Here is a 57,671-nt window from a genome sequence, read left to right on the forward strand (position 1 = left end):
GCCCGGGGGTGGGGGGGGCCCGGGGGGCCGGCGCCTCCGGGTCGGTGGCGCGGGGCCCCCCGGGGCTCCCCCCCTCGTCCCCCCCGTCTTTGTCCGGAGGGCCCCCTTATTACCCCTTCGCTTTAATCCGGGGCCCCTCCTTACATCTCTCGCAGGTGGAGGTGGAGGAAGTCGAGTTCCAGCCGGAGCAGACGTTCGGCGGCACCGTCCCCGGCCAGGTGGGTCGCGCCGGTCAGTGGGATCACCGAGTGCGGACGGCCGGCGGCGAGCAGCGCGGCCGACAACCGCAGCGTGTGCGCGGCCACCACGTTGTCGTCGACCATTCCGTGCACCAGCAGCATCGGCCGGGCGTCGTCCGGGGTGACCGGAGGCTCGCCGGCCAGCTCCAGTAGGCAGTGGTGGGCGTACACCTCCGGGCTGTCGTCCGGCAGCCCGAGATACCGCTCGGCGTACGCGGTGTCGTACATGGCCCAGTCGGAGACCGGCGCCCCGGCGACGGCGCAGCGGAACAGGTCGGGGCGGCAGAGCGCGGCCAACCCGGCCAGCCAGCCCCCGAACGACCAGCCCCGTACGGCGACCCGACCCAGGTCGAGGTCCGGGTGCTTCTCGGCGAGCGCGGTGAGGGCATCCACCTGGTCGAGCAGGATCACGTCGGCGAGCCGCCGGTGGATCACCTTCTCGAACGAGGGCGCCACTCCCGGCGTACCCCGGTTGTCGACGGTGACCACCGCGAAGCCGGAGTCCGCCCACCACTGCCGTTCCAGCCAGCGGGCGCGGCTCGCCAGCACCTCCTGGACTCCCGGTCCGCCGTAGATGTCGAGCAGCACCGGCAGCCGGCGCCCGGCGACGTGGCTGCGCGGATAGAGCACGGCCGTGGGTAGCCGGCGGTCGGTGACCCGTTCCAGCACCGGGCGCGGCGAGTACGGCGGGGTCGCGGCGAGCGTGCCCAACGTGCTCAGCTCGCGTTCGCCGCGCCAGACGGTCCACCGGGTGCCGGCGTGGTCGAGCGAGGCGGAGCCGACCACCAGTACGTCGCCACCGACGACCCCGGTGTGCCAGCCCGGGTCGGCGGTCAGCCGGCGGGACTCCACCCCGCCGCCGATCGCGGTCCGGACCCGGAACAGATGTTGCTGGCTCGGTTCCCCGTCGCTCGCCTCGACCAGCAGGTCGGTCGCTCCCGGGCCGGCTGGGAGGGGGCCGACCACCCGGCGGATGTAGAGCGACGGCGGGGTGAGCAGGGTGCCGTCGGCGAAGAGGCAGCGGGCGTCGTAGCCGTCGTGCGCGAGTTCGCCGCCGACCAGCACCCGCCCGTCGGGCAGGTGCCGGGGAGTGCCGGCGACCGGCTCGACCCAGCGGGGGTCGGCGAGTTCCGCGTGCACCTGGGTCTCCCCGGTACGGGGGTCGACCGCGAGCACCAGGCCGTGCTGTTGCAGCCGCCGCAGCACGGTGATCAGCGGTCCGGTGTCGGCCCAGTGCACCGACACCAGGTAGGGGTAGGTCTCCCGGTCCCAGTGCACGTCGACCCAGCCGCCATCGAGGTCGAGCAGGTGGAGGCTGACCTCGGCGTTCGGCCCCCCGGCCCGGGGGTACGCGACGCTGCGCGGCAGGCTCGCCGGATCACCCGGGTCGTGCAGGTACCAGCGGGGCAGCCGGGACTCGTCGACCCGGGCGGCGAGGATGGACCGCCCGTCCGGCGCCCACCAGTAGCCGCGGTACCGGGCGAACTCCTCGGCCGCGATGAACTCGGCCAGTCCCCAGCTGACGCCCGCCTCCTCACCGGCGAGCAGGTTGTCGGTGCCGTCAGCCTCGATCACCCGTAGTTGCCCGCCGCAGCGCCCGCCGTTGCCGCCGTTCGGGCTCTGTGGGCGGCCCGGGAGGCCGGTCCGGTCGGCGCTGGCGGGCCCCTCGGTGACGTACGCGAGCCGTTCACCGGTCGGGTCAGGGCGGGGGTCGATCACCGGCCCGGTGACCGCGACCTCGACCACGTCACCCTGCACCAGGTCGGCCCGGAAGAGGCGACCGGCCAGGGCGAAGACCGCCACCCGGGCGGCCGGGTCGGTGGCGTAACCGCCGATGCCGCTGGCCTGCAGCCGCTGCCGTTCCCGCAGGGCGCGCTCGGCCGGCGGCAGCCCGACGGTGGTGAGCGGGTCCCTCGGATCGCTCTCCAGCAGGATGGCCGGGTCGGCGACGAGTCGTTCCGTCGCCGACGCGACGTCGAACAGCCAGAGCGCGTCGGCCGGATCCTCGGGGCCGCCGGACCGGAGGAAGACCACCCGGGAGCCGTCGGAGGCCACCGTCACCGACCGTGGTGCGCCGTGGCTGAACCGGCGGGTACGGGCGGCCAGTTCCGGATATTCCACATCGCCGATCGTAGGCCGGCGCGATCGATGATGGGGCTGAGCTGCTCATCGTGTCCATACGTCGACCTGCTGGGTGATCGATCGCGGACGCGTAGAGTGACTGCCGTGACGAACCTGGCCGCCCGGCGGCTTCTCCTGGTACACGCACACCCGGACGACGAGGCGATCGGGACCGGGGCGACGATGGCGCACTACGCGCGCGCCGGGGCACAGGTCACCCTGGTGACCTGCACGCTCGGCGAGGAGGGCGAAATTCACGTACCGGCGCTGGCCGGGCTCGCCGCGGACGCCGCCGATCAGCTCGGTGGCTACCGGGTCGCCGAACTCGCCGCCGCGTGCGCCGCCCTCGGGGTGTCGGACCACCGGTTCCTCGGTGGGGCGGGCCGTTACCGCGACTCGGGCATGATGGGGCTCGCCACCAACGACCATCCACGGGCGTTCTGGCAGGCGGAGCTCGACGAGGCGGCCGGGTACCTGGTCGACATCATGCGCGAGGTACGGCCGCAGGTGCTCGTCACGTACGACCCGAACGGCTTCTACGGACATCCGGACCACATCCAGGCACACCGGGTCGCCATGCGCGCGGCGGAGCTGGCCACGGCCGAGGGGTTCGGACCAGTCAAGATCTATTGGACGGCGATGCCGAAGAGTGTGCTGGAGGCGGGGATGGCCGCGTTCGGAGAGTCCTCGGACAACCCGTTCGCCGGTATCGACCGCTTCGACGACCTGCCGTTCGGCACCCCGGACGAGGAGATCGCGGCCCGGATCGACGGCACCGACCAGCACGCCGCCAAGGAGGCGTCGATGCGGGCACACGCCACCCAGATCCCGGCCAGTTCGTGGCTCTACTCGATCGCCGGCAACTTCGGCGGTGAGTTCATGGGCGTGGAGTACTACACCCTGGCGGTCGGCGAGCGGGGGTCCGGATCCGGCCCGTACGGCTGGGAGGACGACCTCTTCGCCGGCCTGGAGCCCACGGCGGCGGAACCGGCCACGGAGGCCGGAGCCGAGGCGCTGGCGGAGAGCGGAGCGCGGTGACGCTGTCCAGTCCGTCGACGCCGGTTTCCGGCGAGATGCCCGTCGAGCCCCGACCGCCGCGTCGGGCGGGGCTCGTCCGTCTGCTCGACCTGCTGTTGCGGATCGCCGGGGGAGTGCTGGCGGTGATCGCCGCCCTGGTGACCGGGACGCTGGAGTTGCTGCTCGCCACGCTCCGCGTCGGTGGTCAGCTCATCGGCGTGTCCGTGCTGGTCGCGATCGCGGCAAACCTGGTGCTGGGCTGGTTCGCGTACCGGACGGTGGGGCGGCGGTGGGCGGTGGCGCTGCCGGCCGTGCCCTGGTTCGTGCTGATGGCGGTGGCCGCGATCAAGACCACCGAGGGGGACGTGTTGCTTGCCGGGGACAACTGGGTCGGCGTCGTCATGATCTTCGCCGGCTCGATGGCCTTCGCCGCGATGGCGTTCAAGCTGATCGTCTCCCGCCCGCTCGGCCCGCTTCCGCCGCCGAGCCGACCGGCTAGCTGATGGAGCCTCCCAGCTACGGGTGGTAGATATCTTCCAGCGGTACGGGACTCGGCTGTTTCTGGAGGCGTGCGATGAAGGACCGTTGGTTGCCGGTCGGCGTACTCGCGGCGGTGTTCTTCCTGATCAACGTGATCGCTCGACTGGTCATCCAGTTCGGGTTCGAGGACGACGTCGAGGCCGCGGACCGGGTGTCGTTGATCATGTTCGGTGTGATCGGGTTGATCCTGGCCGTGATCGCGTTCGTGTACGCGCGGCGGCAGCCGGTCGCCCGCTGGGGCGGGGACGTCGCGGTCGCGGTACTCGGCGCGATGGCGCTGACCGTCATCGTCGGCCCGTTCATCAGCGGGAGTTACCCGTTCGCCAACGGCGCCGGGGAGTTCTTCTCCCAGATCTGGCTCTATGCCGGATTCGCCGGTGCCGGCACCCTGCTCGGATTCCTGCTGGTGACCGCGCTGGGCCTGGACTACCGCTCCCAGTCGCTGAAGCGGTACGCGGAGACCAAGCTGGCCAAGCCGCGTCGGGTCGTCCGCCGCTGACGCGATGGGTGTCGCACCACCCGCCTACAAGGCGGGTGGTGCCACCCGGGTCAGGTACGTGTGGTGGGTGGTGAACCCGAGCTGGCGGTAGAGCGCCACGGCGCCCGAGTTGACCTCCTCGACCTGGAGGAACACGTCGGTCGCGCCGCGCTCGGCCGCCCACCTGCCCAGTGCGCCGATCACGTGCTGGGCCAACCCCTGTCGGCGGGCCTCGGGCACGACCTCGATGCTGGTCAGGCCGAGCCAGCGGCCCGCTCCGGTCACCGTGCCCCGGCCGACGGCGATCAGTTTCCCGCCGTTGTCGCCGGTTGGTGCGTAGTTGTCGCCGGTTGGTGCGTACAGGTGGGCGAAGCGGACCTGGTCGACGGCGGTGAGGACGTGTCGGGCCGCGGCCGGAAGCAGGTCGAGCGGGTCGGGCCCGGGTGCGACGCCCGCGTGGGCGGCCTTGCGAGCCGCCGCGAGCCGCAGCCACTCGTCCGACGGGCTGGTCGCCAGCTCCACCTCGGCCAGATCGGCCCGGACCGGCGTACGGGCCACCAGGGCGGTCAGCGGTGTGGTCTGCACCAGGACCGGACTTCGGCTGGTCCAGCCGCGTTCGTCGAGCGCTGCCCCGACCGGAGCGGCGAGCGGTAGCGGCGTGTTGATCATTGCCGTCTGGCCTCGGTCGGCGTACCACCTGGAGACCGCGTCGATCGCCGCCTCCAGGGGACGGTCCGGGTCGCCGACCGGTAACGCCGAGTTGGCCCGGCCGGTCCAGCCGTCGGCGGCGCGGAGCAGCCAGTCGCCGAGCCGTTCCTGTACCGGCGCCGGCCAGGCCTCGTTGGCCGCGAGTTCCAGGGCGACGACCGTTGTCGCGTTCGGCCGCCGGGCCGCCGGCACCCGCTTCGCCCGGTGCACCTCGTCCAGCGGCACCCGAAGTTTTCCGCGTGCGGTGGCGAGGGTGAGGTGTGTCTCGGTGAGGTCGACCAGCTCGCCGAGGGAGTCGGTGAAGAGCGGTCGGTTGTCACGAACCCCTACAATTCGACGGACTACCACGCGGTGTCCCAGATCCTGCCGTCGGAGCACGATCGCCCCCCTCCTCGGCGAGATACTAGGCTCTTACCGTCGCGGTTGATCGCGGCGTAGCTTGCGGAGGAGAGATCGGTGACCTACATCATCGCCGAGCCGTGCGTCGATGTGCTCGACAAGGCATGCATCGAGGAGTGCCCGGTCGACTGCATCTACGAAGGCAACCGGATGCTCTACATCCACCCCGACGAGTGCGTGGACTGCGGGGCATGTGAGCCGGTCTGCCCGGTAGAGGCCATCTTCTACGAGGACGACGTGCCGGAGCAGTGGAAGGACTACACGTCGGCGAACTACGAGTTCTTCGAGGACCTCGGCTCGCCCGGCGGCGCGTCCAAGATCGGCAAGGTGGAGAAGGACGCGACCTTCGTCGCGGCGCAGGAGCGGCGCGGAGAGGGACACTGAGCGGCGTACCGACCGGTGGGGGGACGACCCCCGGTGGTGGGAGCGGAGGTGGGCCGGTGGGTGCGGCGGCAAGCCGGATCAACGGCCTACCCGATTTTCCCTGGGACCTGCTGGCGCCCGCCAAGGTGGTCGCCGGCAGGCATCCCGACGGGATCGTCGACCTCTCCATCGGCACCCCGGTCGACCCGGTGCCGGAGCTGATCCGGGACGCGCTCTCGGCCGGCACCAACGCGCCGGGTTATCCGCTCACCGCCGGCACGGCGGCGCTGCGGGCCGCGATCGCGGACTGGGCGGGGCGTAACTGCGGTGCCGACCCCGCCGGGGTTGGCGTACTGCCCACGATCGGTTCGAAGGAACTGGTCGCCTGGCTGCCCACGCTGCTCGGCCTCGGGCCGGACGACGTGGTGGTCATCCCCGAGGTCTGTTACCCGACCTACGAGGTCGGCGCCCGGCTCGCCGGGGCCACCGTGGTCCGGGCCGACTCGCTGACCGCGATCGGTCCGAATCCCCGGGTACGCATGATCTGGGTCAACTCCCCGTCCAATCCGACCGGGCGGGTGCTGCCGGCGGCGCATCTGCGCAAGGTCGTCGACTGGGCGCGGGAACGCGGTGTGGTGGTGGTCAGCGACGAGTGTTACCTGACCCTGGGTTGGGAGTCGTCGCCCGTCTCGGTGCTCGCACCCGAGGTCAGCGGCGGGTCGTACGACGGGCTGCTGGCGGTGCACTCGCTCTCCAAGCGTTCCAACCTCGCCGGCTACCGGGCCGGTTTTGTCGCCGGTGACCCGGCGTTGGTGGACCGCCTCCTTGCGGTACGCAAGCATGCCGGCATGATCGTGCCGGAGCCGGTCCAGACGGCGATGGTCGCCTCGTTGAGCGACGAGACGCACGTGGCGGAGCAGCGTGACCGTTACGCCGCCCGCCGTGAGGTGCTGCGCCCGGCGTTGCAGCGGGCGGGCTTCACGCTCAGCCACTCGACCGCGGGCCTCTACTTCTGGGCCACCCGCGACGAGGACTGCTGGGCCACCGTCGACTGGCTCGCCGCGCGCGGCATCCTGGTCGCGCCGGGCACCTTCTACGGGCCGTCCGGTTCGCGGCACGTCCGGTTCGCGGTCACCGCGACCGACGAGCGGATCGCCGCCGCCGCCGAGCGCCTCGCTGGCTGAACAGCCGCCAGCGGCGCCCGGCGGCCCGGCCGCCGTTCCGGAGGTCCCGGGAGTTCGTCGTCGGTCGATTTTGTGACCGGAAATCTGTAATGGATCTTCGCTGGTCACGTCCATCGCGGCCGATTGGAGAGCGCTCTCAGGATTGCCGAAACAATCCTTGACGAGCCCGCAACCGAGCCGTAACGATGTATGCGCATACCTCGCACTCTCACCGGCCGTCGGCGCGTCGGGGAGGTGCGAGAGAGCGCTCTCGACGGCACCACCGGCAAGGGCGTGATCGGCGCACGCCGTCCTCCATCGGATCAGGAAGGGACTCACGTGCGTAGATCACTGCGATCGTGGCTCGGCGGTGTGCTGAGCGCGGTCCTCGTGGTGGGCGGCATCGTCGCCGCACCACCGGCGGCCAGCGCCGCCGCGTTCAATGTGCTCGTCTTCTCCAAGACCGCCGGGTTCCGGCACGGCTCGATCACCCCGGGCATCGCCGCGATCCAGGCACTCGGTGCGGCCAACGACTTCACCGTCGAGACCACCGAGGACTCGGCCCAGTTCACCGATGCCAACCTGGCCCGGTTCGACGCCGTCATCTGGCTCTCCACCACCGGCGACGTACTCAACGCGGCGCAGCAGGGCGCGTTCGAGCGCTACATCGCGGCCGGTGGCGGTTACGTCGGCGTGCACGCGGCCTCCGACACCGAGTACGACTGGCCCTGGTACGGCGGGCTCGTCGGTGCCTGGTTCGCCTCGCACCCGGCCGAGCAGACCGCGACCGTCAAGGTCGCCGACCAGGTGCACCCGTCGACCACGGGTCTGCCGCAGCGCTGGTCGCGCTTTGACGAGTGGTACAACTACCGGACCAACCCGCGCGGCAACGTACACGTGCTCGCCACTCTGGACGAGACCAGCTACACCGGTGGCAGCAACGGTGCCGATCACCCGATCAGCTGGTGCCACAACTACGGCGGCGGCCGGTCCTGGTACACCGGAATGGGGCACACCGACGCGTCGTACGCCGACGCGAACTTCCGCCGGCACCTGCTCGGCGGGATCCGGGGCGCGGCCGGCGCGGTGCAGGCCGACTGCGGCGGCACGGTCAACAGCAACTTCCAGCAGGTCACGCTCGCCCGTGGGGTGGCCGAGACCGGCGAGCCGATGAGCCTGACCGTGCTCCCCGACCGGGGCGTGTTCCACACCTCGCGGGACGGCACGATCCGGCACACCGACGTCGCCGGCAACACCAAGATCGCCGGCACCCTGCCGGTCTACACCGGTGACGAGGAGGGCTTGCAGGGCATCAAGGCCGATCCCGGCTTCGCCACCAACCGCTGGGTGTACGCCTACTACGCCCCGCCGCTCAACACCCCTGGCGGAGGTGCCCCGGCAACCGGTACGCCCGCCCAGTTCGCCGCCTGGAACGGGGTCAACCGGCTGGCCCGGTTCACCGTCAACGCCGACAACACCATCAACCTGGGCAGCGAGACGCTGATCCTGGAGGTGCCGACCAGTCGGGGCATGTGCTGCCACGTCGGTGGTGACATGGACTTCGACGCGGCCGGCAACCTCTACCTCTCCACCGGCGACGACACGAACCCGTTTGACTCGTCCGGGTTCAGCCCGATCGACGAGCGGGCCGACCGCAACCCCGCGTTCGACGCCCAGCGGACCTCGGCGAACAGCAACGACCTGCGCGGCAAGGTGCTGCGGATCAAGCCGAGCGCGGCCGGTGGTTACACCATCCCGGCCGGCAACATGTTCCCGCCCGGCACCGCGCGTACCCGGCCCGAGGTCTACGCGATGGGCTTCCGCAACCCGTTCCGGATGAGCGTCGACAAGGCCACCGGCGTGGTCTACCTCGGTGACTACGGACCGGACGCGGGCACCGCCGACCCGAACCGGGGACCGGCGGGCAACGTGGAGTTCGCCCGGATCACCCAGCCCGGTTTCTACGGCTGGCCGTACTGCACCGCGCGCAACGACGCGTACAACGACTACACGTTCCCGAGCGGGCCGTCGGGTCCGAAGTTCAACTGCGCGGGTGGCCCGGTGAACAACTCGCCGAACAACACCGGTATCACCCAGCTTCCGGCTGCCGTACCGGCCTGGTTGCCGTACGGCGGCTCCGGCTCCCCGCCGGAGTTCACCGGCGGCGGGCTCTCCCCGATGGGTGGGCCGGTCTACCGCTACAACCCGGCGTCCACGTCGGACGTGGCCTTCCCGCAGTACTACGACGGGACCTACTTCGCCGGTGAGTTCGGCCGACGCTGGATCAAGAACATCAAGATCGACGCGGCCGGCGAGCCGTTGAAGATCAATTCGTTCCCGTGGACCGGCACGCAGGTCATGGACATGGAGTTCGGCCCGGACGGCGCCCTCTATGTCCTCGACTACGGCACCGGCTGGTTCAACGGCGACGCGAACTCCGCGCTCTACCGGATCGAGTACGCCCGCGAAGGGCGCGCCCCGACCCCGAGGGTCACCGCGACCCCGACCAGCGGGGTGGCGCCGCTGACCGTGGCGTTCTCCTCGGCCGGAACACTCGACCCCGACGGCGACCCGATCACGTACGCCTGGGACTTCGACAACAACGGCACCACCGACTCCACGGTGGCGAACCCGACCTTCACGTACACCACGAACGGGGTACGCAGCCCGACCCTGACGGTGCGGGACAGCACCGGCAAGACGGCCACCGCGAGCGTGGTGGTCACCGTCGGCAACAGCGCGCCGGTGGTCACCATCAACACCCCGCTCAACGGGTCCACGTTCAACTTCGGTGACGCGGTCCCGTTCACCGTGACCGTCACCGACGCCCAGGACGGCGCGATCAACTGTGCCCGTGTCAAGGTCAACTATGTCTTGGGCCACGACTCGCACGGGCACCAGCTCGGCAGCGTGCAGGGCTGCACCGGGGTCATCCAGACCTCGGCCGACGGCGAGCACGACACCGCCGCGAACATCTTCGGCATCATCGACGCCGAGTACACCGACCTTGGCGGCGGCGGCCAGCCCGCGCTGACCACGCATGCCCAGGCGGTGCTGCAACCACGGGTACGCCAGGCGGAGCACTTCGGCGACTCCAGCGGCATCCAGATCACGAACCCGGGCAACGCCCAGGGCGGTGGGGCGATCGGGTACGTCGACAACAACGACTGGATCTCGTTCACCCCGTACAACCTGACCGGCATCCAGTCGTTCAGCGCCCGGGTCGGCGCCCCGGCGGGCGGTGGCGGAACCCTCGAACTGCGGGTCGACTCACCCACCGGACCGCTGGTCGGATCGGCCACGGTGGTACCGACCGGCGGGTACACGACGTGGGCGACGGTCACCGGCGGCGTCACCGCTCCGACCGGCACCCGCACCCTCTACCTGGTCTTCAAGGGAACCGGTCCGTACTTCGACGTGGACCAGTTCACCCTCTCGCCCCAACCCGGGGGCCCCGGGCCGGACCCCGACCCGGATCCGGAACCGGAACCGGGCAGCAACCTGGCGTTGAACAAGCCGGCCCGGTCCTCCAGCATCCAGGACGCCTTCGTCGCCGGAAACGCCTTCGACGGGGTGGCCGGCAGCCGTTGGGGCAGCGCGTTCAGCGACCCGCAGTGGATCGACGTCGACCTCGGCGCCACGTACGACATCAACCGGGTGAAGCTCACCTGGGAGGCGGCGTACGGCAGCGCGTACCAGATCCAGACCTCGCCGGACGGGGCCACCTGGACCACCATCCGGAGCGTGACCGGCGGTGACGGCGGGGTCGACGACCTCACCGGCCTCACCGGCAGCGGTCGTTACGTGCGACTCAACGGCACCACCCGGGGTACCGGGTGGGGCTACTCGCTCTTCGAGTTCGAGGTGTACGGCGGCACCGGCGGGCCGAGCAACCCGCCGACCACCAACCTGCTGCTGAACAAGCCGACGCTCACCTCCAGTAACGAGGCGGCCGGCATGTCCGGCGCCCAGGCGGTCGACGGCAGCCTCACCACCCGCTGGTCGTCGCTCTTCGCCGACCCGCAGTGGATCCGGGTCGACCTCGGCACCCCCACAGCCATCGGCCGGGTCAAGCTGACTTGGGAGGCGGCGTACAGCAGCGCGTACCAGATCCAAACCTCCAACGACGGCAACACCTGGACCACCGTGCGCTCGGTGACCGGGGCCAACGGCGGAGTGGACGAACTGACCGGACTCGGCGCCAACGGCCGCTACCTGCGGATCAACGGCACCGCCAGAGGGACCGGCTACGGCCACTCCCTCTGGGAGGTCGAGGCGTACAGCAGCTAGCACCACCACGCTGTGGCCGGCACGGGACCTCCCGTGCCGGCCACACCGGCGTTCGACGGTCACCCGAGTTGCCGCCCACCGTCCTATGCTGGCGGCCATGCCAACGGGACTGATCGACGATGTTCGTGCCCGCTCCGCCCGGATCCGGGCGCTCGCTCCGCAGATCGAGCGCGACCGGGCAATGCCGGAGGACCTGGTCGACGACCTCATCGGCCTGGGCTTGCTCCGGCTCGCCGCACCGGGCGCGGCGGGTGGTGTCGAGGCCGACCCGTTGACCATGTTCGAGGTGTTCGAGGAACTGGGTCGAGCCGACGGCTCGGTCGGCTGGTGCACGATGATCGGCGCCGCCACCGGTGTGACCCTCGGATACCTGGACGAGACGACTGCGGCGAAGCTGCTCGCCGACCCCCGGTTCCTGATCGCCGGGGTCGCGGCGCCGTCCGGCCGGGCCACCATCGTGCCCGGTGGCTACCGGGTACGCGGTCGCTGGTCGTTCGCCAGCGCCAGCCGGCACGCCACCCACCTGGTGGGCGGTTGCGTGGTGCTCGACGAGACGGGACCGGTCACCGGACCGGGCGGGATGCCGCAGGTACGGCACGTGGTCATGCCCGCCGCCGACCTCACCATCCACGACAACTGGGACGTGGTCGGGCTCGCCGGCACCGGCAGCCACGACATCGAGGCGGTCGACGTCTTCGTCCCGGACGCGTACTCGTTCTCGATCTTCGGGCCGGCACGTCAGGACCGGCCGCTCTATCGGTTCCCCGTGTTCGGGTTGCTGGCGTTCGGCATCGGTGCGGTGGCGCTCGGCATCGCCCGCGCCGCGTTGGACGAGTTCGCCCGGGTGGCGGGGGAGAAGCATGACCCGCTGACCGGGCAGCCGGCGGCCGGCAAGCCGATGATCAGGGCCACGCTCGCCGAGGCGGAGGGAATCCTCGGCGCCGGGCGTGCGTACCTGGTCGGTGAGATCGCCAACTGCTGGCGCCGGGCAGCGGCCGGGGAGGTCGTGCCGGTCGAGCAGCGCGCCCGGCTGCGGCTGGCGATCGCGTACGCGACCAGGAGCGCGGCGCACGCCGTCGACCTCGTCTACCACGGGGGTGGGGCCGCCTCCATCCGATCGTCGAGCCCGTTGCAGCGCTGCTTCCGGGACGTGCACGTGGCGACCCAGCACGCGTTGGTCGGCCCGGAGGTGCGGGAACTGGTCGGTGGGGTGCTGCTCGACCAGCCGGTCGTCACCGTACGGCTGTAGTAGGCGGCCCGTCAGTCACCCGCCAGCGCCGGGATCGCGGTGCCGCTCGGCATGTCAAAGTCCGGCGGTTGCCCCTAGGGTGGGGGCCATGGTCGAAGGTCCGGTGGTGGCGGTACGGGGCGAGGCGTTTCGTGAGGTGCCGCCGGAGCTGGCGCGTTTCGCGGTGACCGTCAACGTGCGGGAGCGGGACAGGCCGACCACCCTGACCCGGCTGGCCGAGCGAGCCGAGGCGGTTCGTGTGCTGATCGACTCGTACGGACCGGCGATCGAGCGACGGGAGACCGGCCAGCTCGGGGTCTACCCCCAGACCAAGCGCTCCGGTGAACGGGTGATCGGCTACAACGGCAGCGTGACCACCACGGTGACCGTCACCGACTTCAGCGTGCTGGGTGAGCTGATGCTCCGACTGGGCGAAGAGGACCAGACCCAGATCGCCGGCCCGTGGTGGGCGCTGCGACCGGAGAGCCCGGTGTACCGGGAGGTCCGCCGGGCCGCGATCGGCGAAGCCGTCGACCGGGCCCGGGAGTACGCGGACGCGCTCGGCGCCCGGGTGATCGCCCTGGTCCAGCTCGCCGACCCCGGGGTGGAGCAGCACCAGCCGATGATGATGGTCGGCTCGGCGCAGGGCTTCCGGGGCAAGGGCGCGCTGGACAGCGTGCCCGACCTCGACCTCGACCCGCAGGTGCAGACGATCCAGGCCGCGATCGAGGCACGGTTCACCATCAGCGAGCCGACGGTGCTCGCCGAGCCCCGCGACTGAGCCGGCCGCCGTGTCCGTACCGGCGCAGCCGCACACTTTCGACGAGTTGGTGGCGCGGGCCCGTGCCCTGGCCGACGCCGGCCCGCGACAACTGCTCGGCATCGCGGGTGCGCCGGGCGCCGGCAAGTCCACCCTGGCCCAACGACTGGTTGCCGCGCTCGGCCCGGTGGCGGCGCTGGTGCCGATGGACGGGTTCCACCTCGCCGAGGCAGAGCTGCGCCGACTCGGCCGGCACCACCGCAAGGGCGCCCTGGACACGTTCGACGGTGCCGGTTACGTGGCCCTGATGCGTCGGATTCGTACCGGGGGCGACGACGGGGGCGGCGGCACGGTCTACGCGCCCGAGTTCCGGCGCGAGCTGGAGGAGTCGATCGCCGGTGCGATCGCCGTACCGCCGCAGGTGCGGCTGGTGGTGACCGAGGGCAACTATCTGCTGGTGCCGGCCCCGCCCTGGGACGAGCTGCGCGGGCTCCTGGACGAGGTGTGGTTCCTCGACCTCGACGCGGGGGAGCGGCTGCGCCGGTTGACCGACCGGCACATCGGCTTCGGCCGGTCGGCGACCGAGGCGGCCACCCGGGCCCGGGGCACCGACCAGGTCAACGCCGATCTGATCGAGACCACCGCCGGTCGCTCCGATGTGGTCGTACGACTCGCGGGTTGACGTCCCGGTTGCCGGGTGATCGTTGACTGGACCGATGACCAGTGTTACGCAGGTAATTGTCGTACGCGGGGGAGTCGTGTTCGCGACCCGGACACTCATCGTCGCCAACCACTGCCCACCCCGGCGATAGCGAACCGCATCGAGGACTGGTAAACCGGGCGGACGACGTCGATTAGGCGAGTTCGGTACGTTGGTTTCGAACATCGACAGGAGGCCCGTGTCCGCTCGGAAGGTATTGACCCGGTACGCGGTGGGAATGGGCGTACTGGTCGGCTGCTTCTTCGCCGTGCCGGCGCTGCGTACCCTCCTGTTCGCGCTGGTGGGGCTGGCTGGGGCCACTGCGGTGCTGGTCGGCGTACGGTGGCATCGCCCGCAACGCGGATACACCTGGTGGCTGCTTTCCGCGGGCATGGCGCTGCTCGCCGTCGGCGACACCCTCTACAGTCTCGATGCGTCGTTGCCGAGCGACGCGCCGGCATCGGCCGCGGATGTTTCCTATTTGTTGATGTTCCCCTTGATCGGCGCCGGACTACTCGGACTCACCCGTTCGAACATTGTCGCCCGTGACCGATCACAGTTCCTCGACTTTCTGATCTTCTGTACCGCCGGCGGATTCCTGCTCTGGATCTTTGTGCTCGGCCCCTACCTCGACGGCCCCGGGCTCAACCCGTTCAGCCGTTCGACCCTGGCCGCGTTCGCCTTCGCCGACCTGCTGGTGCTGGCGGCCACCGCGCGGCTGCTCACCGCCACACCGATCAACCCGGCCGCGGTACTGCTGCTGGTCGGCGCCGCGGGCATGCTCGCCGCTGACCTCGGCTACGGCATCGCCCTGCACAACGGCGGCTGGCAGCCGGGTGGACCGGTCGAACTGGGCTGGTTCACCTTCTCCGTCTGCTGGGGCGCCGCCGCCCTGCACCCCCGGATGACACGGCTGACCGTGCCCGCCCAGCCACGCCAGACCGAGGTGGGACGGCTCCGACTGGTGCTGCTCGGGTTCGCCGCCGTACTCGCCCCGGCGGTGCTGCTGCTTGAGGCGGTGACCGGCGAGGTGCACGACGGCACGGTGATCGCCGTCGTCTCCGGAGTGATGTTCGTGCTGGTGCTGAGCCGCCTCGCGGACGCGGCGGACGCACACCGACTCGTGGTCAGCCGCGAGCGGAGCCTGCGCAAGGCCGCCGCCGACCTGGTGTCGGCCACCGCCGCCCGCGAGGTCGACCGGGCGGTACGGGCCGCCGTCGCCCGGCTGGTGCCGAAGCACGCCCCGCACCGGGTGGTGTTCACGGTCAACCGGGCCGACGGGGTGCCGGCCACCGCGACCAGCATCTGGGGGCCGGCGGTCGCGGAACCCTCCACGTACTACCCGGCGCCGAGCGCGGCCACCGCCCGCCGCACCAGACTGCTGCGGGTCGGCATGCTCCAGCCGGCACTGGCCGGACAGTTGGGCCAGTTCAGCACCGCCGTGCTCTGTCCACTGGTGCTCGACGAGCGGGCCACCGGGGTGCCCCGAGTCGGCGCGCTGCTGGTCGCCGCCGACCAGACCGTCCTCGCCGGGCTGCGCGACTCGCTGGAGGTGCTGGCCGCGCAGGTGGCGCTCGCGCTGGAACGGATCGGGCTGAGCCAGGAGATCAGCCGGCGGGACACCGAGGCATACTTCCGCAGCGTGGTGCAGAACGCCACCGATGTCATCCTCGTCGTCGACGACGACCGGTCGATCCGGTACGCCAGCCCCTCGGTCCGTACCGTGATCGGCATCGAGCCGGCGGACTGTGCCGAGCTGAACTCCGTGGTGCACCCGGACGACCGGGAGCTGATCGACGACCTGCTGGATCCGGCCCGGTCGTCGGGCGGCGAGTGGGCCGACTGGACCGTACGGCGACCGGACGGTGAGCGGATCCACCTGGAGGTGAGCTGCCGCGATCTGCGCCGGGACCGGACCGTGCGGGGCGTGGTGGTGACCATGCGGGACATGACGGAACGGCGCCGGCTGGAGCGGGAACTGACCCACCGGTCCCTGCACGACGTGCTCACCGGGTTGGCGAACCGGGCCTCCTTCCAGGACCAGGTGTACGCGGCGGTCGGTCACGCCCGCCGCAGTGGCCGTACGGTCGGCGTGCTCTGCATCGACCTGGACGAGTTCAGTTCGGTCAACGACGCACACGGGCACGCGGTCGGCGACGGGCTGCTGATCGCGGTCGGGCAGCGGTTGCGGGAACTGGTCGGCGCGACCGGCATGGTGGCGCGACTCGGCGGCGACGAGTTCGCCGTACTGGTGCCGGACGCCGAGAACGCCGAGCAGGCCGAGCGGATCGCCGACGATCTGGTCCACGCGCTCGCCGAGCCGCTCGCGGTCGGTGACACCCTGGTCAACGGTTCGGTCAGCATCGGCGTGGCCACCAGCGCCGACGCCACCGACGCGGGGGAGCTGCTCAAGCACGGGGACCTGGCGCTCTACGTGGCGAAGGGTGGTGGCAAGGGGCGCTGGTGCCGCTACCAGTCGGAGCTGCACACCGCGATCGTGCAGCGGCTGGAACTGCGTACCGCCCTGGCGGAGGCGGTCGAGCGGCGCAGCTTCATGGTCGAGTACCAGCCGATCGTCGACCTCTACAGTGGTGCCGCCTCCGGTTTCGAGGCGTTGGTGCGCTGGCACCACCCCGGTCGGGGTCTCGTCCCGCCGGATCAGTTCATCGCGCTCGCCGAGGAGACCGGTCTGATCGAGCAGATCGGCGACTGGGTGCTCCGCGAGGCGGTCGCCGCGGCCGGTCGCTGGCGGCAGAACCGGGACCCGTCGGCGACGCCGTACGTCAGTGTCAACGTCTCCGCCCGGCAACTGCGCGCGGGCGGCTTTGTCGACCGGGTCCGGGCTGCCCTGGGCGTCGCCGACGTACCGCCGACCCTGCTCATGTTGGAGATCACCGAGAGTCTGCTGCTCCGCGACGACGACCAGGTGTGGGCCGAGCTGACCGAGCTGCGCACCCTGGGCGTACGGGTGGCGATCGACGACTTCGGCACCGGCTTCTCGTCGTTGAGCTACCTCCAGCAGATGCCGGCCGACGTACTGAAGATCGACCGTTCGTTCACCGCCACCGTCGCCTCCTCCCGCCGGCAACTGCTGCTGCTGGAGGGCATCATCCGGTTGGCCGGAACCCTGAGCCTGGACATCATCGCCGAGGGGGTGGAAACCGAGGTGGTACGGACGCTGCTGATGGACATGGGCTGCGCCTCCGGCCAGGGCTACCTTTTCTCCCGCCCGCTGGCGGAGGAGGATGCCACCCGGTGGGGCCCCGAGCGGCGCAGCCCGGCCCCGATCCAACGCGCCTGACCGGCACCGACGGAGTTCCTAGCACCTCCCTCCTCGATCAGGCGGTTGTCCACAGCCTCGTGTCTGTATCCACAGCACCGGCGTCGCGGGTCGCCGACGTGTCGTTGTCCGAGGAACCTCGTCGTCATGGACCATCGTCTTCGGGCGCTACTGGTGGTGGGTGGAGGCATGGTCACCCGCGTGGGAAGTGAACGGGTCGCGCCGAGGTGGGCGATCGACAACGCCTGTCGGTCCGGCAGTCTGCGGCGGATCCTGCCGGGGGTTTACCTGGACGCGGGCCGCGCGGACGAGGTCGCGCTCCGGCACCGGGCGGCGCTCGCCTACATCGGAGGGCGAGGGGCGTTCAGCCACACCACCGCGCTCGCGCTCTGGGGTCGTTGTCGTCCGGCACCGGATGCTCCGATGCACATGACCGTGCCCGCTTCGGTACGGCTGCGGGCGTCCTCGGCCCTGGTGTTGCACCGGGTGGACGGCTTCGAGCCGGCACCGCCGCACGTGCTGCGTCGGCAGGGCAGGCCCGTCACCCGGTTGGAACGCTCGATCGTCGATTGCTGGCCGCTGTTACCGGCCGACGAGCGGCGAGCGGTGGTCATCGAGGCCGTCAACGGTCGGGTGACCACCGTGGCGAGACTGGGAGAGGCCCTGCTGGCCGCCCCGAGGTTGGTGGATCGCGCTGAACTCCGGGCGCTGCTGGAGCGGTTGGCGATCGGCTGCCGCAGCCCACTGGAGATCTGGGGCCACGAGCGTGTCTTCAGCGGCCCGGGCATGCCGGCCTTCCGACGTCAGAAGCGGTTGCGGGTCGGTGGACGGGTTTTCGACCTGGACGTGTACGCCGAACGTGAGCGGGTGGACTTCGAGCTGGATGGCGCCGCCTGGCACGGTGACCGGCGGCAACGGGAGATCGATCTGCGCCGGGACGCGTTGCTGGCCACGCTCGGTGTGCTGGTGGTCCGGTTCAGTCACCGCCGGTTGGTCCACGAACCCGCCGAGGTACGCCGCGAGGTCCTCGCCATCCTGGCTGCCCGTCGACTGGACCGCGGCGGAGCTTGATCCATGCGGCGCTAGCTGTGTTCAGGGGCCTCGGGAGAACAGCCAGCGACGCAATGATCATGGGAGGTGTGCCGACCCTCCGAAGGGGGTGGCGTCAGGTGAGGCGGCGGGTGATCCGGGCCGGGTTGCCGAGGGCGACGACGTTGGCGGGAAGGTCACGGGGGACGACCGAGCCCGCACCCACCACCGTGTTCTCGCCGATCGTGACGCCGGCGAGGACGATGGCGCCGGCGCCGAGCCAGACGTTGTCGCCGATGGTGATCGGCTTGGCCGCTTCCCACTTGGCCCGGCGTGGCTCCGGCTCGATCGGGTGGGTCGGCGTCAGCAGTTGCACGTTCGGGCCGATCTGCACGTCCGCGCCGATCATGATCGGTGCCACGTCGAGCAACACCGCGCCATAGTTGACGAAGGTGCCGTCGCCGATGCTGATGTGGTAGCCGAAATCGCAGTAGAACGGCGGCCGGATGCCCACTCCTTCGCCGACCGCGCCAAGCAGTTGGGTGAGCAGGTGCCGCCGCCGCTCCGGTTCATCGACGGTGGTCGCGTTGAACTGTTCCATCAGTCGCGCCCCGCGTTGTGCGTCGGCGACGATTTCCGGGTCGTCGGCGAGGTAGAGCTCCCCCGCGAGCATCCGTGCCTTGTGCGAGGCCACAGCCTCTCCTCTGCCGGTGCCGTGGATGATCCACATAGGCTGATCTCGATGGATGGGATGATCGTTTGGTGAATGTGGGTAGAGCGTTCGGAAATGATCACAAGCGATTGAATGGTCTAATTCTAGATAGTGTCAGGGGTATCAGATACATACTCGGTATGCAATGCTGACCGGTGTCCATGCAGGACCTGACATCCACGAGATGTCGACCGGGGAGGTTTCGTTGCAGGTATCGAGGAGATTGACCGCAGTCGCACTGGGGGTCGGGTTGGTGCTCGGCACCGGCTCGGCCGGCTTGGCCAGTCCCGTACCGGCGGCCACGTCGCCGACCGCAGAACCGACCACTCGGGCGCAGGCCCGACCCGTCACCGTCACCCTGCTCACCGGCGACCGGATCACGCTCGCCTCGGCCGACGCCCTGACCGGCTCGGTGCAGCCGGCCAAGGGACGGGAAAAGATCCAGTTCATCGTCCAGCGCGACGCCGACCACCTGTACGTGATCCCGCGCGACGCCGCACGGCTGGTCGGTTCCGGGCAGCTCGACCGCCGCCTCTTCGACGTCACCGGGCTGGTCCAGGCCGGTTACCACGACGCGGCGCGGGACAACCTGCCACTGATCGTCACCTACCGCGACGGAGCCGTGGCCTCCGCCACCGGAACCCTGCGCGGCACCGGTGCCCGGGTCACCCGGGATCTCCCGGCGATCGGTGGCGCCGCGGTCACCGCCGCCAAGGACCAGGCCACGGACTTCTGGGCCGGGGTCACCACCGGTCAGGGCAGCGCCCGCACCGCCACCGCCGCCGGGATCGAGAAGATCTGGCTGGACGGCAAACGGCAGCTGACCCTCGACCACAGCGTGCCGCAGATCGGTGCGCCCGCCGCCCACCAGGCCGGGTTCACCGGCAGCGGGGTCACCGTCGCCGTGCTCGACTCGGGTGTCGACGTCGAACACCCGGACCTGGTCGGCAGGGTCGCCGAGGCGCGGAACTTCAGCGAGGAGACCGATCCCCGCGACCTGGTCGGGCACGGTACCCACGTCGCCTCGATCATCGCCGGCAGCGGCGCCGCCTCCGCCGGGAAGTACCGGGGCGTGGCGCCGGACGCCACCCTGGTCTCCGGCAAGGTCTGCGAGATCTACGGCTGCACCGAGTCGGCGATCCTCGCCGGTCTCCAGTGGGCGGCCGTGGAGAAGCAGGCGGACGTGGTCAACATCAGCCTCGGCGGATACGACGGGCCGGAGATCGACCCGATCGAGGAAGCGGTCAACACCCTCACCGCGCAGACCGGCACGCTCTTCGTGATCGCCGCCGGCAACGACGGTTCGGACGCCTCGGTCGGCTCGCCGGGCAGCGCGGACGCCGCCCTCACCGTGGGTGCGGTCGACCGCGACGACAAACTGGCGGGCTTCTCCAGCCGGGGACCCCGAGTCGGGGACAGCGCGGTGAAGCCCGACATCACCGCACCCGGTGTGGAGATCGTCGCGGCCAAGGGCGCCGGAACCCTGCTCGGTACGCCGGTCGGCGAGCACTACGTCACCGCTTCCGGCACCTCGATGGCGACCCCGCACGTGGTCGGTGCCGTGGCGCTGCTCGGACAGCAGCACCCGGACTGGAGCGCGGCACAGTTCAAGTCAACCCTGACGGCCTCGGCCAAGCCCGATCCGACGCTCACCGCGTACCAGCAGGGAGCCGGCCGGGTCGACGTGGCCCGCGCCATCACCCAACCGGTGACCACCGACCCGGCCAGTCTCTCCTTCGGGCGGGCCGTCTGGCCGCACGCGGACGACGCGCCGGTCAGCCGGACCGTCACCTACCACAACTCCGGCAGCGCCGCCCGCACCCTCGACCTGGCGCTCCAGGTGATCGGCCCGGAAGGGGCGTCCCTGCCGTCCGGCCTGTTCAGCGTCAGCGCCAACCAGGTGACCGTACCCGCCGGTGGCGAGGCGACGGTCACGGTGACCGCGGACACCAGCGTCGCCGGCCCGGACGGTTACTGGTCCGGCCGCCTGACCGCCACCGCCGGGTCGACCGTGGTCACCACCCCGATCGGCGTCGACAAGGAGGTCGAGAGCTACGACCTCACCTTCACGTACATCGACCAGACCGGTGCCCCGACCGCCGAGTACGGCAGCTCACTGATCGGACTGGACCGGTTCTCCTACACCAGCGTGTACGACGACGACGGCACCGCCACCGTCCGGGTGCCGAAGGGCCGCTACGGGTTGGACGCGGTGCTGTTCTACCTGCGCGGCGAGGAGCAGGTGGACGCCACGATGCTGGCGCAGCCGGAACTGGTCGTCGACCGGAACCTGAGCGTCACTCTCGACGCGCGCCAGGGCCGACCGGTACGGGTGACCGTGCCCGATCCGTCGGCCGCACCGGCCCTGGTCGACATCTCCGCCAACTGGACCGTCCTGGACGGCGGCTTCGGCTCCAGCCTGCTCGCCTTCTCCTTCGACGGCCTTCGTACCGCACATGTCGGGACGGGCAGCTCCTCGGCCTTCCGAGGCGGTATCGGCAGCCAGTGGGCGGATCCGGGCGTCGACGGACAGTTCGCGCAGAGCCGCTACCTCTACGGGCTCAGCGACGTGATTCCCGGCCGGTTCCCGACCGGCTACGCCCGGCACTTCCGGGACCGGGATCTTGCCACGGTGAAGAACGACTTCCGGGGTGCCGCGCCTGGCCAGACCGTCTACCGGTTCGCGTTCGCGGACTACCCGGAGCCGACCGGCGGCTGGGCGGTCGGGCTGCCGGTCGCCGTACCGGGGCAGCGGGTCGAGTACTACAACACCGACGACGGTGTGCGGTGGGACCAGGCGCTGGAGTTCAGCCTGCCGGACGCCGACGGATTCCCGGCCACCCAGACGGTGTTGCAGTTGCCGGTCGCGGCGCGGTACCAGGCCGGACGCCACTACCAGAACGTGTGGAACGGCGCTCCGTACGGTCCGTCCTTCCCTGAGCCGCGCTGGCCGGACCAGGGCCTCTTCCGTCAGGGCAACACGATCGGGGTCGACCTTCCGATCTTCAGTGACGCGGCGGGGAACCCCGGTGGTTCGCTCACCGAGACGGCGCGGACCGCGCTCTACCGCAACGGCACGCTGGTCGACGAGGTCGCGGACCCGGGTTGGGGGAAGTTCGACGTGCCAGCCGGCAAGGCCGACTACCGGTTGACGGTTTCGGCCACCCGGAACGTCGCGGAGTTGGCCACCGCGACCGAGGTGGCGTGGACGTTCCGCTCCGGCGAGGTGCCCGCCGACGAGATCGCCAAGCTGCCCGCGATGGCGATCCGGTACGCACCGAAGCTCGACGCCGGCAACGCCGCCCCGGACGGTCGGGAGTTCGACATCCCGATCACCGTCGCGCGGCAGCCCGACGCCCCGTCGGCACAGGTGCGGCAGTTGACCGTGGAGGTCTCCTACGACGACGGGCGGACCTGGCGCAACGCGTCCGTGAAGGCCGGCAAGTCCGGTTGGACGGCGAGCGTACGGCACCCGAACGGGGCCGCGTACGTGTCGCTGCGCGCGAAGGCGACCGATGCGGCCGGTAACACCGTCACGCAGAAGGTGATCCGTGCCTACAAGCTGAAGTAACCGGGAGGCGGGTGCCGGCCGATGGTGGCCGGCACCCGCCTCCGCCGTTGTTCGGGTGCCGGGTCAGTCGTTGGCGTGCAGGGCGGCGTTGAGTTCGATGCCGTGACCGGTGCGGGGACGGGCCTCCAGAGCCCCGGTCAGCGAGTTGCGCCAGAAGAGCAGCCCGGCCACGCCGGAAAGCTCGCGGGCCTTGACCACCTTCCCGTCCGGCAGGCTGATCTTCGAGCCGGCGGTGATGTAGCAACCCGCTTCGACCACGCAGTCGTCGCCGAGCGAGATGCCGATTCCGGCGTTCGCGCCGAGCAGGCTGCGCTCGCCGATGCGTACCTTCTCGGTGCCGCCGCCGGAGAGGGTGCCCATGATCGAGGCGCCCGCGCCGACGTCCGAGCCGTCGCCGACCACGACCCCGGCGACGATCCGCCCCTCCACCATCGAGGTTCCGAGCGTGCCGGCGTTGAAGTTGCAGAAGCCCTCGTGCATGACGGTGGTGCCGGAGGCCAGGTGGGCGCCGAGCCGGACCCGGTCGGCGTCGGCGATCCGGACGCCGGAGGGCACCACGTAGTCGGTCATCCGGGGGAACTTGTCCACCCCGTACACGGCGAGGTGACGCCCGGCGGCGCGCTCGATGACGCGCAACTCGTCGACCCGGTCCGGCGGGCACGGCCCGGCAGAGGTCCAGGCCACGTTCGCCAACTGCCCGAAGATGCCGTCGAGGTTCAGCTCGTTCGGGCGGACCAGGCGGTGGGAGAGCAGGTGCAACCGCAGGTACGCGTCGGAGGCGTCCTTGATCGGGTCGGCCAGCGAGCCGATCTCGGTGATCACCACCACGGTACGGAGTCCCGGCAGGGCCCGTTCGCCGACCGCCCCCGGCGGCAGGTCGAGTACGTCCGCCTGCTCCTCGCCGGGCACCAGTGGCAGCTCGCCCAGGCCGAGTTTGCCGGTCGGGTACCAGGTGTCGAGCACCTGGCCCTCGGCGGTGATGGTGGCCAGGCCGATACCCCAGGCGGGCTGCGCGGTCGTCACTGAGTCATCCTTCGTGTCTGTGGGTCTCGGGCCGGCTTCGCCCAGACGGGGAGCTTCGGACCCTGGCCGATTGTCGCTCGCGGAGGGCAGGCCCGGTGTGAACTCGGGGCCGACAAGTCACGGACAGCACAGCTCGACAGCTCAGTCCGCGCCCGCACAATCTTGACGGTACCGTGCCGAGCATGGAGAACCCGCTGACCCCCGAGGTGTTGGCCGATCCGGTCGCGTTGACCCGCGCCCTGGTCGACATCGAGTCCGTCTCGCTCAACGAGAAGGAGATCGCGCACCACGTCGAGGAGGTGCTGCGGTCGGTTCCGTACCTGGATGTGCGGCGGCACCAGAACACCGTGATGGCCCGTACCGACCTGGGCCGTTCGCAGCGGGTGGTGTTGGCCGGGCACCTGGACACGGTGCCGTTGAACGACAACTTCCCGTCGACCCAGGACGGCGACCTGATCTACGGCTGCGGCACCTCGGACATGAAGTCCGGGGTGGCGTACGCCCTGCACCTGGCGACCACCCTGGCCGAGCCCCGGTACGACGTGACGTACCTGTTCTACGAGGCGGAGGAGATCGACAGCCGGTACAACGGGCTGAACCTGGTCGCCCAGGCGCACCCGGAGTGGCTGACCGCCGACTTCGCGGTGCTGCTCGAACCGACGTACGGCGTGGTCGAGGCGGGCTGCCAGGGGACGTTGCGGGCGATGGTGGTGACCACCGGCCGGCGGGCCCACGCGGCCCGGTCCTGGCGTGGGGTGAACGCGATCCACGCGGCGGGCGCGGCGCTGGACCGGTTGGCCGAGTACCAGGCCCGTACGGTCACCATCGACGGATGTGTCTACCGCGAGGGGCTGAACGCGGTGGGCATCCACGGTGGGGTGGCCGGCAACGTGGTGCCGGACCGGTGCGAGGTCGAGGTCAATTTCCGGTTCGCGCCGGACCGCTCGCCGGCTGAGGCCGAGGCACACGTACGCGAGGTCTTCGCCGGTCTGGAGGTCAACCTGGTCGACGTGGCCGCTGGTGCGCTGCCCGGCCTGACCGCGCCGCCGGCCCAGGAGTTCCTGGAAGCGGTCGGCGAGGCGCCGGTGGCGAAGCTCGGGTGGACCGACGTCTCCCGGTTCGCGGCGCTCGGCATTCCGGCGCTGAACTTCGGACCGGGCGACCCCAACCTGGCCCACGCCCCGGACGAGCATGTCGAGATCGGCAAGATCCGCGACGGTGCCGCCACCCTGCACCGCTGGCTCGCGCCGGCCTGAGCCGGCTGGCTCAGGTCACCGGTGACTCAGTTGACCTCGCCGTGACCGCCGGGGCTCTCCGCCGCGACGGTCGAGTGGTCGAACGTGCGGTCGTCGGGCAGGTCCTGCTGACGGGCCAGCCGCCGTTCGGCCACCACGGCGCGGATTCGCTGGTGCATCTGTCGCCGGAGCCGGAGGATCTCGTTGTTGTTGATCACGGTTGCGCCTCCCCCCAAAGGTGTCCGGCGGCGCTGCCGGACTCGGTGCATACCTGGTATGTGAATAGTAAGACGCATTGGAGGCGTATTCGGTTGCGCTGCTCGCCACACTTTCCTGCCGGAAGCCCTGATCGTCGTGGTTTTCCCGGCGACGGGGTGAGTGGCGTACGGCACCGTGCCCTCCCACTACCGTGGAGCGCATGAGCCACAGCAAGGGACGAAGCGGCAGGGCCCGTGGGCCGGAACGGAACGCCGGTGGGGTCACCCTTCGTCGGGACGCCATTCCGGGGAGTACGGCCGACCAGCGCCTACTCGACTCACGTACCCGGGGCGACTGGAAGACCAAGGACGCCTGGCGCGCCCTGCGGATCCTCTCCGAGTTCGTCGAGGGCTTCGACACCCTGGCTGACCTGCCGCCGGCGGTGAGCGTCTTCGGCTCCGCCCGCAGCCTGCCGGACAGCGACGAGTGCAAACTGGCCGAGGAGTTGGGTGCCGCCCTCGCCCGAGCCGGTTACACGGTGATCACCGGCGGTGGGCCGGGCGTGATGGAGGCGGCCAACCGGGGCGCCACCGAAGCCGGCGGACTCTCCGTCGGACTCGGCATCGAGCTTCCGTTCGAGCAGGGCATCAACGACTGGGTCGACATGGCGATCGACTTCCGCTACTTCTTCGCCCGCAAGACCATGTTCGTCAAGTACGCGCAGGCGTTCGTCGTACTGCCCGGTGGGTTCGGCACCATGGACGAACTCTTCGAGGCGCTCACCCTGGTCCAGACCGGCAAGGTCACCCGGTTCCCGGTGGTGCTGATGGGCGAGGCGTACTGGAGCGGGCTGCTCGCCTGGCTGCGTGACACCCTCGCCACCAGCGGCAAGATCGGTGCCGCCGACCTCGAATTGATACTGGTCACCGATGATGTCGCCACCGCGGTCGGGCATATCATCGATGCGGACGCGGCACTCGCCGCGGAGCAGGAAGCGCTTCAGGAGTCGGCCATCGCCCAGGCGGGCGCCGACCAGCAGGCCGCTTCCACCACCCGTCGGGAGGACTGAGTCGATGGCCGCGATCTGCGTCTTCTGTGCTTCTTCCCGTACGCTCGACCAGCGCTGGCTCGACCTCGCCACGGTGACCGGCGGTGAACTGGCCCGGCGCGGCCACACCCTGGTCTCCGGCGGGGGTTGCGTCGGCATGATGGGCGCGGTGGCCGACGGGGCGCGCGCCGCCGGTGGCCACACCCTCGGCATCATCCCGCAGGCGCTGGTCGACCTGGAGGTCGCCGACCTGCACGCGGACGAACTGGTGATCACCGACGGCATGGCCAGCCGCAAGACCGCGATGATCGACAAGTCGGACGCCTTCCTCACCCTGCCCGGTGGGCTCGGCACCCTGGACGAACTCTTCGAGGTCTGGACGATGGCGACCCTGTCCATGCACCACAAGCCGGTGGTCCTGCTCGACCAGGACGGTTTCTACTCCGGCCTGGTCGACTGGCTCAACGGGCTCGCCCCCGGCAGTTTCGCCCGGAAGCCGGCGATGGACCTGCTGGTGGTGGTCAACTCGGTGCCGGCCGCGCTCGACGCGATCGAGGCCCGCCTCGGCTGACGTTCTCGGTTAGGAAGGGCCCCTTCTACAACGGAAAGCGATAACAAGGGGCCCTTCCTTCGGGGCGACGTCGGGGCGGCATGGTGTGATGGGCGGCGTGCAGGCGTACCGGCTGGTCCGTCGGCCGGCTGAGGCCGAGCCGGCGCGGATCGACGATCCCCGGCAACGGGAGGTCGTCGCGCACACGGACGGGCCGCTGCTCGTACTCGGTGGGCCGGGCACCGGCAAGACCAGCACCCTGGTCGAGTCGGTGGTCGCACGGGTGACCGAGGGCACCGACCCGGAACAGATCCTGGTGCTGACCTTCGGTCGGCGTTCCGCCACCGCACTGCGCCACCGGATCGAGGCCCGGGTGACCGGGGTTGCCGCCCGGGTGATGCACGAACCACTGGTACGTACCTTCCCCGCGTACGCGTACGGCCTGCTGCGCCGGGCCGCCGCCGAGCGCGGCGAGCCGTCGCCTCGGCTGCTCACCGGTCCCGAACAGGACCTGATCATCCGTGAGCTGCTCGACGTGGTCGACGAGCACGGGGCTGCCGGGCCCGGGGCCGCTGGGCGCGGGGTCGACGAGCGCGGGACCGGCGGGAACGGGACCGGCGAGCGCGGGACCGGCGACCCGGACGGTCCGGCCGACCGGGTCGGCTGGCCGGAGCAACTACGGCCGGCGCTGCGCACCCGAGCCTTCGCCGAACAGTTGCGCGACCTGATGCAACGCGCCGCCGAACGCGGAGTAGGCCCCGTCGAACTGGCCCGGCTCGGGGAACGGTTGGGCCGAGCCGACTGGCCGGCCGCGGCCCGCTTCCTCCGCGAGTACGTCGCCGTCCTCGCGCTGCGCGACGCGACCAGCCGAGGCTCGATCGCGTACGACCCCGCCGAACTGGTCCGGGCCGCCATCGGACTGCTCACCGACGACCCGGAACTGCTGGCCGGTGTCCGGCGCCGGCTGGCGTACGTCTACGTCGACGAACTCGCCGACACCGACCCCGCCCAGCTCGAACTGCTCGCCCTGGTGGCCGGTGGCGGCAAGTCACTGGTCGCGTTCGCCGATCCCGACTCCTCCACGTACGCCTTCCGGGGTGCCGACCCGGCAGGCGTCACCAACTTCCCACTCCGGTTCCGTACCGCCTCCGGGGCGGCGGCCCGGACCGTCCTGCTCGGCACCGGCTACCGCACCGGGGCCGGTCTGCTGGCCGCCACCGCACGGGTCGCCCGACGGCTGCGGGGACCGATCGCACACCGGCAACTCGCGCCGCTGCCCGACGTCGAACCCGGCACCGTGCAGGTCCGTACGTTCCGTTCCGCGACCAGCGAGTCGGCGTACCTGGCGCACGCCCTGCGCTCCGCTCACCTGATCGACGGAATGCCCTGGTCCCGGATGGCGGTGCTGGTCCGTTCGGCACCCCGGCAGCTTCCCTCGTTGCAGCGTGCGCTCCAGGCAGCCGGGGTGCCGACCGTCGTGCACGCCGAGGACCTGCCGCTGCACCTGCAACCGGCGGTGGCGCCGCTGTTGCTGCTGCTGCGGTGCGCGCTGGAGCCGGACCGGCTGGACGAGGAGGCCGCCGTCGCGTTGCTGCACTCGCCGCTCGGTGGTGCGGACCCGCTCGCCGAGCGGCGGTTGCGACAGGGGCTGCGGGCGTTGGCGCTGGCCGCCGGCGACCGCCGGCCCTCGGGAGAGCTGCTGGTCGAGGCGCTGCGTGACCCGGCCGAGCTGGCCGCCATCGAGCGCCGGTGGGCCGAGCCGGCCCAGGCGGTCGCCGGCCTGCTCGCCACCGCTCGGGAGGCTGCCGCGGCCCCCGGTGCCACCGCCGAGCAGGTGCTCTGGGCGGTCTGGCACGGCAGTGGGCTGGCCGAGCGCTGGTCCGGCGCGATCAGCCGGGACCGGACGAGCGCCGAGGGGGAGAACGCGCCCCGGTGGCGGGCTGCCGCCGCCGACCGGGACCTGGACGCGATCGTGGTCCTCTTCGACGCGGCGGCGAGGTTCGTCGACCGGCTGCCGGGCGCCCGTACCGAGGTGTTCCTCGATCACGTGTTGGGCCAGCATCTGCCCGCCGACACGCTCGCGCCGAGCGCCGATCCCGGCGACGCGGTCCGGTTGCTCACCGCACACGCCGCGAAGGGCCTCGAATGGGACCTGGTCGCGGTGGTCGGCGTACAGGAGGGAACCTGGCCGGACCTGCGGTTGCGGGGCAGCCTGCTCGGCTCGGAGCGGCTGGTCGAGGTGCTGGCGGGCCGCTCGGACGGCAGCGGGCTGGCGGCGAGCCTGGTCGGGCAGACCTCGGCGTTACTGGACGAGGAGCGCCGGCTCTTCTACGTGGCGGTCAGCCGGGCCCGGCGTCGGCTGCTGGTCAGCGCCGTCGCGTCGGCGGCGGTCGGCGGACTCGACTACGAGGAGCAGCCGAGCCGGTTCCTCTACGAGCTGGCACCGCCCGCCGATCCGGGCCCGGAACCGGTCGGTTCGCGCGGTGGGCCGAATTCGCGCGGCGGGCCGGGTGCGGACGGCGGCGGTGCGCCGGGATCGGACGGCGGCGGTGCGCCGGGGTCGGACGGGCCGGGCGGGGAGGACGCGGTGGCCGGGGAGGAACCGGTCGAACTGCCGGTGGAGCGCCCGCCCCGGGCACTCACGCTGCCGGCGCTGGTGGCGGAGCTGCGTACCGTGCTCGTCGACCCGGCCACGACCGACCAGCGGCGGCAGGCCGCCGCGGCCGAGCTGGCCCGGCTCGCCGCCGCGGGTGTGCCCGGTGCCCACCCGGACGACTGGTGGGGGCTGCGCGCCCTCTCGGACGACCGGCCGCTGGTCGACGAGGGTGAGCCGGTCAAGGTCACTCCCTCCACGATGGAGAGCGCGCTGCGGTGCAGCCTGCGCTGGCTGCTGGAACGACACGGCGGCGCCGCCCCGGCCAGCGGTGCGCAGGGGGTCGGGAACCTGGTTCACGCCGCCGCGATGCTCGCCGAGGACGCCAGCGCCGACCGGGCCCAGCTCATCGAGTACGTGACCGCCCGGTTCGACGTGATCGACCTGGCCGCCCGCTGGATGGTCGGCCCGGAGCGGCAGCGGGCCGAGGCAATGGTCGACAAGCTGCTCCGGTGGTTGGCCAGCAACCCGCGCCGGTTGCTCGCCATCGAGCACGAGTTCGCGGTACGGCTCGACGACCCCAGCCGACCGATCGAGCTGACCGGCCGGGTGGACCGGCTTGAGGTCGACGCCGACGGGCGGCTGGTCGTGATCGACCTCAAGACCGGCAAGTCGACTGCGGTGACCGGCACCGAGCTGGCCGAACATCCACAGCTCGGTGCGTACCAGGCCGCAGTGGAGGCGGGGGCGTTCGCCGAGTTCGGTGACTCCTCCGGCGGGGCGGCGCTGGTGCAGCTCGGTACCGGCACCAAGGATGCGAAAGAGCAGGGTCAGGCCCCGGTCGGCACCGGCGACGAGTCTGACTGGGCGCGGGCCATGGTCCGGCGTACCGCCGATACGATGGCCGCTTCGACCTTCGCCGCCGTGGCCAACAGCAAGTGTCGGGTCTGCCCGGTACGGACCAGTTGCCCGATCTCGGGCAAGGGGCGCCAGGTGGTCGAACCACCGGCCCGGCGGCCCGGGATGACGCCGCCGACCCAGCGTGGAGAGCGGGATTGAGCCAGTCGTCACTCTTCGCCGCCCCGGCACCGCCGCCGTCGCGGACACCCGACTCCGGACCGCGTTACACCCCGGTCGAGCTGGCCAAACTTCTGCGGCTGCACGCGCCGACCCGGGAACAGGCGGCGATCATCGCCGCGCCGGTCGAACCGCTGCTGGTCGTAGCCGGTGCCGGCTCGGGCAAGACCGAGACGATGGCCGCCCGGGTGGTCTGGCTGGTCGCCAACGGGTACGTCCGACCGGAGCAGGTGCTCGGCCTCACCTTCACCCGAAAGGCCGCCGGAGAACTCGCGCACCGCATCCGTACCCGGCTCGACCAGCTCGTACGGCGGCTCGGCCGGGATCGCCGCGACCCCGCCGGTGACCTGCTCGGCGGCGAACCGACGGTGGCGACGTACCACTCGTACGCGGCCCGGATCGTCACCGAGCACGGGCTCCGGGCCGGATACGAGCCCTCCACCCGGTTGCTCACCGAGGCGTCCCGCTGGCAGCTCGCCGACCTGCTGGTCCGCACGTACGACGGGGACATGTCCGAGGTCGACCGGATGCCGAGCACGATCACCGACGCCGTACTGGCACTCGCCGGTGAGTTGGCCGAGCACCTGGTCACCCCGGACGAGTTGGCCGCCTGGACAGGCAGGTTCTACGCCGAGGTCAGCTCGCAGCCCGGCAAGATCTACGCCGACGTACGCAAGGCACTGAAGATCCAGCAGATCCGACTCAAGCTGATGCCCCTGGTGCGCGCCTACGACCAGCGCAAGGACGACTTCGAGGCGATGGACTTCGGCGACCAGATGGCGCGGGCGGCCCGGGTGGCCCGCGACCATCCGGAGGTCGGCACGATCGAGCGTGAGCGTTACCGGGTGGTGCTGCTCGACGAGTACCAGGACACCAGCCACGCCCAGGTGGTCCTGCTGCGCGCCCTCTACGGCGGGGGACACCCGGTGACCGCCGTCGGCGACCCGTGCCAGTCGATCTACGGCTGGCGCGGGGCGAGCGCCGGCACCCTGGACCGCTTTCCGACCGAGTTCGCGCCCGCCGGTGGCGGTGCCGCGCGCACCCTGACGCTCAGCACGAGCTGGCGCAACCGGCCGGAGATCCTGGGCGTGGCCAACGGGCTCGCGGTCGCGTTGCGGGCCGCCGGAGCGCAGGTCAGTGAGTTGGGCGCGGCGCTGCGGGTGGACGATCCGATCCCCGGGTGGACCGCCCGCGGGGCCGCCGCCGGCACCGTGCACTGTGCGCTGCTGCCGACGTACGAGGAAGAGGCGGACTGGATCGCGGAGAGCGTGCTCGCCGCGTGGCGTGGCGCGGCACGGATGCCGGGGGTGTTGCCCGAGCACATTCCAGTTGACCGCCGCCCGAGCACCGCGGTGCTGGTCCGGGTCCGCAGTCAGATCCCGGCGATCGAGGCGGCGCTGCGCGAACGGGGTCTGCCGGTCGAGGTGGTGGGGCTCGGTGGCCTGCTCGACACCCCGGAGGTCCGAGACGTGGTCTGCACCCTGCGGGTGCTGGCCGACCCGACCGACGGGGCCGCACTGCTCCGGCTCCTCACCGGGGCCCGGTGGCGGATCGGACCCCGGGACCTGGTCGCGCTGCATCGGCGGGCGCGGGCGATCGCCGCGTCCCGTCGGGAGTTGCCGCGCGCCGATGTCGAGCCGGAGATCACCACCGACCGGTTGGACGAGGCGACCCTGGTCGAGGCGCTGGCCGACCTGGGGCCGGCGCAGGCGTACTCCGCCGAGGGCTACGCCCGGCTGCGGGCGTACGGCCTGGAGCTGGGTTTGCTGCGGCACCGGCTGGACCAGTCCCTGCCCGACCTGGTGGCCGACGTGGAGCGGACCATCGGCCTGGAGGTGGAGGTCGCGGTCCGGGCCGGTACGGACGGTCGGGGCGGGGACGCCGGCCTCGCCCGGGGCCACCTGGACGCCCTCGGCGACGTTGCCGCCCGGTTCTCCGGTGACTCGACCAACGCCTCCCTCCCCGGCTTCCTGGCGTTCCTTGCCGCCGCCGAGGAGGAGGAGCGAGGGTTGGCTCCGGGGGAACTGGAGGTGGTCGAGGGGGCGGTGCAGATCGTCACCGCGCACGCCGCGAAGGGGCTGGAGTGGGACGTGGTCGCAGTCGCCGGGCTCACCCGCGGTGTCTGGCCCGGCCCGGTCCGTAACTCCGACCACTACCTGTTCGGTCTGGGGGTGTTGCCGTTCCCCTTGCGCGGGGACGCGGACGGGCTGCCGTTGCTGGAGCTCGACGAGGTGGCCGACCAGAAGGGCGTGGCGAAGGCGCTGACCGCGTTCACCGAGCAGTGGCGGGCCCATGACGAGCGAGAGGAGCGGCGGCTCGCGTACGTCGCGGTCACCCGCCCCCGGCGGTTGCTGCTCTGCTCCGGTTACTGGTGGGGCGAGGGCGCGAAGCTGGCCCGGGGGCCGTCGGTCTTCCTCCGCGAGGTGTACGACCGCTGCCTCACCGGTGACGGTTACGTGATCGACGCGTGGGCGCCGGAGCCGGCGGGTGACGCGGTCAACCCGACGACCGAGGTGGTGGTACGGGCGGAGTGGCCGGCCGATCCGCTCGGCGGCCGGCGGCCTGCGATGGCCGAGGCGGCGGCCCTGGTGCGCCGTCACCTGACCGCCGACGTGCCGGTCGACCCGGTGCTCCCGGACCCGACGACGGTCGACCCGGTCTCCTCCGTTCCGGCGGTGGTCGAGGTGTCCCCTGTCCCGGCGGTGGTCGATCCGGATCTGGAGCGGTGGCGCCGGGAGACGGACCTGCTCCTTGCCGAACGGGCGGAACTCGCCGCGCGGGTCGGGCCGATCGAGGTCGCGCTCCCTGGGCACCTCTCTGTCTCACAGTTGGTGGCGCTGCGTCGCGATCCGTACACACTGGCCCGTACGCTGCGCCGGCCGATGCCGGCCCGGCCGGACCCGTACGCCCGCCGGGGCACCGCCTTCCACGCCTGGTTGGAGCAGCGGTTCGGGGCTGACCGGCTGCTCGACATCGACGAGCTGCCCGGGGCGGCCGACTCCGACGCCGCGCCGGACGAGGCGCTCGCCGAGTTGCGGGAGCGCTTCCTTGCCAGCGAGTGGGCAGACCGGGTTCCGGTCGAGGTGGAGGTGCCGTTTGCCACAGTGGTCGCCGGCGTGGTCGTACGGGGCCGGATGGACGCGGTCTTCGCCGGGCCGGGCAGCCGGTTCGACGTGATCGACTGGAAGACCGGCCGGTTGCCGGTCGGCCCGGCGGCGGACGCGGCGGCGGTGCAGTTGGCCGCGTACCGGCTGGCCTGGGCGGAGCTTGCCGGGGTGCCGTTGGAGCAGGTACGGGCCGCTTTCCACTACGTACGCGAGGGGACGACGGTGCGTCCGGTCGACCTGCTCGATGCGGACGGGTTGGCTGCCCTGGTCAATGCTCTGCCGGCAGCTTGATGACCTTTCCGGGTTGTCCGTGCTATGCTGACCTGGTTGCAGTTTTGGTTCCCAGAGACTCTGTGTGCGCCTGCGGGATTGTGACCCCAGGCGCTCTTTGTTATGTCCGGAGTTCTCCGGGCGGGGCGACCAGGGGGCGACACCGATCCGCGCCTACCGGCGCGGGCGATTCTCTTCGGCCCGCAAAAGTGCGGGACCGATCGTTCCGTCAAGGAGACGAAACAAATGGCAATTGGCACCGTCAAGTGGTTCAACGCTGACAAGGGCTTCGGCTTCATCACCCCGGACGGCGGCGGCGCCGACGTCTTCGCCCACTTCTCGGCGATCCAGTCCTCCGGCTACCGGAGCCTGGACGAGAACCAGCGGGTCGAGTTCGAGGTGACCCAGGGCCAGAAGGGCCCGCAGGCCGAGAACATCCGGCCGCTCTGAACCCTGTCCCACCCAGTCGCGTCCGCCCGGCCCGGGGGCATGCTGTCGCAGCCTGCTCCCCGCCGCCGGGCGGCGTGACACCTGTTCGACTCTGCCGCGCCCGCCGGGCGCGGTGACGTGACCGGCCCGCGCCATGCTGGCGCGGGCCGGCCCCGCGTTTACCCTTCGGTTCGTGCTTGCGACCGCTGGTGGAGCCCGTTGGCTCCCGGCGGCAGTGCCCCACGGGCACCTTCCTCGACACGTGCCGTCTTGAGGAAGGTCCCACCCATGACCCATGCCGTCGCGTCGTTTGCCGACGCCCCGCTGGCACCCGCACTGCATACGGCGCTCGTCGCGAACGGGATCACCGAACCGTTCCCGATCCAGTCCGCCACCCTGCCCGACTCGCTCGCCGGTCGGGACGTACTCGGCCGGGGGCGGACCGGCTCCGGCAAGACGCTCGCCTTCGGTCTGCCGCTGCTCTCCCGTACCGCCGGCCGCCGGGCCCGGCCCGGTCAGCCGCTGGCCCTGGTCCTGGTCCCCACCCGCGAGTTGGCCCAGCAGGTCACGACCGCGCTCGCGCCGTACGCCCGCGCGGTCAACCTGCGCTGCGTCACCGTCGTCGGCGGCCTCTCGTTGCAGCGTCAGGCCGACGCCCTGCGCGCCGGTGCCGAGGTGGTCATCGCCACCCCGGGTCGGCTCGCCGACCTGACCAACCGGGGTGACTGCCGGCTCGACCAGGTGACGATCACCGTGCTCGACGAGGCCGACCAGATGGCCGACATGGGCTTCCTGCCGCAGGTCACCAAGTTGTTGGAGCAGGTGGCGCCGAACGGGCAGCGAATGCTCTTCTCCGCCACCCTGGACCGGGGCGTGGACCGGCTGGTGCGCCGGTTCCTGACCGATCCGGTGTCACACTCGGTGGACCCGGGGACCGCCACGGTCACCGCGATGACCCACCACCTGCTGCACCTGGACGCGGCCGACAAGGCCGCCACCACCACCCAGATCGCTGCCCGGGACGGCCGGACCATCCTGTTCACGGGTACGAAGCACCGCGCTGACCGGCTGGCCCGGCAGTTGCTGGCCAGTGGCGTACGCGCCGCGGCTCTGCACGGTGGTAAGTCGCAGCCGCAGCGGACCCGGGTGCTGGAGCAGTTCCGCAACGGTCAGGTGACCGCCCTGGTCGCCACCGACGTGGCGGCCCGTGGCATCCACGTCGACGGTCTGGACCTGGTGGTCAACGTGGACCCGCCGACCGAGGCGAAGGACTACCTGCACCGGGGTGGGCGTACGGCCCGCGCGGGTGAGGCGGGTGCCGTGGTCACCCTGGTCCTGCCCGACCAGCGTCGCGACATGGCCCGGTTGATGGCGACCGCCGGGATCCGGCCGGAGTCGGCCCAGGTGCGCCCGGGTGACGAGGAACTGGTCCGGGTGACCGGTGCGCGGGTGCCGTCGGGCGTGCCGGTTACCGTCGCCGCGCCGAAGCCGGCCCCGGCTTCCGGCCAGGCCGGAGCCGCTGCCCGTACCCAGCACCGAGGCTCCGGGCGTCCCCGCCGGCCGCGTCGCCCCACCGCGCCTCGCGCCTCCTGACCTGGTATTACGCGTCACTCTGATCGTCTGGGGAACCGGGCCGGCCGTTTACGGCCGGCCCGGTTCACTCTGGACCTCCGACGACTGGCGTGGGGGTCCGGGGACCGGGAGTGCGAGCGCGGAACACCGATCGGTTCATCCGATTGCGTCCGATGGATGACTGCGCTGTGTCCGGTTATGCGTGATCCTGTTCCATGGGGAGTTGGCGGGCTGGTCGAACGGGCTCCCCGATGGGGAGGTCGTCATGATCTTGACTGCCGGTCCGGGGGCGGTACGCGAAATCCTGGTGGTGCTCGCGGTCGCGCTCAGCGGACTGCTCCTCGCCCTGATCGCCGCCTTCACTCCCTGGTACCAAGCCCCGATCGAGCCTGCCCGTCCGCAGGTGGCGGAGCTACAGGCGCCACCGGGTGGAGCCGGCGACATGGAGTCGGACGTCGCGGGTTCCCGCTGAACCGGACTCCCCGGTCCCGGTCGAAGTGGACCGTTGGCCGCTTCACGGCTCATCGGCCGGTGGTGTTGACTGATGAAGATGTCTGCCCCGACCCCGCCCGAACCACCGTCTCGGTCCACGCCCGGCTCGGCCCGGACGTCCGGTCCGGTCTGGACGGCGGGTCCGGTTACCCGACTCGGCGATCAGTTCGCGGTGCCTACCGTCGATCCGGTGTCGGCCCCGGTCGGGCGCTCGGTGCGGGAGAGGCTGCGACTGTGGTGGTTCGCTGGAGCGGCCGGCGGGGTGTTGGTCATCGGTCTGGTGGTGGTCCTGGCGATCACCCTCGCCGGGAACCCGCGTCCGTTCGGTGAGGACTTCTCCGCGCCGGCCGACCTCCGGCCGCCACTGGCCCGGATGTGTCCGCTGCCCGCCGTGTCCGGACCGGTCCCGGAGCCGTCCGTGCCGCTCGACCCACCGGAACTCCCGTCGCCGCCGGTCGGGTCCGCGCCCACCTCGGCACCTGCTGTCGAGCGGCGTACGGTCGACGAGGAGGCGGGCATTTCGTACACCGAGTACCCCGCGCCGTGGCAGCCGTGGGAGACGGTGTGGAACGCCGGCGCCCTGGAGGTGCCGTACCGGATGGGCCAGCACTTCGTCACCGAGCCGGCGTACGACGGGTTCAGCGACTACCACGCCTCGATCCTCTCCGCCGCTGTTCCGGCGGCCGAGAACGACGCACTCACCTTCGACCTCGAATGTGTGGGCCGACGGGTCGCGGCGGACGTACGGGCCGAGTACTACCCGCAGCCGAGCCGGATGGAGCTGTTTCGCGACGAGCGGACCATGCTCGGTGGTCGACCAGCCTGGGTGACCGTGTTCCGGTTGCACTTCAGCCGGCCCGGACTCCGGGCGACCGACGAGTTGGCTGCGGTCGCCTGTGTCGACGTCGGGCGGGCGACCGCCGCGATCCTCTACGTCTCCGTGCCCGGCACGCATCGTCAGTGGGACTGGATCGTCGAGGACGCCCTCGCCTCGGTTCGCCCGGTCTGACCCCATCCGGGTCCGGCCCGGCATCCACCGGTCGCGCCGACTTTCTCACCAGAGCTAGCCGACTTTCTCACCAGAGCTAGCGGTGAGGGGCGCTCATCTCCTACTTTCGGCATAGGATTTTCCGGATCAAGGTCGAGGGGCGGCGGGATGAGCCGGACGGTGCTGGTGGTCGGCGGCGGCTGTAGTGGGACGCTGGTCAGCCGGGAACTGCTGCGCGGTACCTCCGATTCGGTGGTGCTGGTCGATCCCTCGCCGGGTCCCGGCACAGGCATCGCGTACGGTCCGGCGGCCCGGCCGTGGCACCTGCTCAACTCGCCGGCCGGCACGATGAGCGCCGACCCGGATGCGCCGGGGGACTTCGTCGACTTCTGCCGTTTGCGGCGGCCTACCGCCGGCGCCGGCGACTTCATGCCCCGGAGTTGGTACGGCGACTACCTCCGGCAGACGCTCGACACCGCGTACCGGTACGGGGCCGGGCGGTTGCGGATCCGCCGCGACCGGGTCAGCCGAATCGTCGCCACCACTGGCGGGGTCGACGTCGAGTTCGAGTCGGGGGCCCGCTCGGCGGCCGACCGGGTGGTGCTCGCCATCGGCGCACCCGGCTCCGGGGACCCGGTTGCCCGCTGGTCGGTGGGGGACGACGGCCGCTCTGGATACGTCCGCGACCCCTGGGCGCCGGGTGCGCTCGACGCGGTCCCGACCGACCGGCCGGTGCTGCTCCTCGGTACCGGTCTCACCGCCGTCGACGTGGCGCTCAGCCTGGCCGAGGCCGGTCAGCGTGCCCCGATGGTCGCGGTATCGCGTCACGGTCTGCTGCCGAACTCCCAACGTCGACCGGGTCTGCCGGTGCCAGCGCAGAGCGGGCTGCCCGAGTCGGCGCCGTCGTTGCGTCAGCTCGTCCGGCAGCTCCGCGAACTGGTCCGGGAAGGTGCTGACTGGCGGGCCGTGGTCGACGGGTTGCGGCCCCGGCTGGACGGTCTCTGGGAGAGCCTCTCCCCGGCGGACCGGGAACGGTTCCTGCGGCACCTGGCCCGGCACTGGGAGGTGCACCGGCATCGGATGGCGCCGGAGATCGCCGACGAACTCGACCGGCTGCGGGCGAGCGGTCTGCTGACCGTACGGGCCGCGACGGTCGGGGCGGTCACGCCGGGGCCGGCGGGCGGACTGGAGGTACGCCTGGACCACGCTGGTCCGGCTCGGGTCGGCACCTTGGCGGGGACCGGTGAAGAGGTCACCGCGTTCGGCGCTCTGGTCAACTGCACCGGCCCGGGGCGGTTGCCGGCGTCGGCGGACCCCCTGGTGCGGCGACTGCTCGCGGACGGACTCGTCCGACCCGGGCCGTACGGCCTCGGCCTGGACGTGGACGGCAGCGGCGCGCTGTACGGGCGGGACGGGTCGGTCGACGGCGTGCTCTGGACCGTGGGCCCGCCCCGGCGGGGACGGTTCTGGGAGACCACCGCCGTGCCGGAGATCCGTAACCAGGCGCGGGCGCTCGCGACCCGGTTCGCCACCCGGGAGGATGCGCCGAGCCCACTCGCCGTCGCGGTCTGAGCCCGATCGATACGGGCCACGCGGCGGTCCCGGCCCGGACGGGGCTGGACAAGATCCCGACTTGACGAGTAGGAATTGTCGGGTAGGGGATCGGCGCCACCGCCGAGCCGACGAGCGCGCACGCTTCGCCCGGATGGACTCGGTCGGTCAGGCGAGGATGGCGGCGCTCAACGCGGGGACGACCACCGGTCTCACCATCGCGCCGAACCTCTGGGCCGGTGTCGGTCTGGTCCGGGAGGGAGCCGGCACCGCGTTGGTCGGCAACTACGCGGAGGTCGCCGCCCGGCTCGACGAGTAGCGCTCGGCGTGGACGAGTTCGTACTCTCCGCCTGGCCGCACCGGGAGGAGGCGTACCGGGTCGGTTGGGAGGTGTTGCCACTCACCCGCCTCGGCGCGGCGGCGTCGGCCGACGCGCTCCGGGAGGATCCGGGGTCGGCGGTCGGGGCAACGTCACGGCGCGCGGGTGTGGGGACGCGCTAGGGTCGGGTCGTGGCGGCACGGAGATCAAAGATTCCAGCAACGAAGTACCCGGTCGAGCGGTTCACCCTCGACAACGGCCTACGGGTGGTGCTGACCCCGGACCGCAGCGCGCCGGTGGTGGGCGTGGCGGTCGTCTACGACGTGGGCATCCGCTCCGAACCGGAGGGCCGGACGGGCTTCGCCCACCTCTTCGAGCACCTGATGTTCCAGGGGTCGGCGAATCTGGAGAAGCTCGCCCACTTCAGGTACGTGCAGGGCGCTGGCGGAACCTTCAACGGCTCCACCCACCTGGACTACACCGACTACTTCGAGACGTTGCCGAGCAACGCCCTCGAACGCGCGCTCTTCCTGGAGGCCGACCGGATGCGCGGTCCCCGGCTGACCGAGGAGAACCTGCGAAACCAGGTCGACGTGGTCAAGGAGGAGATCCGGGTCAACGTCCTCAACCGCCCGTACGGCGGTTTCCCCTGGCTGCGGCTGCCGCCGATCATGTTCGACACCTTCCCGAACGCGCACGACGGCTACGGTTCCTTCGACGACCTGGAGAGCGCCACCGTCGAGGAGGCAGCCGACTTCTTCGACCGCTACTACGCCTGCGGCAACGCCGTCCTCGCGGTCAGCGGCGACCTGGACGTGGCGCAGACCCAGGAGCTGGTCGAACGGCACTTCGGCTCGGTGCCGGCACGGCCCGCGCCGGTGCGGCCGAGCTTCGCCGAGCCCGACCTCACCGCCGAGCGGCGGCAGGCGTACACCGACCGGCTGGCGCCCCTGCCCGCGGTCGCCACCGCCTGGCGGGTGCCGGACCCGATCGCCGACCTGGCCGGTTACCTGCCGTACGTGGTGCTGGCGGAGGTGCTCACCGACGGTGATGCCTCCCGGCTGGTCGAGCGGCTGGCACTGCGGGACCGGACGGTTACCAGCATCGGCGGCTACCTCGGCCTGATGGGCGAGCCGTTCGGCGTACGGGACCCCACGGCACTGCTGGTCGAGGCGCACCTGCCTCCGGGTGGCGACGTGGACAAGGTGCTCCGGACGATCGACGAGGAGGCCGCCCGGGTGGCCACCGACGGGCTGGTCGACGGTGAACTGGCCCGGACCCAGGCCCGGATGGCCACCCACCTGTTGCGTGGCACCGACGCGGTGCTCGGCCGGGCACTGCAGATGGCCGTGCTGGAACAGCAGCGCGGCGCCCCCGACCTCCTCAACGACCTGCCCCGGCTGATCGGCGAGGTCACCGAGGAACAGGTACGGGCCGCCGCCGCCAGCCTGCGTCCGGAACGCCGGGCGGCCGTCGAGGTCATCCCCGGAGGAACGAAGTGACGCTATCCCTGCCCGCGCTGGGGCCGAACCGCAAGCTCAAGGTGCCGACCGGGGCCGAGCGGACGCTCTCCAACGGGCTGACCGTGATCGCCATCCGCCGGCCCTCCGTGCCCCTGGTCGAGTTGCGCCTCTGGGTGCCGTTCGGTCGGGCGCCGCTGGCTCGGGGCGTACTGCTGTCGCAGACCCTGCTCTCCGGCACCAGCACCATGTCCAACCTGGACATCGCCGCCGAGTTGCAGAAGGTGGGCGGCGGGTTGGCCGCCGGTGCGGACCCGGACCGGCTGATGATCTCCGGTAACGGGCTGGTCAGCGGGCTGGACCGGATCCTGGAACTGCTCTCCGAGGTGGTCGTCGACGCGGCCTATCCGGCCGGTGAGGTCACCAACGAGCGGGACCGGATGATCGAGCACATCCAGGTGGCGAAGAGCCAGCCGTCGCACCTGGCCCGCGAGGCACTGCTGCGCCGGATGTACGGCAAGCACCCGTACGCGGTGCAGACGCCGGAGCCGGAGCAGGTACGGGCGGTCCGGCCGGGTCAGCTCCGTACGCTGCACGCCGACCGGGTGCATCCGAACGGGGCGGTGCTGGTCATCGTCGGTGACGTACGGCCGGAGCGGGCGCTGGACGCGGCCGAGGCGACACTCGGCCAGTGGAAGGGTGCGGGGAGGCCGGCCGAGTTGCCACCCGCGCCGGCGTTGGCGCCCGGTCCGCTGGTGCTGGTCGACCGCCCCGACTCGGTGCAGTCGTCGCTGCGGATGGCGCTGCCGGCGGTGCCGCGTACCCACCCGGACCACGCTCCGCTGCACCTGGCGAACCTGATCTTCGGCGGTTACTTCTCGTCCCGTTGGGTGGAGAACATCCGGGAGGACAAGGGCTACACGTACGGGCCGCATTCGGTGATCGAACACGCGCTGGCCGGGTCGGCGTTGGTCGTCGCCGCGGACGTGGCCACCGAGGTGACCGGTCCGGCGCTGCTGGAGACGGTGTACGAGTTGGGTCGGCTGGCGTCGTTGCCGCCGAAGGAGGACGAGCTGGAGCAGGCCCGGCAGTACGCTCTCGGCACCCTGCAACTGGGCATGTCGACGCAGGCCGGGCTGGCGGCGCTGGCGAGTGCGTACGCCGGATTCGGGTTGCGGTTGGACTTCCTCGCCGAGCACTCGGCCCGACTGGCCCGGGCGACCCGGGACGAGGTGGCCGCCGCCGCGGCGAAGTACCTGGCGCCGTCCCGGGCGGTCACCGTGGTGCTCGGTGACGCCGCCCGGATCGCCGGGCCGCTCAGCGCGCTGACCCCGGTCGAGTCCCCGGTCGAGTCGTCGTGACCGGTCTGGTCGACCCCGCCGGTCCGCCGTTGGCCCGTACCACCCTGGACCGGGCGGCACACCGGCGCAACGATCCGGAGTGGCTGGCGCGGGCGTGGGAACAGGCCCGGGTGCTGGTGGTGGACATCGCCGAAGGCGGTCGGGCCCTGGCCGGTGCCGGACCGGGCCGGCCCACGCTGCTGCTGTTGGCGGCGGCGGAGGTGCCGGAGGGGGCCACCGCGCGGCTCTTTCTCGGGGTGGAGCCGGACGGCACCCCGGTCTTCGCGGTCGACGGGCCGTTGCCGGTCATACCGGAGACCCGGGCCGTCTCGCTGCGTGAGGTGGGGCATCTGCTCACCGACTCCGACGCCGGGCTTTTCACCACTGCCGTGGCGTTGGGCAACTGGCACGCGCGGCACGCGTACTCCTCGACCACCGGACTGCCGACCACGGTGACCGACGCGGGTTGGACCCGGGTCGACGAGAGCGGCGGTCATATCTGGCCGCGTACCGATCCGGCGATGATCGTGCTGGTGCACGACGGCAAGCCTGGTCTGGACGGGCGGTGCCTGCTCGGGAACAACGCCGCCTGGCGTCCGCACGACGGGGTCCGCCGTTTCTCCTGTCTGGCCGGTTACGTCGAGCCGGGGGAGTCGGCTGAGGCGGCGGTGCACCGGGAGGTGTCGGAGGAGGTCGGGATCGGTCTCGACCACGTGGAGTACGCGGGCAGTCAGGCGTGGCCGTTCCCTGGCTCGTTGATGCTGGGGTTCTTGGCACATGCCGATCCGGCGCAGCCGGTGCGGGTCGATCCGGAGGAGATCGCCCATGCCCGCTGGTTCACCCGTCGGGAGATCGCCGATGTGCTGGCGGGGACGCCGGTCGACGCGGACGAGGGGAACCGGGTGGGGCTGCCTCCGCCGTCGAGTATCGCGCTCTACCTGGTGCACCGCTGGCTCGACGAGTCCTGAGCCGGCTGGAGGCGAGCCCTAGGGCCCGCTCCGGGTCGGTTGTCTCGGTTGACGAATCTTGGCCCGTGACCGTCGTTGCCGCGGCGGTCACGGGCCAAGATCATTGCCGTCGCCGCCGGCTGTGGCGTGGTGCACGGCGGGGGAGCCGGGCCGGCGCACGACGGTCGTTCATCGGGTGGTGCGTGGTGGTGCGGTGGTGCCGGCCGGCTGCTCCTGCCACTCGGCCGGCGGTCGGCACTGGGTGTCGTGCAGTGGCAGAACCTTCACCCGCTGGCGTCCGGACCGTACGGCCCCGACGGTGGAGAGGGCGCGGGCCAGCACCAGTGCGGCGTCCAGGTCGTCCGCGCGGACGATCTGGCGGCGATGCTCGGGGGCGGTCTGTTCGTCGCGGAGGCGGCCTCCGTCGGCCCAGATCGCGGCCAGGTCGTCGTCGGCTGCGGTACGGATGTCGGTGCGAACGATCAGAAACCGCATGGGCGTCTCCGGGATGAACCGTGACGGATGATGTTCGTGCAATCACTGAACGGAGTCGATTGGTGGAACTTCCACGTGACCCCACACGCCATGTTACGCACCGGAGCGCCGCCGGCAAGTGATACGCGCTGATTGGTTTCGCGGGTCAGCCAAATGGGTGATGGCTGCTCAGTGCCGGTGTCACAGTGGATCACCGGTGGGCGAAGGTCATGTCGTCGGCCGAGGAAACGGCAATCCGTTGTGCCGCAAGGTGACGCAGCGCTGCTACCGGCTCCGTTGTGGAACCACGCAGGGTTGACCGGACCTCGGGACACCGGAGCGCCGCCCCGGACGAGATCCGGGCGGCCGGCCCGCGTGGTGTCGGTGCCGGCCGCCCGCCCTCGTTGATCCGGGACCCGCTGGGGAGGTACCGCTCAGTTCAGGTCGTACTCGCCCTCGGCGAGAACCAGGCCGAATTCGTTCCTGGCGAAAATCAGATCGAACTCGCCGTCCTTGGCCCCGGCGATGAAGTCCAGCCACCGGGTACGGGCGAAGACCAGGACCGGTCCACCCCGATCCTTGCTGTCGCGCAGCGCCACCGGCGCCCGGTCGTCACCGAGCGGGGCAACCTCGACGCAGTTCGAGGTCTGGCTACGTGAACTGGTCCGCCAGGCGGCGCGGGCGAGATGCTCGCCCAGCGGATCGGGCGCCGGGGACGTCCGGGCTGTCTCCATGGTCAGCTCCTACCTGACTGGTGCATCGTGACGGGTGGCCGTCCCTCCAACGGCGCCCGGCCGCGGGGAGTCACTGTCCGGTCAGGCGTTCGGTTCGCCGTCGCTGGGTCGGGGGTGTCACCGGCCCCCGGGACGGCGTCGGTCGCCCCGGTTCGCCGTACCCCCGCCCGGCCATCTCGGCCAGCCACGACAGCGTGTCCTCCGGGGTCATCGCCGCCGCCTGCAGCCACTCGAAGACCACCGTATAGCGGTCCAGTTCGTCGCGGTCGTTGAGCACCTGGTTGGTGGAGTGTCCCTCGATCGCCAGCGTTTCCGGATCCTGCGGATCGGCGAACCGGTAGAGCGAGAAGCCGGTGTGCGGCATGTACCAGTTGGCCACCCGGGCGTCCCTGGTCAGCACCTGCAAGGTCACATTCGGCAGGGTCGCGAGCTTGCAGAGCTGGTTGAGCTGCGCCCGTACGACCTCCGGCGGTCCGGCCCGACGACTCAGCGCGGACTCCTCCAACACCGCGGAGTAGCGCGGTGGGGCCACGTCTCGGACAAGGAGCGACTGCCGGGACATCCTGGCCTCGACCTCGGTCTCCGGATCGTCCACGTCCGACCCGGCGTCGGCGGTGTGGCTGCCCAGCGGGCGGAAGGAGACGATCCGGGTACGGGCGTACTCCCTGGTCTGGAGTAGTCCGGGAACGACGAAGGGACTGTACTCACGGATGTCCGCGCAGCCGGCCTCCAACTCGGCGAAGCTGCGCTGACGTGGGGTCATCGCCCGGTACGAGCGCAGCCAGCTCCGTACGTCGCCCGCCTCGCGGGTGATCGCTTCGAGTTCGTCGCGCAACGGTCCGGTGACCCCGTAGAGCTCCAGCAGGTCGCGTACGTCGCGCGGGTCGGGTCGACTGCGGCCGTTCTCCAGTCGGGAGAGTTTCGACGCGGACGCCCAGCCGATCTGTTCGATGACCTGGTCACCGGTGAGTCGGGCGGTCTCGCGTAGGCGGCGTAGCTCCAGGCCGAGTCGGCGTCGGCGCAGGTGCGGGCTCGGCGGCGTACCTTTTGGTTGGGCCGGGTTGGGTTGAGCTGGAGGCAACGGGTCCTCGCTCTCGATCGTGTCGTGCCCGGCGGTTGCCGGGCACCGTGTCGAGCCCGGCGGTTGCCAGGCGATGACCGGTTCAGACTGCCCCCCACGGTCAGTATGCCGGTCGTCGCGCTCCGCCGACGAACCGTGCGCGGCGTGTCCTAGAAAGGATCTCTTTCCAAAGAAAGCTTTTGAAAGCTACGCTTCCGCCCATGCCGCAACCGGCCGTCGGGGACATTCGGGACCCACGGATGCTGCGTGCCATGGCCCACCCGCTGCGGCTGCGCATCCTCGACGCGGTGGCGTTCTGTGGCTCGGCCACCGCCACGGAGGTCGCCGAGCAGGTCGGCGAGAGCACGGCGAACTGTTCCTGGCACCTGCGCCAACTGGCCCGATACGGCTTCGTCGAAGAAGCCGGCGGAGGCACCGGGCGTCAACGACCCTGGCGGATCGTGCTGGACCGGCACCGCTGGGGCCTCGGTGGTGCGGATTCGACCCGGGTGGGGCAGGCCGCCCACCAGGTTCTCCTCGACGTCGAATACCAGGCGTTGCGCGAGTGGCTGGGCAACCGGCACGAGGAATCCCCACAGTGGCGCGGCGCGGGCTTCCTCACCCAGGCGGTCGGCTGGTGTACGGCCGCGCAACTCGCCGAGATCGGGGCGGCCATCAACGAGGTGCTGACCCGCCGGCTACCCGACCCGATCGACCCCGAAGCTCGACCCCTCGATTCGCGACCGGTCCGCTTCATTGCCTGGGGCGTGCCGGCTCGGCCATCCGAGCCGGCCACCGCCGACGACGGCTAGCGCCGTTCCCCGTGCACGAAGGGACCCCCTCGTCATGCGTGCCATCCTCCGCCGCCCCGACTTCCGACTCCTCTTCGGAGGGCTCGTCGCCAGCATGGTCGCCGAGTCGATCCTGCTCCTCGCGCTGGCCATCTGGGTCAAGGACCTGACCGGTTCCGACGGGATGGCCGGAGCCACCGTCTTCGCGATCGTGGCGCCCATGGCGCTGGCGCCACTGGTCGGCTGGATGGTGGACCGGTACCCTCGGCGGCCCTTCTTCATCGGCGTCAACCTCTGCACCGCGTTCCTGCTCACCCCGCTCTACGCCGTCCAGGATCGGGGTGACGTGTGGATCATCTACGGGGTCGGCGCCCTCTACGGGCTCTCCTACATCGCGCTCAGCGCCACCCTGATCGGATTGATCAAGGAGATTGTCCCGGGCGACCTGCTGGCCGAGGCGAACGCCACCCTGCAAACCGTCAAGCAGGGGCTGCGTCTGGTCGGTCCGCTGGCCGGCGCGGCGCTCTACGCCGGGTTCGGCGGCTGGGCGCTGGCCACGCTCGGCGCGCTGGGCTTCCTGGCCGCAGCCGCCGCGGTCAGTCGAATGCGGGTACGGGAGTCTGCCCCCTCGCCCGCCCAACCGCGCTGGCTCGCCGAGATCGGCGCCGGCGGACGGCACATGCTCGGTGACCCGGCACTGCGTCGGGGAGTGGTCGGCACCTCGTTGACCATGCTGGTGCTCGGGTTCAGCGAGTCACTGATCTTCGCGTACGTCGACCGGGGGCTCGGCCACCCGCCCGCCTTCGTCGGCGTGCTGTTGACCGTGCAGGGGGTCGGCGGTCTGCTCGGCGGCCTGTCGTCCGCCACGATCGTGGGGCGCCTGGGCGAGGTCGGGGCCCTGGCCACCGGGGTGGGGATCTTCGCGCCGGCGGTGCTCGCCCTGGTCCACCCGAATCTCTGGCTCGGGTTCGTCGCGATGGTGATGGCCGGCTTCGCGCTGCCGATCGTGATCGTCTCGCTCAACACGCTGACCCAGCGGCGTACCCCGGTGTTGCTGGTCGGCCGGGTCGCGGCGGCCTCCGAGGCGGTGGTCAGCGGTCCGCAGTCGCTCTCCATCGGGCTCGGCGCGGTGCTGGTCGGCGCGGTCGACTACCGCCTGCTCTTCGCGCTGATGGCAGCGGCCATGCTCGCCGTGGCCCGCTACCTGTGGTTGGGACGTCGCCTTTCCCCACCGTTGGCGCCCCGGCCCGCGCCGCTCGACGACGCGCTCCCGGAGGTCCGGATCCCCACCGCGACCCCCACCCCTGAGCCCACCGCCTGAGCCCACCGCCTGATCCTGCCCGCCGGCCGCACCCCTGGTCGATCATGAAGTTGGCGGCGTGACACGCCGGGGGGCGGAGCGCCAACGTCATGATCGACAACAGCGGGCGGGACGGCCGGGCGGGGTGGCTCAGCTGGTGGGGGCGGAGGCGGCAGCCAGACGGGCCTTGACCTGGGTGATCGACGGGTTGGTGAGGGCGGTGCCGTCGGGGAAGAGGACCGTGGGCACGACGGCGTTGCCGCTGTTCACGCTCATCACGTACTGCTCCGCCGCCGGGTCCTGCTCGATGTCGACGACCTGGTAGGCGATCCCCTCCCGATCAAACTGTGACTTGAGCCGGTGGCAGTATCCGCACCAGGACGTCGAGTACATGGTCAGCATGATCAGGTCCTCCAGATGTTCGTCGATCGACAGGCTAACCGCTGTAACGCCGGAGCCGGCTGCGATGATTCCTAGCTGTGGCGGTTGACTCAAGCGCGGAACGGGTGCTGGCCGGACTCGATCCCGAGCAGCGCGCCGCGGTGACGGCGGTCGCCGGCCCGGTCTGCATCCTGGCCGGCGCCGGCACCGGAAAGACCAGGGCGATCACGCACCGGATCGCGTACCGGGCGCTCTCCGGCGAGATCGCCGCCCGGCATGTGCTCGCGGTCACCTTCACCGCGCGGGCCGCAGCCGAGATGCGGGCCCGGCTCACCGCGCTCGGCGTGGGTGGCGTCCAGGCCCGTACGTTCCACGCGGCGGCGTTGCGCCAGGTCCGCTACTTCGCGCCCCGGCTGCTGGAGGGGCGGCCGATGCCGGAACTGCTCGACAGCAAGGTGCGCCTGGTGACCCTGGCCGCCGCCCGATCCGGGTTGCGGACCGACCGGGCCGCCGCCCGGGACCTCGCGGGCGAGATCGAGTGGGCCAAGTCGTCGCTGGTCGAGCCGGCGGAGTACGTGGTGGCCGCGGCCAAGGCGCTGCGGGAGACCCCGCACGAGCCCGCCCGGGTGGCCGAGGTGTTCGCCGCGTACGAGCAGATCAAACGCGCCAACGGGGTGATCGACTTCGAGGACATGCTCCGGGCGGCGGTCTGGGGCATCGAGGAGCACCCGGACGTCGCCGAGCAGGTACGCGCCCAGTACCGGCACTTCGTCGTGGACGAGTACCAGGACGTCAACCCGCTGCAGCAGCGGCTGCTCGACGCCTGGCTCGGCGGGCGGGACGACCTGACCGTGGTCGGCGACGCCAGCCAGACCATCTACTCCTTCACCGGGGCGACCTCGGGATACCTGGTCGACTTCCCCCGTCGCCGCCGGGATGCGGTGGTGGTCCGGTTGGTCCGGGACTACCGCTCCACCCCGCAGGTGGTGGGGCTGGCCAACGCGGTGATCCGGCAGGCCCGGGGTACCGAGGCGCAGCTACGGCTGGAACTGGTCGGGCAGCGGCCACCGGGCGCCGAACCGGACCTGCGGATCTTTCCCGACGAGCCGGCCGAGGCGGCGGCGGTCGCGGCCCGCTGCCGGCAACTCGTCGCCTCCGGCACGCCGGCACGGGAGATCGCCGTGCTGTTCCGTACCAACGCCCAGTCGGAGGCGTACGAGAAGGCGCTGGCCGAGGCGGAGGTGCCGTACCTCGTACAGGGCGCCGAGCGGTTCTTCGAGCGGACCGAGGTGCGCCAGGCGATGATCGCGTTGCGCTCCGCCGTGCGCTCGACGCCGGCCGGGACGCCGCTGGTCCAGGCCGTGGTGGACGCGCTGGCGGCGGTCGGCTGGGCCCGCGAGCAACCCCCGCCGGGAGGTGCGGCCAGGGAACGCTGGGAGGCGCTCGCCGCGCTGGTCCAGCTCGCCGAGGAGTACGCGAGCACCCCCAAGCTCCTCCCCCTGGGGGATGCCACCGTGGCGAGCGGTGAGGCTGCCGGTCGTACGGTGGCGGGCGACCCGGTCGGCTGGGTGGAGCGCGCGGTGTCGCTCGCCGAGTTCGGCGAGGAGTTGCAGCGGCGGGCGACCCAGCAGCACGTACCGACCGTGGACGGGGTCACCCTGGCCTCCCTGCACTCGGCGAAGGGTCTGGAGTGGGACGCGGTGTTCCTGGTCGGGCTCGCCGACGGCACCCTGCCCACCACGTACGCGAAGACGGCCGAGCAGGTCGAGGAGGAGCGGCGGCTGCTCTACGTCGGAGTGACCCGGGCCAGGGAATGGCTCTGGTTGTCGTACGGCTCGGCCCGCTCGCCCGGCGGACGGCCCCGCCGACCGTGCCGCTTCCTGCCGCAGTTCGACCGTTCCGGCGGGGTGCGGGACACGCCCACCACCGCCGAGGGTCGGAAACCCGACTCTCGACGTCATCGGGTCGTCTCCTGCCGGATCTGCGGGGCGACCCTGCTCGCCGGGGTGGACCGCAAGCTGGGGCGGTGCGCGGACTGTCCGTCGGATCTCGACGACGAGCTGTACCGGCGGCTGTACGACTGGCGTGCCCGGGTCGCCAGCGCCCAGAAGGTCCCCGCGTACGTGGTGTTCACCGATGCGACCCTGACCGCGCTGGCCGAGCGGCGTCCGGTGGCGCCGGACGGGCTGTTGGCGATAGCCGGCATCGGTCCCCGCAAGCTGGGCCTGTACGGCGAGGCGGTGCTCGCACTCGTCGGTGGCGCGACGGTGGACGAGTTGGCCCCGGAAAAAACTTCGGTAATCGAGCCGTAAAACCGTTTGCCCTCGCCCCCGGATGAGGAATAGCCTCAAGGCACACCTCGCGAGCTGGGGCTTTCGCCCTGCTCAAGTGGGGTGACGACATGTTGGTAACGAGTGTGAGACAGGAGGCGAGACCAATGGAGATCTACCTGAACGAGCGACCGTCGGTGCAGCCGACTGTGCTCGCGCCGGTGTGGACGGACAGGACTCTGCTCTCCGTCTGCACTCCGTTGATTCCACAGGCGTACCAGGCTCCGGTTCAAGCCGAGCTGGTGCAGGCCGCCCTGGTCCAGGCCGAGCTGGTCCAGGCTGCCGTGTCCGCCGGAATCAATGGCACCAGTGGCTTCACGGGCGAAGGCATCCACCTGAGCAAGAAGCGGATGGATGTTCGCGGTGTTCCACCTCGAGGAAGGCCGGTCTGATCTACAGACCACCGGCTCACCTCGAGGCCGCGGAACCCGCTTACCGGGATCCGCGGCCTCAGTTTTTGTATCGCCACAAGTACGTAGGAACAGCGATCCACGAGATCGAAGCGCGAGAGAGAGGTGACCGGGCGATGAGTCTGGCGTTGGCCCCGCTTGACCTGAGTGTCGAGCTGGAGGCGAATCTGCCCTGCCGGAAGTTCGACCCCGACCTGTGGTTCGCCGACTCGCCCACCGAGCTGGAGCTCGCCAAGTCGCTCTGCGGGGACTGCCCGCTGCGCGTCGAGTGCCTGGCTGGTGCGGTGGATCGGGCGGAGCCGTGGGGCGTCTGGGGCGGCGAGATCTTCGAGCGTGGCGCGGTCGTTCCGCGCAAGCGGCCCCGGGGCCGTCCGCGTAAGGAGGACGTCGCACGGGACGTGATGTTGCGGGTCGAGGCCGAGGCGCGGTTGGCGGCCGATGGGCTGTCCGAGTCGCGTGGTGCTGTCCGGTTGGCGGCCTGACATGAACCCGATCGAGGTGTACGCCGGCACCCTGCCGGTACCGAACGTCTATCCGAACACCGTGAGCAGAAATCCTGTGGGAGTTGAAGAGATGTATCTGATCCACGAAGCGTTGTCCCGGGTCCGAATGCGACGGCCTCAGGCCGGTCGTCACACCACGCGCACTGAGGCAACCCGATCCGCCCGTGTCATCGCGATCGAGGCCCGCCGTCGGGCCGCCCGCGATCTGGGCTCCTTCTAATCGTTGAAGCGGTTGCGCCCGAGCATCGGGCGCAACCGCTGTACACCATCCCGCTGGTCGGTTCCCGACCAGCCTGACGAACAAGAGCGGATCCGGGTGCCACTGGCGCACCCGGATCCGCTCTTGTCATGTGTGACCGGCTGTCCCGGCCGTCGGGTTCAGGCGGGCGGGGCGAACCCGGGTAGCCACCGTTCCACGATCGCCCGGTACGGAGCCTTCGCCTCCAGTTGGGAGAGGATTCCGATCGAGCCGAGCGTGACCCGGTGGATCAGCAGGTACGACGGCGGCAGGTTGAGCTGCCGGCTGAGCTGGTACGCGGGTGACCTCGGGTTGGTGAGTCGGCCGGCCTCGACTCGTAGCCAGGCGCGGGTGAAGCGGAACTCCTCCACGGAGAGCGGCTCCAGCACCGGCATGATGAAGTCGAGGACTGCCTCCGCGTCGATCACCTCGTTCGGTTTGATGAACCCCTCGCCCCGCAGGCCGTCCACCACGGCCTCGGCCTCGCCGGCGAGCGCCAGCCGGACCAGTCGCCCGACCGGTTCGGGGTGGCCGCCGGGCAGCCGGGCCACCGCACCGAAGTCGATCACCCCGAGTCGGCCGTCCGGCAGTAGCCGGAAGTTGCCCGGATGCGGGTCGGCGTGGAGCAGCCCGGCCCGGCCGGGGGCGGAGAAGTGCAGGGTGGCGAGGTGCCGGCCGGCCTGGTTGCGCTCCTCCTCGCTGCCGCTGGCGATGATCTGGGACAGCGGGGTGCCCTCGACCCAGTCGGTGACCAGTACCCGCGGACTCGCCGCCACGACCTCGGGTACGAAGATCTCCGGGTCGCCCGCGTACGCGGCAGCGAAGGCCCGCTGCGATTCCGCTTCGAGTTCGTAGTCGAGTTCCTCGCTGATCCGGTCGCGGAGTTCGGCCAGGAGCGGTTTGATGTCGAGTCCGGGCTGGATGGCTCGGAACATGGTGCCGAGCCGGGAGAGCTGCTTGAGGTCGGCGAGGAGGGCGTCGCCGGCTCCGGGGTACTGCACCTTGACCGCTACCGGGCGGCCGGTAGCGGCGGTGCGGGCGGTGGTCTTCGCGCCCCGGCGGCGGGTGCCGGCCGGGACGACCGGGGGGCCGTTCCAGATCGCCCGGTGGACCTGCCCGATACTCGCCGCCGCAGCCGGTTTGTCATTGAATTCCAGGAAGTACGACTGCCAGTCCGGTCCGAGCTGTTCGCTCAGCACCTTGTGCACGCTCGCGGTCGGCAGCGGCGGCGCCGACTCCTGGAGCTTGGTCAGGGCCTGCCGGTACGGCGCGGCGATCTCCTCCGGCAGCGCCGCCTCGAACACCGAGAGCGCCTGGCCGAACTTCATCGCGCCGCCCTTGAGCTGCCCGAGCACGCTGAACAACTGTTCGGCCGTACGTTGCTGGATCTCGGCCGAGATCACCTCCGAGGCGAGCCCGGTGACGCGCTTGCCGACGCCGAGCACGGTCCGACCGGCGAAGCCGAGCGGCAGGGCGGCTAGCTTGGCGGTCCGGGAGACGGCCCGGCGTGGGATGTCGGTCACCAGATCATTGTTACCGACTTTCGGTGGTCACGGCCGCCGTCGCAGGGTGGCCCGGGCCACGGCGACCCCGGTGTCCGTTATTCCGTGGCGGTCGAACGCCGTCCACGCCGCCGAGACGTGCAGCCACAGGAGGGGTGTGGGGGCCAGGTCCGGCGGCGGAATCGCCCCGGTGTCCGAATCTCGACCGCCGCTCCGACGGTTTCGGGCGAGCCGCCGTCGAGAAATCCGAGCACTTCGCCGGTCGCGTATCCGACCGCGGCGATCAGCGTCGGGGTGGTGCAGGGCTGGAGCGCGGGTTCCGCGGCGAGTTGCGCGGCGAGTGCCGGCCACCCCGGGTCCCGGTCACGGCGGTGCAGGTCGCGGCAGTTGAGGCAGGGAGAGCCGCTGGCGGGCACCAGCGGCCCGACCACGGGTACGCCGTCGTGCAGGCTGAGCAGCAGGTGTGCCTGCCGGCGCTGGGCGTACCCGGCGGCGAGCAGGCCGGCTGGCCGGTCGGTGCCGACCTGGACCACCAGGCTGGCGCCGCTGCGGCGTACCGCCCTGGTCTCGGTGCCCGGGGCGGCGCGGGTGATGGCGTCGGCGACCGCCTCGGCCCGGGGACGGTGCAGGTCGGCGTTGACCGCCCCGCCTCCGACCACGTCGGTCATGTCCACCCGGCCGGCCAGGTCCGGCTGGACATGACCGACGCCGGCCTGGGCGAGGGCGACCGCGACGGGCCCGCCGAGCCGGCCCTGGCCGGTGACGACGACCCGGGCCGCCCGGCGGCGCCGGAGGAGCTGGGCGGGGGTGGCGGTCGCCTCGGGGCCGCGTAGGGCGATCGCCGTGGCTTCGCTGGCGAGCCGCTGCCGGTCCGGTTCGGGCAGGTCCGCGGGGAGCAGGGTGTGGGCACCGACGACCAGGCCCGCGCTGCGCAGGGTGTCGATCAGCGTACGGGCGTCTTCCCGTGCGATCCGTAGCCCTTCCGCGTGGTCCAGGATCATGCGTTCACTCCGGCTGCCGTCGAGCAGGTCGAGTAGGCGGGCGGCGCCGGGATCGGCCATCTCCAGCAGTACGGCGCGACTGGGGTCGAGGCCGAGTTGCAGGGTGTGCGGGTCTCGCCAGAGGCGGGCCAGGCCGGGGAGCAGGGTGGGGCGGGGAAGTGCGCTTCGTGTCATAGGTGACACGCTGTCATCGTTGCCCAACGATCGGTCGATCGTTATCCACAGGCAGTGGCGGCCATGCCGTGCACTATCCACAGAACTTTGCGGGTTATCCACAACTGGCGGGTAACTAGTGTCGTTCTCGGGACATCACAGCGGGTGTCCGTACCACGACAGAGGTGTGCGGGCCGCTACGTGGCGACAGGGCGGGAAGGGGCGGCCGATGGGCCACCCCTTCCCCGCGAAGTGATAGCGCGCAGCGGTCAGACCTTGGCCTTGCCGAGGATCCGGTTGACCGTCGTGCCGCAGACGGGGCATTTGCCCTTGGCCATGTTCATGCCCGTCTTGGACACCTCGACGTTGCCTTCGAAGTCGCGCTTTTCCTTGCACTTGACGCAGTACCCGTTGTAGGTCTGGGCCTTGTCGGCCACGGTGTCCTCCTCTTCCGTCGGGTCGCTCACCCGACGTCTGCCCGGCGGCGGGCCTCGAAGGCCCCGGCGCTGGGATTTCTCCGCGATCACCACTGTGTGACCGCCGGTCCGCGGACCCTACCCAGGTGCGGGAGGTTCCAGTCAGCAATGCGTCGGCACTGTGAGTAAGCCGACGACGAGAGTGTGCATGCCGGAATAGGTCGGATAAGTCAGTTTCGCAGGGACACGCCGGATGAACGCCTTCAGAACGGCATTCGGGGGTGCCGCGCAACGGAGCCGAGGTAGATCGTTTACCGTGGAGCCAGCCGCGCGTCGGCGGGCGTTCGTACGCCTCCGAGGGGCCGTGCCGCCCCCGCCGACGAGGCCGGTCAAATAATTTTTTCGGACGGTAGGCCGCTAACCGGGATTTTCCCGGCGCGTGTCGATGGGTTGACTCTTGCGGTCCCCTGGTCACTACGCATTAGTTTTCCTTCGTGAATGAAACCCGGGCTGTCGCGGACCGGTAATGGCTGGGGCGCGCAAGCCGGTCGTCGAGGTACGGCGCAGTGTGCGCCGGCGCCGGACGGTGTCCGCCTACCGCGACGGCGAGCGGGTCGTGGTGCTCATCCCGGACCAGTTCTCCCGCGCCGAGGAGAGCGAGTGGGTCGACCGGATGCTCGCCCGGCTGGCCGCCCGGGAGGAACGCACCGGCCGGTCCGACGACGACCTGCTGCTGCGGGCCCAACGGCTGATCGACCGTTACCTCGCCGAGCACGGTCGGGCGGCCGTCCCGGCAAGCGTCCGGTGGGTCACCAACCAGAACGGCCGCTGGGGCTCGTGCACGCCCGCCGACCGCACCATCCGGATTTCGCACCGGATCCAGGAGATGCCCGAATGGGTGATCGACTACGTGCTCCTGCACGAACTGGCGCACCTCGTCGTACCGAGCCACAACGCGCGGTTCTGGGCCCTGGTCGGGCGCTATCCCAAGACCGAGCGAGCCCGGGGCTATCTGGAAGGGGTGGCCGCCGCAGGGGTCAACCTGACCGACTGAGGCGGTCGGCGGCGGACTAGATTCGTCGGATGGCCCGACGTCTGGTGGTGACACTGTTGGGGCCGGTGCACTGGGCGCCCCCCGGCACCGACCCGATCCGCTGGCAAACCGCCCTGGCCGAGGACGTGGTCGACCTGATCGCCACGCTCAGTGAGGTCGAACCGGCGATCGCCGCCACCGCCGCCGAACGGCCGCTGGCCGACGCGGTGGCCTGGCCGGGAATGCCCATCTACGACCTGCCGGCACGGACCGTGGGCGCGGCGTTCGCCGCGGCGGCAGCCGACGGCTACGACCAGGCGGCGGTGATCGTCGCCGACGCGCCCGACCTGCCCGGCCTGATCCTGGGCAAGTTGCTCCGCCCACTGAGCAGCCGGAGGGTCGCGGTCGCCCCGGCCGGCCCCGGACTGCTCGGGGTGGCGGCGCGGCTGCCCGCGCCGGACTGGCTCACCGAGGTCGACCTGGACACGGCGGATGCCGACGCGCTTCGGGCCACCGCACCGGACCCGACCGAGGTGGCGGTCGCCCCGGGCTGGCGCCGGCTGCGCGGCCCGGCCGACCTGGCCACCCTGGACGTGGCGGTCGAGGGCTGGGAAACCACCCGGGCGCTCCTCTCCGCCGGCTGACCAGCGGAGAGGAACCGCCGGACTCAGGAAGGGTTCTTCTCCCCGGGGTGCTCCGGGCCCTCGTCGGTCTGGTCACCGCTGATGCGGTCACCGCCCTCCGGGCCGCCCGGCTGGGTGAAGTCGAACGTGTCCAGTTCGTTGAGGTCGAGCTGAGCGCGGGCGAAGCCCTCCGGGTCGGCGAACTCCTCGCCGGAGGGAAGCAGGTCCGGGTGCCCCCAGACGGCGTCCCGCCCGGCGATTCCCCGGTACTCGGTCAGCGCGGCCCAGAGCGCCGCGGCCTCCCGCAGCCGTCGGGGCCGCAACTCCAGCCCCACCAGAGCGGCGAAGGTCTGCTCGGCCGGTCCGCCCGCCGCCCGGCGGCGGCGGAACGCCTCGCCGAGCCTCACCACGTTCGGCAGCCGCTCTGCGGCGGCACTGTCGACGACGTGACAGACCCACCCCTCGACCAGGGCCAACGCTGTCTCCAGCCGGGCCAGCGACGCCTTCTGCGACGGTGTGTCCTCGGGGGTGAAGATGCCCTCCAGGGCCAGCGCCTGCACCGACTCGGGATTGGTCGGGTCGACCCGCCCCATCGCCTCCTCGATCGCCTCACGGTTGACCGTGATGCCCGCGGCGTACGTCTCGACGGCGGTGAGGACGTGTCCGCGCAGCCACGGCACGTGCCCGAAGAGCCGCTGGTGAGCCGCTTCGCGTAGCGCCACGTAGAGCCGAACCTCGTCCTCCGGCAACTCCAGGCCGGCGCCGTACTCCCGGATGTTCGCCGGGACCAGCGCGGCCGTGCCAGCCGGTCCGAGCGGCAGCCCGATGTCCCCGGCCGAGAGCACCTCGGCGGCGAGCGAGCCGAGCGCCTGGCCGAGCTGTCCGCCGAACAGGGCCCCGCCGAGGGTGGCGACCATCGACTGCATCGGGCCGAGCTGGGCGCGGGCCTCCGGTGGCACCAGGTCACCCATGGCCCCGACCATCCGGCCGGCGACCGGGTCGCAGAGTTTGCGCCAGACGTCGAGGGTCCGGTAGATCCACTCGTTGCGGTTCCACGCCACCGAGGTCTGGATGCCCGACGGAAGCGCGGAGCTGGGCTCCAGCCACAGGTCGGCGAGGCGCAGCGCCTCTTCCACGGCGTGTCGCTCGAACGGGGTGACCGCCGGGTCTCCGGTCGAGCTGAGCTGGCTGGCCGCCACCTGGCGGGCCAGGTCCCAGTTGACCGGGCCGCTGCCCGGGGCGGCGAGCAGTTGCTGCAGCTGAGCCATGAACTGCTGCATCTGCTGCGGGTCGTTGGGGTCAGGTGGCTGGCCACCGGGGAGCGCGAAGCCGAACGGAATATCAGGCACCCGTCCACGGTACGCGCGCGAAGGGGCAGAATGCCGGTCCACGAATTGTGCTCAGGGAGAACTAGGGGTTCGACCAGCGGGACCCCCATGGGGGCTCGGTACGCTCTGCCGCATGAGACGTCGCGGGGTCACAGTCCTGCTCGGTGCACTGCTCACCGCCCTGCTCAGCCTTGGCGTGGTCGGGACACCGATCCCGTACGTGGTGCTCGGACCCGGCCCGACGGTCAACACGTTGGGCTCCGAGGACGGCAAGGAGGTGATCAAGGTGACCGGCCGGGAGACCTCCAGTTCGGCGGGGCAGCTACGGCTGACCACGGTTGGCGTGCAGCCCGACGTGCGGCTGCTGTCGGCGATCTCCGGCTGGCTCTCGGACTCCGAGGCGGTGGTGCCGCGCGAGCTGATCTACCCGCCGGGGCAGACGCAGCAGCAGGTCGACGAGCGCAACGCCGAGGACTTCACCGCGTCGCAGACCAGCGCCGAGACCGCTGCCCTGACCGAACTGGGCTTCCCGGTGCAGGTCACGGTCAAGGTTGTCACCCCGGGCGGGCCGTCGGTGGACCGGCTCAAGCCCGATGA

Annotated in this window: 46 protein-coding genes and 1 pseudogene (1 of these 47 running past the window's edge); 34 read left to right on the forward strand and 13 right to left on the reverse strand. The window is 71.3% G+C overall.

Going from position 1 to position 57,671, the window contains the following annotated elements:
• Positions 1-140: 140 nt before the first annotated feature.
• Entirely contained in the window at positions 141-2,360 is a 2,220-nt protein-coding gene (locus ACIBF5_RS27550; RefSeq protein WP_396815791.1) for a prolyl oligopeptidase family serine peptidase, read from the reverse strand.
• Positions 2,361-2,456: 96 nt separating this feature from the next.
• Here ACIBF5_RS27550 and mshB point away from each other — a divergent pair, with 96 nt between their 5' ends.
• The 3 genes from mshB to ACIBF5_RS27565 all read left to right on the forward strand — a co-directional run bounded on the left by mshB (position 2,457) and on the right by ACIBF5_RS27565 (position 4,416).
• Positions 2,457-3,398 (forward strand): N-acetyl-1-D-myo-inositol-2-amino-2-deoxy-alpha-D-glucopyranoside deacetylase, encoded by a 942-nt coding sequence (gene mshB, locus ACIBF5_RS27555; RefSeq protein WP_396815792.1) that lies wholly within the window; start codon positions 2,457-2,459, stop codon positions 3,396-3,398.
• A gap of 35 nt (positions 3,399-3,433) precedes the next feature.
• A complete protein-coding gene (locus ACIBF5_RS27560) occupies positions 3,434-3,880 on the forward strand; it encodes a hypothetical protein (protein WP_396815857.1) in 447 nt (148 codons plus the stop codon).
• Between the two features lie 71 nt (positions 3,881-3,951).
• Positions 3,952-4,416, forward strand: a complete 465-nt coding sequence (locus ACIBF5_RS27565) for a hypothetical protein (protein ID WP_396815793.1) — start codon at positions 3,952-3,954, stop codon at positions 4,414-4,416.
• A 24-nt stretch (positions 4,417-4,440) separates the two neighbouring features.
• Here the strand turns inward: ACIBF5_RS27565 and ACIBF5_RS27570 are convergent, their stop codons facing one another.
• On the reverse strand, positions 4,441-5,481 hold the full coding sequence (locus ACIBF5_RS27570; protein WP_396815794.1) for a GNAT family N-acetyltransferase: 1,041 nt from the start codon (positions 5,479-5,481) through the stop codon (positions 4,441-4,443).
• A 78-nt stretch (positions 5,482-5,559) separates the two neighbouring features.
• Between ACIBF5_RS27570 and fdxA the strand changes: the two genes are divergently transcribed.
• The 8 genes from fdxA to ACIBF5_RS27610 all read left to right on the forward strand — a co-directional run bounded on the left by fdxA (position 5,560) and on the right by ACIBF5_RS27610 (position 18,357).
• A complete protein-coding gene (gene fdxA, locus ACIBF5_RS27575) occupies positions 5,560-5,886 on the forward strand; it encodes a ferredoxin (RefSeq protein ID WP_170208586.1) in 327 nt (108 codons plus the stop codon).
• Positions 5,887-5,942: 56 nt separating this feature from the next.
• Positions 5,943-7,049: a succinyldiaminopimelate transaminase gene (gene dapC, locus ACIBF5_RS27580; protein WP_396815795.1), complete on the forward strand. Its 1,107-nt coding sequence runs from the start codon at positions 5,943-5,945 to the stop codon at positions 7,047-7,049.
• Between the two features lie 318 nt (positions 7,050-7,367).
• The gene (locus tag ACIBF5_RS27585; protein WP_396815796.1) at positions 7,368-11,318 is read left to right on the forward strand and encodes a ThuA domain-containing protein; all 3,951 of its coding nucleotides are present in this window, start codon (positions 7,368-7,370) and stop codon (positions 11,316-11,318) included.
• Positions 11,319-11,415: 97 nt separating this feature from the next.
• Positions 11,416-12,567 carry an acyl-CoA dehydrogenase family protein gene (locus ACIBF5_RS27590; RefSeq protein ID WP_396815797.1) on the forward strand — a complete coding sequence of 384 codons (1,152 nt, stop codon included), beginning with the start codon at positions 11,416-11,418 and terminating at the stop codon, positions 12,565-12,567.
• Positions 12,568-12,655: 88 nt separating this feature from the next.
• Positions 12,656-13,327 carry an SIMPL domain-containing protein gene (locus ACIBF5_RS27595; protein ID WP_396815798.1) on the forward strand — a complete coding sequence of 224 codons (672 nt, stop codon included), beginning with the start codon at positions 12,656-12,658 and terminating at the stop codon, positions 13,325-13,327.
• Positions 13,328-13,337: 10 nt separating this feature from the next.
• The gene (locus ACIBF5_RS27600; protein WP_396815799.1) at positions 13,338-13,988 is read left to right on the forward strand and encodes a nucleoside/nucleotide kinase family protein; all 651 of its coding nucleotides are present in this window, start codon (positions 13,338-13,340) and stop codon (positions 13,986-13,988) included.
• A 217-nt stretch (positions 13,989-14,205) separates the two neighbouring features.
• Positions 14,206-17,307, forward strand: coding sequence for a putative bifunctional diguanylate cyclase/phosphodiesterase (locus ACIBF5_RS27605; protein WP_396815800.1), 3,102 nt, complete (start codon positions 14,206-14,208; stop codon positions 17,305-17,307).
• A 126-nt stretch (positions 17,308-17,433) separates the two neighbouring features.
• Positions 17,434-18,357, forward strand: coding sequence for a DUF559 domain-containing protein (locus ACIBF5_RS27610; RefSeq protein WP_396815801.1), 924 nt, complete (start codon positions 17,434-17,436; stop codon positions 18,355-18,357).
• Between the two features lie 94 nt (positions 18,358-18,451).
• On the opposite strand, the gene ACIBF5_RS27615 is transcribed toward ACIBF5_RS27610, so the two are convergent.
• Positions 18,452-19,009, reverse strand: coding sequence for a sugar O-acetyltransferase (locus ACIBF5_RS27615; RefSeq protein ID WP_396815802.1), 558 nt, complete (start codon positions 19,007-19,009; stop codon positions 18,452-18,454).
• Positions 19,010-19,250: 241 nt separating this feature from the next.
• Here ACIBF5_RS27615 and ACIBF5_RS27620 point away from each other — a divergent pair, with 241 nt between their 5' ends.
• Positions 19,251-22,598, forward strand: a complete 3,348-nt coding sequence (locus ACIBF5_RS27620; RefSeq protein WP_396815803.1) for a S8 family serine peptidase — start codon at positions 19,251-19,253, stop codon at positions 22,596-22,598.
• 63 nt (positions 22,599-22,661) lie between these two features.
• Here the strand turns inward: ACIBF5_RS27620 and dapD are convergent, their stop codons facing one another.
• On the reverse strand, positions 22,662-23,621 hold the full coding sequence (gene dapD, locus ACIBF5_RS27625; protein WP_396815804.1) for a 2,3,4,5-tetrahydropyridine-2,6-dicarboxylate N-succinyltransferase: 960 nt from the start codon (positions 23,619-23,621) through the stop codon (positions 22,662-22,664).
• A 182-nt stretch (positions 23,622-23,803) separates the two neighbouring features.
• Between dapD and dapE the strand changes: the two genes are divergently transcribed.
• Complete coding sequence (dapE, locus tag ACIBF5_RS27630) at positions 23,804-24,877, forward strand: succinyl-diaminopimelate desuccinylase (protein WP_396815805.1); 1,074 nt, start codon at positions 23,804-23,806, stop codon at positions 24,875-24,877.
• A gap of 26 nt (positions 24,878-24,903) precedes the next feature.
• On the opposite strand, the gene ACIBF5_RS27635 is transcribed toward dapE, so the two are convergent.
• A complete protein-coding gene (locus tag ACIBF5_RS27635; protein ID WP_396815806.1) occupies positions 24,904-25,074 on the reverse strand; it encodes a hypothetical protein in 171 nt (56 codons plus the stop codon).
• A gap of 200 nt (positions 25,075-25,274) precedes the next feature.
• Between ACIBF5_RS27635 and ACIBF5_RS27640 the strand changes: the two genes are divergently transcribed.
• From ACIBF5_RS27640 to nudC, 13 genes and pseudogenes are all read left to right on the forward strand, one after another.
• Complete coding sequence (locus ACIBF5_RS27640) at positions 25,275-26,123, forward strand: TIGR00730 family Rossman fold protein (RefSeq protein WP_396815808.1); 849 nt, start codon at positions 25,275-25,277, stop codon at positions 26,121-26,123.
• 4 nt (positions 26,124-26,127) lie between these two features.
• Positions 26,128-26,673: a TIGR00730 family Rossman fold protein gene (locus ACIBF5_RS27645; RefSeq protein WP_396815809.1), complete on the forward strand. Its 546-nt coding sequence runs from the start codon at positions 26,128-26,130 to the stop codon at positions 26,671-26,673.
• Between the two features lie 97 nt (positions 26,674-26,770).
• Positions 26,771-30,304, forward strand: a complete 3,534-nt coding sequence (locus ACIBF5_RS27650) for an ATP-dependent helicase (RefSeq protein ID WP_396815858.1) — start codon at positions 26,771-26,773, stop codon at positions 30,302-30,304.
• A complete protein-coding gene (locus ACIBF5_RS27655) occupies positions 30,301-33,720 on the forward strand; it encodes a UvrD-helicase domain-containing protein (RefSeq protein WP_396815810.1) in 3,420 nt (1,139 codons plus the stop codon). Before ACIBF5_RS27650 ends, ACIBF5_RS27655 begins: the two co-directional genes overlap by 4 nt.
• A gap of 225 nt (positions 33,721-33,945) precedes the next feature.
• Complete coding sequence (locus tag ACIBF5_RS27660; RefSeq protein ID WP_007464836.1) at positions 33,946-34,149, forward strand: cold-shock protein; 204 nt, start codon at positions 33,946-33,948, stop codon at positions 34,147-34,149.
• A gap of 267 nt (positions 34,150-34,416) precedes the next feature.
• Positions 34,417-35,721, forward strand: a complete 1,305-nt coding sequence (locus tag ACIBF5_RS27665; RefSeq protein ID WP_396815811.1) for a DEAD/DEAH box helicase — start codon at positions 34,417-34,419, stop codon at positions 35,719-35,721.
• Positions 35,722-35,965: 244 nt separating this feature from the next.
• The gene (locus ACIBF5_RS27670) at positions 35,966-36,172 is read left to right on the forward strand and encodes a hypothetical protein (protein WP_396815812.1); all 207 of its coding nucleotides are present in this window, start codon (positions 35,966-35,968) and stop codon (positions 36,170-36,172) included.
• Between the two features lie 210 nt (positions 36,173-36,382).
• The gene (locus ACIBF5_RS27675) at positions 36,383-37,201 is read left to right on the forward strand and encodes a hypothetical protein (RefSeq protein ID WP_396815813.1); all 819 of its coding nucleotides are present in this window, start codon (positions 36,383-36,385) and stop codon (positions 37,199-37,201) included.
• A 147-nt stretch (positions 37,202-37,348) separates the two neighbouring features.
• Positions 37,349-38,752: an FAD/NAD(P)-binding protein gene (locus ACIBF5_RS27680; protein WP_396815814.1), complete on the forward strand. Its 1,404-nt coding sequence runs from the start codon at positions 37,349-37,351 to the stop codon at positions 38,750-38,752.
• Between the two features lie 106 nt (positions 38,753-38,858).
• Positions 38,859-39,232 (forward strand): annotated as a pseudogene (locus ACIBF5_RS27685) (alkanesulfonate monooxygenase); the annotation flags it as partial.
• Positions 39,233-39,241: 9 nt separating this feature from the next.
• Positions 39,242-40,552 carry a M16 family metallopeptidase gene (locus ACIBF5_RS27690; protein WP_396815815.1) on the forward strand — a complete coding sequence of 437 codons (1,311 nt, stop codon included), beginning with the start codon at positions 39,242-39,244 and terminating at the stop codon, positions 40,550-40,552.
• Positions 40,549-41,871: a M16 family metallopeptidase gene (locus ACIBF5_RS27695; RefSeq protein ID WP_396815816.1), complete on the forward strand. Its 1,323-nt coding sequence runs from the start codon at positions 40,549-40,551 to the stop codon at positions 41,869-41,871. Before ACIBF5_RS27690 ends, ACIBF5_RS27695 begins: the two co-directional genes overlap by 4 nt.
• A 5-nt stretch (positions 41,872-41,876) precedes the next feature.
• Positions 41,877-42,818, forward strand: a complete 942-nt coding sequence (gene nudC, locus ACIBF5_RS27700) for an NAD(+) diphosphatase (RefSeq protein ID WP_396815859.1) — start codon at positions 41,877-41,879, stop codon at positions 42,816-42,818.
• A 168-nt stretch (positions 42,819-42,986) separates the two neighbouring features.
• Here the strand turns inward: nudC and ACIBF5_RS27705 are convergent, their stop codons facing one another.
• The 3 genes from ACIBF5_RS27705 to ACIBF5_RS27715 all read right to left on the reverse strand — a co-directional run bounded on the left by ACIBF5_RS27705 (position 42,987) and on the right by ACIBF5_RS27715 (position 45,029).
• The gene (locus ACIBF5_RS27705; RefSeq protein ID WP_396815817.1) at positions 42,987-43,292 is read right to left on the reverse strand and encodes a hypothetical protein; all 306 of its coding nucleotides are present in this window, start codon (positions 43,290-43,292) and stop codon (positions 42,987-42,989) included.
• A 413-nt stretch (positions 43,293-43,705) separates the two neighbouring features.
• The gene (locus tag ACIBF5_RS27710) at positions 43,706-44,005 is read right to left on the reverse strand and encodes a DUF397 domain-containing protein (RefSeq protein ID WP_396815818.1); all 300 of its coding nucleotides are present in this window, start codon (positions 44,003-44,005) and stop codon (positions 43,706-43,708) included.
• 70 nt (positions 44,006-44,075) lie between these two features.
• Positions 44,076-45,029 carry a helix-turn-helix domain-containing protein gene (locus tag ACIBF5_RS27715; RefSeq protein ID WP_396815860.1) on the reverse strand — a complete coding sequence of 318 codons (954 nt, stop codon included), beginning with the start codon at positions 45,027-45,029 and terminating at the stop codon, positions 44,076-44,078.
• 257 nt (positions 45,030-45,286) lie between these two features.
• Here ACIBF5_RS27715 and ACIBF5_RS27720 point away from each other — a divergent pair, with 257 nt between their 5' ends.
• Complete coding sequence (locus tag ACIBF5_RS27720; protein WP_396815819.1) at positions 45,287-45,877, forward strand: winged helix-turn-helix domain-containing protein; 591 nt, start codon at positions 45,287-45,289, stop codon at positions 45,875-45,877.
• A gap of 34 nt (positions 45,878-45,911) precedes the next feature.
• Positions 45,912-47,177, forward strand: coding sequence for an MFS transporter (locus tag ACIBF5_RS27725; RefSeq protein ID WP_396815820.1), 1,266 nt, complete (start codon positions 45,912-45,914; stop codon positions 47,175-47,177).
• 129 nt (positions 47,178-47,306) lie between these two features.
• Here the strand turns inward: ACIBF5_RS27725 and ACIBF5_RS27730 are convergent, their stop codons facing one another.
• Positions 47,307-47,558 carry a mycoredoxin gene (locus ACIBF5_RS27730; RefSeq protein ID WP_396815822.1) on the reverse strand — a complete coding sequence of 84 codons (252 nt, stop codon included), beginning with the start codon at positions 47,556-47,558 and terminating at the stop codon, positions 47,307-47,309.
• 77 nt (positions 47,559-47,635) lie between these two features.
• Here ACIBF5_RS27730 and ACIBF5_RS27735 point away from each other — a divergent pair, with 77 nt between their 5' ends.
• The 3 genes from ACIBF5_RS27735 (at position 47,636) to ACIBF5_RS27745 (ending at position 50,759) form a co-directional block, all read left to right on the forward strand.
• Positions 47,636-49,849: an ATP-dependent DNA helicase UvrD2 gene (locus ACIBF5_RS27735; RefSeq protein WP_396815823.1), complete on the forward strand. Its 2,214-nt coding sequence runs from the start codon at positions 47,636-47,638 to the stop codon at positions 49,847-49,849.
• Positions 49,850-49,974: 125 nt separating this feature from the next.
• Entirely contained in the window at positions 49,975-50,259 is a 285-nt protein-coding gene (locus ACIBF5_RS27740; RefSeq protein WP_396815824.1) for a hypothetical protein, read from the forward strand.
• A 134-nt stretch (positions 50,260-50,393) separates the two neighbouring features.
• On the forward strand, positions 50,394-50,759 hold the full coding sequence (locus ACIBF5_RS27745; protein ID WP_396815825.1) for a WhiB family transcriptional regulator: 366 nt from the start codon (positions 50,394-50,396) through the stop codon (positions 50,757-50,759).
• A 399-nt stretch (positions 50,760-51,158) separates the two neighbouring features.
• On the opposite strand, the gene ACIBF5_RS27750 is transcribed toward ACIBF5_RS27745, so the two are convergent.
• The 3 genes from ACIBF5_RS27750 to ACIBF5_RS27760 all read right to left on the reverse strand — a co-directional run bounded on the left by ACIBF5_RS27750 (position 51,159) and on the right by ACIBF5_RS27760 (position 54,111).
• On the reverse strand, positions 51,159-52,541 hold the full coding sequence (locus ACIBF5_RS27750; RefSeq protein ID WP_396815826.1) for an ABC1 kinase family protein: 1,383 nt from the start codon (positions 52,539-52,541) through the stop codon (positions 51,159-51,161).
• A gap of 77 nt (positions 52,542-52,618) precedes the next feature.
• The gene (locus ACIBF5_RS27755; protein WP_396815827.1) at positions 52,619-53,695 is read right to left on the reverse strand and encodes a ThiF family adenylyltransferase; all 1,077 of its coding nucleotides are present in this window, start codon (positions 53,693-53,695) and stop codon (positions 52,619-52,621) included.
• A 248-nt stretch (positions 53,696-53,943) separates the two neighbouring features.
• Complete coding sequence (locus ACIBF5_RS27760) at positions 53,944-54,111, reverse strand: DUF5679 domain-containing protein (protein WP_199736319.1); 168 nt, start codon at positions 54,109-54,111, stop codon at positions 53,944-53,946.
• A gap of 505 nt (positions 54,112-54,616) precedes the next feature.
• Here ACIBF5_RS27760 and ACIBF5_RS27765 point away from each other — a divergent pair.
• A complete protein-coding gene (locus ACIBF5_RS27765; protein WP_396815828.1) occupies positions 54,617-55,144 on the forward strand; it encodes a M48 family metallopeptidase in 528 nt (175 codons plus the stop codon).
• Between the two features lie 29 nt (positions 55,145-55,173).
• Positions 55,174-55,767 (forward strand): hypothetical protein, encoded by a 594-nt coding sequence (locus tag ACIBF5_RS27770; RefSeq protein WP_396815829.1) that lies wholly within the window; start codon positions 55,174-55,176, stop codon positions 55,765-55,767.
• A 23-nt stretch (positions 55,768-55,790) separates the two neighbouring features.
• Here ACIBF5_RS27770 and ACIBF5_RS27775 read toward each other — a convergent pair whose 3' ends face one another.
• A complete protein-coding gene (locus ACIBF5_RS27775) occupies positions 55,791-57,026 on the reverse strand; it encodes a zinc-dependent metalloprotease (protein WP_396815862.1) in 1,236 nt (411 codons plus the stop codon).
• A gap of 181 nt (positions 57,027-57,207) precedes the next feature.
• On the opposite strand from ACIBF5_RS27775, the gene ACIBF5_RS27780 reads away from it, so the two are divergent.
• On the forward strand, positions 57,208-57,671 hold the 5' end (the start) of the coding sequence (locus ACIBF5_RS27780) for a PDZ domain-containing protein (RefSeq protein ID WP_396815830.1). Its footprint extends 553 nt past the window's final position; only the first 464 of its 1,017 coding nucleotides appear in the window; its start codon is at positions 57,208-57,210; the stop codon falls past the right edge of the window.

Origin of the sequence: Micromonospora sp. NPDC050417 (genome assembly GCF_044458865.1) — a bacterium.
In the GTDB taxonomy this organism is placed as follows: domain Bacteria; phylum Actinomycetota; class Actinomycetes; order Mycobacteriales; family Micromonosporaceae; genus Micromonospora_G.

Coding starts and splice junctions, on each gene's coding strand:
- ACIBF5_RS27560 (WP_396815857.1), top strand. CDS start 3,434: ATGCCCGTCGAGCCCCGACCGCCGCGTCGGGCGGGGCTCGTCCGTCTG.
- ACIBF5_RS27565 (WP_396815793.1), top strand. CDS start 3,952: ATGAAGGACCGTTGGTTGCCGGTCGGCGTACTCGCGGCGGTGTTCTTC.
- ACIBF5_RS27590 (WP_396815797.1), top strand. CDS start 11,416: ATGCCAACGGGACTGATCGACGATGTTCGTGCCCGCTCCGCCCGGATC.
- ACIBF5_RS27595 (WP_396815798.1), top strand. CDS start 12,656: ATGGTCGAAGGTCCGGTGGTGGCGGTACGGGGCGAGGCGTTTCGTGAG.
- ACIBF5_RS27610 (WP_396815801.1), top strand. CDS start 17,434: ATGGACCATCGTCTTCGGGCGCTACTGGTGGTGGGTGGAGGCATGGTC.
- dapE (WP_396815805.1), top strand. CDS start 23,804: ATGGAGAACCCGCTGACCCCCGAGGTGTTGGCCGATCCGGTCGCGTTG.
- ACIBF5_RS27640 (WP_396815808.1), top strand. CDS start 25,275: ATGAGCCACAGCAAGGGACGAAGCGGCAGGGCCCGTGGGCCGGAACGG.
- ACIBF5_RS27645 (WP_396815809.1), top strand. CDS start 26,128: ATGGCCGCGATCTGCGTCTTCTGTGCTTCTTCCCGTACGCTCGACCAG.
- ACIBF5_RS27660 (WP_007464836.1), top strand. CDS start 33,946: ATGGCAATTGGCACCGTCAAGTGGTTCAACGCTGACAAGGGCTTCGGC.
- ACIBF5_RS27665 (WP_396815811.1), top strand. CDS start 34,417: ATGACCCATGCCGTCGCGTCGTTTGCCGACGCCCCGCTGGCACCCGCA.
- ACIBF5_RS27670 (WP_396815812.1), top strand. CDS start 35,966: ATGATCTTGACTGCCGGTCCGGGGGCGGTACGCGAAATCCTGGTGGTG.
- ACIBF5_RS27680 (WP_396815814.1), top strand. CDS start 37,349: ATGAGCCGGACGGTGCTGGTGGTCGGCGGCGGCTGTAGTGGGACGCTG.
- ACIBF5_RS27705 (WP_396815817.1), bottom strand. CDS start 43,292: ATGCGGTTTCTGATCGTTCGCACCGACATCCGTACCGCAGCCGACGAC.
- ACIBF5_RS27710 (WP_396815818.1), bottom strand. CDS start 44,005: ATGGAGACAGCCCGGACGTCCCCGGCGCCCGATCCGCTGGGCGAGCAT.
- ACIBF5_RS27720 (WP_396815819.1), top strand. CDS start 45,287: ATGCCGCAACCGGCCGTCGGGGACATTCGGGACCCACGGATGCTGCGT.
- ACIBF5_RS27725 (WP_396815820.1), top strand. CDS start 45,912: ATGCGTGCCATCCTCCGCCGCCCCGACTTCCGACTCCTCTTCGGAGGG.
- ACIBF5_RS27730 (WP_396815822.1), bottom strand. CDS start 47,558: ATGCTGACCATGTACTCGACGTCCTGGTGCGGATACTGCCACCGGCTC.
- ACIBF5_RS27740 (WP_396815824.1), top strand. CDS start 49,975: ATGGAGATCTACCTGAACGAGCGACCGTCGGTGCAGCCGACTGTGCTC.
- ACIBF5_RS27745 (WP_396815825.1), top strand. CDS start 50,394: ATGAGTCTGGCGTTGGCCCCGCTTGACCTGAGTGTCGAGCTGGAGGCG.
- ACIBF5_RS27755 (WP_396815827.1), bottom strand. CDS start 53,695: ATGACACGAAGCGCACTTCCCCGCCCCACCCTGCTCCCCGGCCTGGCC.
- ACIBF5_RS27765 (WP_396815828.1), top strand. CDS start 54,617: ATGGCTGGGGCGCGCAAGCCGGTCGTCGAGGTACGGCGCAGTGTGCGC.
- ACIBF5_RS27770 (WP_396815829.1), top strand. CDS start 55,174: ATGGCCCGACGTCTGGTGGTGACACTGTTGGGGCCGGTGCACTGGGCG.
- ACIBF5_RS27775 (WP_396815862.1), bottom strand. CDS start 57,026: ATGCAGCAGTTCATGGCTCAGCTGCAGCAACTGCTCGCCGCCCCGGGC.